Annotated in this window: 38 protein-coding genes (1 of these 38 running past the window's edge); 23 read left to right on the top strand and 15 right to left on the bottom strand. The window is 30.1% G+C overall.

Translation table 11 applies throughout. The features are described 5' to 3' along the window. The first annotated feature begins 1,086 nt into the window (after nt 1-1,086). The 7 genes from EGM88_RS15510 to miaA all read left to right on the top strand — a co-directional run bounded on the left by EGM88_RS15510 (nt 1,087) and on the right by miaA (nt 8,487). Nucleotides 1,087-2,220, top strand: a complete 1,134-nt coding sequence (locus tag EGM88_RS15510; protein WP_123899329.1) for an ABC transporter substrate-binding protein — start codon at nt 1,087-1,089, stop codon at nt 2,218-2,220. Continuing rightward, nucleotides 2,217-3,245 (top strand): FecCD family ABC transporter permease, encoded by a 1,029-nt coding sequence (locus EGM88_RS15505; protein ID WP_123899328.1) that lies wholly within the window; start codon nt 2,217-2,219, stop codon nt 3,243-3,245. The genes EGM88_RS15510 and EGM88_RS15505 overlap by 4 nt, the downstream gene beginning before the upstream one ends. Further along, a complete protein-coding gene (locus tag EGM88_RS15500; protein ID WP_123899327.1) occupies nt 3,242-4,039 on the top strand; it encodes an ABC transporter ATP-binding protein in 798 nt (265 codons plus the stop codon). Before EGM88_RS15505 ends, EGM88_RS15500 begins: the two co-directional genes overlap by 4 nt. A gap of 163 nt (nt 4,040-4,202) precedes the next feature. Then, entirely contained in the window at nt 4,203-5,282 is a 1,080-nt protein-coding gene (locus tag EGM88_RS15495; RefSeq protein ID WP_123899326.1) for a M28 family metallopeptidase, read from the top strand. 3 nt (nt 5,283-5,285) lie between these two features. Next, entirely contained in the window at nt 5,286-6,656 is a 1,371-nt protein-coding gene (locus EGM88_RS15490; protein ID WP_123899325.1) for an exonuclease domain-containing protein, read from the top strand. Between the two features lie 90 nt (nt 6,657-6,746). Next, nucleotides 6,747-7,589 carry an ion transporter gene (locus tag EGM88_RS15485; RefSeq protein ID WP_123899324.1) on the top strand — a complete coding sequence of 281 codons (843 nt, stop codon included), beginning with the start codon at nt 6,747-6,749 and terminating at the stop codon, nt 7,587-7,589. Further along, on the top strand, nt 7,582-8,487 hold the full coding sequence (gene miaA / locus EGM88_RS15480; RefSeq protein WP_123899323.1) for a tRNA (adenosine(37)-N6)-dimethylallyltransferase MiaA: 906 nt from the start codon (nt 7,582-7,584) through the stop codon (nt 8,485-8,487). The genes EGM88_RS15485 and miaA overlap by 8 nt, the downstream gene beginning before the upstream one ends. A gap of 15 nt (nt 8,488-8,502) precedes the next feature. Here the strand turns inward: miaA and EGM88_RS15475 are convergent, their stop codons facing one another. The 3 genes from EGM88_RS15475 to EGM88_RS15465 are packed head-to-tail and all read right to left on the bottom strand — an operon-like array spanning nt 8,503 to nt 11,752. Beyond that, nucleotides 8,503-9,057: a 1-acyl-sn-glycerol-3-phosphate acyltransferase gene (locus EGM88_RS15475; protein ID WP_123899322.1), complete on the bottom strand. Its 555-nt coding sequence runs from the start codon at nt 9,055-9,057 to the stop codon at nt 8,503-8,505. Then, nucleotides 9,058-10,335 carry a D-alanyl-D-alanine carboxypeptidase/D-alanyl-D-alanine-endopeptidase gene (locus EGM88_RS15470; protein WP_162497602.1) on the bottom strand — a complete coding sequence of 426 codons (1,278 nt, stop codon included), beginning with the start codon at nt 10,333-10,335 and terminating at the stop codon, nt 9,058-9,060. Then, entirely contained in the window at nt 10,325-11,752 is a 1,428-nt protein-coding gene (locus EGM88_RS15465) for an ATP-dependent DNA helicase (RefSeq protein ID WP_123899320.1), read from the bottom strand. Before EGM88_RS15465 ends, EGM88_RS15470 begins: the two co-directional genes overlap by 11 nt. A gap of 114 nt (nt 11,753-11,866) precedes the next feature. Here EGM88_RS15465 and EGM88_RS15460 point away from each other — a divergent pair, with 114 nt between their 5' ends. The 5 genes from EGM88_RS15460 to gcvT all read left to right on the top strand — a co-directional run bounded on the left by EGM88_RS15460 (nt 11,867) and on the right by gcvT (nt 16,506). Further along, nucleotides 11,867-12,598 (top strand): hypothetical protein, encoded by a 732-nt coding sequence (locus tag EGM88_RS15460; RefSeq protein WP_123899319.1) that lies wholly within the window; start codon nt 11,867-11,869, stop codon nt 12,596-12,598. After that, complete coding sequence (locus EGM88_RS15455) at nt 12,564-13,415, top strand: DUF3822 family protein (protein WP_162497601.1); 852 nt, start codon at nt 12,564-12,566, stop codon at nt 13,413-13,415. Before EGM88_RS15460 ends, EGM88_RS15455 begins: the two co-directional genes overlap by 35 nt. 9 nt (nt 13,416-13,424) lie before the next feature. After that, nucleotides 13,425-13,964: a 16S rRNA (guanine(966)-N(2))-methyltransferase RsmD gene (gene rsmD, locus EGM88_RS15450; protein ID WP_123899317.1), complete on the top strand. Its 540-nt coding sequence runs from the start codon at nt 13,425-13,427 to the stop codon at nt 13,962-13,964. Nucleotides 13,965-13,980: 16 nt separating this feature from the next. Then, entirely contained in the window at nt 13,981-15,270 is a 1,290-nt protein-coding gene (gene thrC / locus EGM88_RS15445) for a threonine synthase (protein WP_123899316.1), read from the top strand. Between the two features lie 153 nt (nt 15,271-15,423). Further along, nucleotides 15,424-16,506: a glycine cleavage system aminomethyltransferase GcvT gene (gene gcvT / locus EGM88_RS15440; RefSeq protein WP_123899315.1), complete on the top strand. Its 1,083-nt coding sequence runs from the start codon at nt 15,424-15,426 to the stop codon at nt 16,504-16,506. 46 nt (nt 16,507-16,552) lie between these two features. On the opposite strand, the gene EGM88_RS15435 is transcribed toward gcvT, so the two are convergent. Together EGM88_RS15435 and dnaB are read right to left on the bottom strand one after the other, a co-directional pair. Further along, the gene (locus EGM88_RS15435; protein ID WP_123899314.1) at nt 16,553-17,767 is read right to left on the bottom strand and encodes an asparagine synthetase B; all 1,215 of its coding nucleotides are present in this window, start codon (nt 17,765-17,767) and stop codon (nt 16,553-16,555) included. Between the two features lie 203 nt (nt 17,768-17,970). Further along, a complete protein-coding gene (dnaB, locus tag EGM88_RS15430; protein WP_123899313.1) occupies nt 17,971-19,485 on the bottom strand; it encodes a replicative DNA helicase in 1,515 nt (504 codons plus the stop codon). Nucleotides 19,486-19,613: 128 nt separating this feature from the next. On the opposite strand from dnaB, the gene EGM88_RS15425 reads away from it, so the two are divergent. The 11 genes from EGM88_RS15425 to EGM88_RS15375 all read left to right on the top strand — a co-directional run bounded on the left by EGM88_RS15425 (nt 19,614) and on the right by EGM88_RS15375 (nt 34,025). After that, on the top strand, nt 19,614-20,696 hold the full coding sequence (locus EGM88_RS15425) for a DUF3810 domain-containing protein (protein ID WP_123899312.1): 1,083 nt from the start codon (nt 19,614-19,616) through the stop codon (nt 20,694-20,696). A gap of 191 nt (nt 20,697-20,887) precedes the next feature. After that, a complete protein-coding gene (locus EGM88_RS15420; protein ID WP_123899311.1) occupies nt 20,888-23,869 on the top strand; it encodes an amidohydrolase family protein in 2,982 nt (993 codons plus the stop codon). Between the two features lie 11 nt (nt 23,870-23,880). Further along, nucleotides 23,881-25,176 carry an amidohydrolase family protein gene (locus tag EGM88_RS15415; protein WP_123899310.1) on the top strand — a complete coding sequence of 432 codons (1,296 nt, stop codon included), beginning with the start codon at nt 23,881-23,883 and terminating at the stop codon, nt 25,174-25,176. Nucleotides 25,177-25,220: 44 nt separating this feature from the next. Beyond that, a complete protein-coding gene (locus EGM88_RS15410; protein ID WP_123899309.1) occupies nt 25,221-26,012 on the top strand; it encodes a TrmH family RNA methyltransferase in 792 nt (263 codons plus the stop codon). Nucleotides 26,013-26,059: 47 nt separating this feature from the next. Then, a complete protein-coding gene (locus EGM88_RS15405) occupies nt 26,060-26,518 on the top strand; it encodes an NlpC/P60 family protein (RefSeq protein WP_123899308.1) in 459 nt (152 codons plus the stop codon). Between the two features lie 3 nt (nt 26,519-26,521). Continuing rightward, nucleotides 26,522-27,751, top strand: coding sequence for a M48 family metallopeptidase (locus EGM88_RS15400; RefSeq protein WP_123899307.1), 1,230 nt, complete (start codon nt 26,522-26,524; stop codon nt 27,749-27,751). 182 nt (nt 27,752-27,933) lie between these two features. Beyond that, the gene (locus EGM88_RS15395; protein ID WP_123899306.1) at nt 27,934-30,153 is read left to right on the top strand and encodes a RelA/SpoT family protein; all 2,220 of its coding nucleotides are present in this window, start codon (nt 27,934-27,936) and stop codon (nt 30,151-30,153) included. Nucleotides 30,154-30,240: 87 nt separating this feature from the next. Beyond that, the gene (locus tag EGM88_RS15390; protein ID WP_123899305.1) at nt 30,241-30,705 is read left to right on the top strand and encodes a Fur family transcriptional regulator; all 465 of its coding nucleotides are present in this window, start codon (nt 30,241-30,243) and stop codon (nt 30,703-30,705) included. Nucleotides 30,706-30,767: 62 nt separating this feature from the next. After that, complete coding sequence (locus tag EGM88_RS15385; protein WP_123899304.1) at nt 30,768-32,036, top strand: adenylosuccinate synthase; 1,269 nt, start codon at nt 30,768-30,770, stop codon at nt 32,034-32,036. A 96-nt stretch (nt 32,037-32,132) separates the two neighbouring features. Further along, nucleotides 32,133-33,320: an enoyl-ACP reductase FabV gene (fabV, locus tag EGM88_RS15380; RefSeq protein ID WP_123899303.1), complete on the top strand. Its 1,188-nt coding sequence runs from the start codon at nt 32,133-32,135 to the stop codon at nt 33,318-33,320. A gap of 36 nt (nt 33,321-33,356) precedes the next feature. Further along, a complete protein-coding gene (locus EGM88_RS15375; protein WP_123899302.1) occupies nt 33,357-34,025 on the top strand; it encodes a hypothetical protein in 669 nt (222 codons plus the stop codon). 1 nt (nt 34,026) lies between these two features. Here EGM88_RS15375 and EGM88_RS15370 read toward each other — a convergent pair whose 3' ends face one another. The 10 genes in view from EGM88_RS15370 to EGM88_RS15325 are tightly spaced (at most 18 nt apart) and all read right to left on the bottom strand, a layout consistent with a single transcriptional unit that may run on beyond the window. Next, the gene (locus EGM88_RS15370) at nt 34,027-35,319 is read right to left on the bottom strand and encodes a cryptochrome/photolyase family protein (protein WP_123899301.1); all 1,293 of its coding nucleotides are present in this window, start codon (nt 35,317-35,319) and stop codon (nt 34,027-34,029) included. Continuing rightward, nucleotides 35,312-35,779: an SRPBCC family protein gene (locus EGM88_RS15365; protein ID WP_123899300.1), complete on the bottom strand. Its 468-nt coding sequence runs from the start codon at nt 35,777-35,779 to the stop codon at nt 35,312-35,314. Before EGM88_RS15365 ends, EGM88_RS15370 begins: the two co-directional genes overlap by 8 nt. Continuing rightward, the gene (locus tag EGM88_RS15360; RefSeq protein ID WP_123899299.1) at nt 35,780-35,950 is read right to left on the bottom strand and encodes a Lacal_2735 family protein; all 171 of its coding nucleotides are present in this window, start codon (nt 35,948-35,950) and stop codon (nt 35,780-35,782) included. It lies immediately after the preceding gene. 11 nt (nt 35,951-35,961) lie between these two features. Continuing rightward, a complete protein-coding gene (locus tag EGM88_RS15355; protein WP_123899298.1) occupies nt 35,962-36,423 on the bottom strand; it encodes a TspO/MBR family protein in 462 nt (153 codons plus the stop codon). A 4-nt stretch (nt 36,424-36,427) separates the two neighbouring features. Further along, entirely contained in the window at nt 36,428-37,111 is a 684-nt protein-coding gene (locus tag EGM88_RS15350; RefSeq protein WP_123899297.1) for an SDR family NAD(P)-dependent oxidoreductase, read from the bottom strand. A gap of 18 nt (nt 37,112-37,129) precedes the next feature. Then, nucleotides 37,130-38,551: an SDR family oxidoreductase gene (locus tag EGM88_RS15345; RefSeq protein WP_123899296.1), complete on the bottom strand. Its 1,422-nt coding sequence runs from the start codon at nt 38,549-38,551 to the stop codon at nt 37,130-37,132. Next, nucleotides 38,548-39,258, bottom strand: coding sequence for a lycopene cyclase domain-containing protein (locus EGM88_RS15340; RefSeq protein ID WP_123899295.1), 711 nt, complete (start codon nt 39,256-39,258; stop codon nt 38,548-38,550). Before EGM88_RS15340 ends, EGM88_RS15345 begins: the two co-directional genes overlap by 4 nt. Beyond that, nucleotides 39,258-39,716, bottom strand: a complete 459-nt coding sequence (locus EGM88_RS15335; RefSeq protein WP_123899294.1) for a sterol desaturase family protein — start codon at nt 39,714-39,716, stop codon at nt 39,258-39,260. Before EGM88_RS15335 ends, EGM88_RS15340 begins: the two co-directional genes overlap by 1 nt. Next, entirely contained in the window at nt 39,717-40,553 is an 837-nt protein-coding gene (locus tag EGM88_RS15330; protein WP_123899293.1) for a phytoene/squalene synthase family protein, read from the bottom strand. Next, on the bottom strand, nt 40,546-41,650 hold the 3' portion of the coding sequence (locus EGM88_RS15325) for a phytoene desaturase family protein (protein WP_123899292.1). Its footprint extends 392 nt past the window's final position; the window shows 1,105 of its 1,497 coding nt (coding positions 393-1,497); its start codon lies beyond the right edge, outside the window — the gene reads right to left on this strand; the stop codon is at nt 40,546-40,548. Before EGM88_RS15325 ends, EGM88_RS15330 begins: the two co-directional genes overlap by 8 nt.

The raw sequence follows: 41,650 nt of genomic DNA, 5'->3' as shown, positions 1-41,650 counted from the left end.
GCTCACTAGGAATATAAAAGTTAGCATTTCTCTGTGCTCGTTGTGAACAACCTTAGTGCACCTTGCGGTGAAAAGCCTAACCACGAAGCTCACAATGGCTAACACGAAGTTCACTAGGAAAATGATATACCATTTATGATTTGTGCTCTTTGTGAACAACCTTAGTGCACTTTGTGGTAAAAAAGCTTAACCACGGAGAACACAACGACTAACACTAAGCTCACTAGGAGTATGAATAGTAATTATTCTCTGTGCCCTTTGTGAAACAGCTTAGTGCACCTTGTGGTAAAAAAGGTCTAACCACTAAGAACACAACGGTTAACACGAAGTTCACTAGGAAAATGATATACCATTTATGATTTGTGCTCTTTGTGAACTGCCTTAGTGCACTTTGTGGTAAAAAAAAGCCTAACCATGAAGTACACAACGTCAACCACAAAGCTCACTAGGAAAATGATAGTAATTATTCTTTGTGTCCGTTGTGAAAAGCTTTGTCCTTTGTGGTAAAAAAGCTTAACTACGAAGAATACAACGTCAACCACGAAGCTCACTAAGAATATGGTAAAAATATTTCTCTATGCTCGTTGTGAACAACCTTAGTGCACCTTGTGGTAAAAAAGCTTAACTACGAAGAATACAACGTCAACCACGAAGCTCACTAAGAATATGGTAATAATATTTCTTTTTGCTCTTTGTGAATTGCCTTAGTGCACTTTGTGGTAAAAAAAACTTAACCACGAAGCACACAATAGCTAACACGAAGCTCACTAAGAATATGGTAATAATATTTCTCTGTGCTCGTTGTGAAAAACTTAGTGTCCTTTGTGGTAAAAAAAAATCTAACCCCTTAACACAACCTCATAGAACAACAAATTCACATAATCCTTGTTTACAATAATAATTAACACTTACCCTAATTTTACACCACATATCCTTAAACATAAGAGCCAATTTTACTTAAAAAATTAATACATTTGTAGAAAGAAAAATCATAATAAAAACTAGGCATGCTAAAAATTTTATCTCTAACGAGAATAAGTACTAGCGTACAGCATGTGTTCTTTAAAAATCAACACCTATAAGCACATGAAATTCCTTAAATTGTTTACATTTTTAGTACTAGTACTAGCTCAAATTTCCTGTAAACAAGAACAAAAAAACATCACTCAAAATAAAACAAACACTTTAATTAAATACGCTAAAGGCTTTGATATACAAGAAATTGGAAAATTTAAGAAATTAACTATAAAAACTCCCTACCCAAACGCAGAGCAAGCATTAGAATATTTAATTGTTCCAAAAAACAGTACCATTCCTGACAGCTTAAAAAAGTTTAAAATAATAGAAACACCAATTGAAAAATTAGTGGTTACCTCTACAACTCACATACCTATGCTAGAGTTATTAGATTCTGAAAATACCCTGGTTGGTTTTCCTAATTTAAAATATATTTCCTCTCCTAAAACAAGAGCTAGAATTGAAAAAAATCAATTGATTGAATTGGGAAATGAAGAAAATATTAATACAGAAATTTTATTAGATATTTCTCCCGAATTACTGATTGGATTTTCAATGAGTTCAAACAATAAAATGTTTAACACCATTGAAAAAGCAGGCATTCCTGTTATTTTAAATGGTGACTGGCTTGAAGAAACTCCATTAGGAAGAGCAGAATGGGTCAAATTTTTTGCTTTATTTTTTAATAAAGAAAAAAAGGCAGAGCTTATTTTTAATAAGATAGAATCGTCATACAATGAAGCTGTTGAAATCGCTAAAAAAGCCACTTCAAAACCTACAGTACTTTCTGGTGTAATATTTAACGATGTATGGAATTTACCAGCTGGAGAAAGCTTTATGGCTAATTTTTTAAAAGATGCCAATACCGATTATCTTTGGGCAAACACCAAAGGAAGAGGTAGTTTATCTCTCAGTTTTGAATCGGTATACGATAAAGGGCAGCATGCTGAATTTTGGATTGCTCCGGGACATTACAACAGCTTAGAACAACTACAAAAAGCAAATAGTCACTATAGTAAATTCGATGCTTTTGCCTCAAAAAATATTTTTTCATTCACTACCAAAACAGGAGTTAATGGAGGAGCTTTGTATTACGAAATGGCTCCAGTACAACCGGATGTGGTCTTGAAAGATATTATTAAAGTAACCCATCCATCATTACTCAAGGATTATGAACCGTTTTATTTGCAAGCTTTACATTGAAATCAAAACCTACATATTCACTAAAATTTACCTTTATTATTAGCCTATTATTCTTGGCTTTTTTAATAAATTTAAGTCTAGGCTCTGTTGATATTCCCTTACTAGATATAGTAAAAACCCTTTTTGGCGACACATCAATTAAAGACTCGTGGCAAAATATTATTCTAGACTTTCGATTACCCAAAGCCATTACTGCCATTTTAGTAGGTTCCGGACTTTCTATTAGCGGTTTATTGATGCAAACTCTTTTTAGAAATCCTTTAGCTGGCCCTTTTGTATTAGGTATAAGTTCAGGTGCTAGCTTAGGAGTTGCCTTATTAATATTAGGAACTTCAGCATTTTTAGGAGCTTCTGCTACCCTATCGATATCAAACTTGAGTATTGCCTTAGCTGCCAGTTTAGGTGCTTTTTTGGTGTTAGCAATAGTTATGCTTATTGCTAAAAATATAAAAAATACAATGTCTATACTTATCATTGGATTGATGTTTGGAAGTTTTACAGCCGCTATTATTAGTGTTTTAGCTTATTTTAGTAGTGCAGAAAGCTTACAGCAATATGTATTTTGGACTTTTGGAAGTTTGGGTAATTTGGCCTGGAATGAAATAACAATTCTTTTTACACTTACTTTTTTAAGTTTACTACTATTACTGAGCATTATAAAACCTTTAAATAGTCTGTTATTAGGCGAAAATTATGCCGTTAGCCTTGGCGTAAACTTAAAGAAGACAAGAAATTTAACCATGATAATTACAGGGTTGCTTACGGGCGTTATTACTGCTTTTTCTGGTCCAATAGCTTTTATTGGGTTGGCAGTACCACATTTAGCGAAATTATTAATTAACACCTCTGACCATAGAATAATAGTACCTGCTGTAGCTATTATTGGTGCTATAGTGATGCTATTTAGTGACACCATTGCCCAGTTACCCACTAGCGAATATACATTACCAATTAATGCGGTAACATCACTATTTGGAGCTCCTATGGTAATTTGGTTACTCATTAGAAAAAGAAAAACCTATTGAAAGAAAACGCTACAAATATCATCTTAAAAACAAATGACCTAAACATTGGATATCAACATAAAAAACAAGTGTTTTGTGTGGCATCTCATCTTAATGCTAGTTTAGCAAGAGGTAAATTTGTGTGTTTGTTAGGCAAAAATGGTATAGGAAAATCAACATTATTAAGAACATTAACTAAAGTTCAGCCTAAATTAGGAGGTCAAATACAAATTGACAATAAAGAATTGGAAACACTAAGCACTATTGAATTGGCAAAAAAAATGAGTTTAGTGTTAACTGAAAAAATTCCAGAAAACAACTTAACTGTTTACGAGCTTATCGCCTTAGGTAGACAACCTTATACCAATTGGATAGGCACGTTATCAGATGAAGATAAAAAATATGTAGATTTAGCTATTCAACAAACACACATTGAAGGTATTGCGAATAAAAAGTATACAGAACTAAGCGATGGTCAATTACAAAAAGTAATGATTTCCAGAGCCTTAGCACAAAACACAACTCTAATTATTTTAGACGAACCTACTGCTCACTTAGACATTCAAAACAAAGTAGAAATCTATAAATTATTAAAAACGCTGTGTGAAAATTATCAAAAAACCATATTAATCTCGTCACATGAAATTCATTTAGCTCTTCAACTCGCAGATCAATTATGGTTAATGAATGAAAAAGGAATCATTACAGGTAATACCAAAAGTTTAATTGAAGATGGCAGCGTGTCTAATTTATTTGCATCAAACTTAGTAACATTTGATGCAAATTCTAAACAATTCGTTATAAATACTAATTAAATTGGTTACTTTTGAAGTATCTAATCAAAAAAATTATTCGAAGATATTTCCATAGATTGTTCGCTATGCTTTCATGAAATAGTCGCTAAAAATTACATTTACATTTTTATTAGAATGATTGCATAAATTATTTTTTGTTAGATAACTAAATAATATTAATTACATGAAGTTTACCCTTATTGCTTTTATTTTCTCTCTAGCACTTTCCTGTGGTAGCTCTCCAAAAAGTTCGGATACTGAAACGATATCAACTACTGAGAAAAATACAAGTACAGATTCTATTAAAATTAATACCAATTTCATACTCGATTCTACAAACAATCTGGCTAACGAATATGGTCAGAAAATTTCTCAAGAAAATTTAAAAAAAATCCTGCATGTATTAGCATCAGACGAGTATTTCGGAAGGCGTACAGGAGAAATTGGACAAAAAAAAGCTGCTGAATTTATTAGTAATTATTATAAAAACTTAGGTGTTGCAGCAGCCGATTTAAACGGCAATTATTTACAAACCATTCCAAAAACCTATTTTAAAGGAAGTACACAAAACAATTCTGAAAATATAGTTGCTTATATCAAAGGTTCTGAAAAACCTGACGAATACATAATACTTTCTGCCCATTATGATCATTTAGGAATAAAAGGTGATAAAATTTATAATGGTGCTGATGATGATGCTTCCGGAACATCTGCGGTAATAGAAATTGCTAAGGCTTTTCAAAGTGCAGTAAAAACTGGTAATGGCCCTAAACGTTCTATCGTATTTTTACATGTAACTGGTGAAGAACTTGGACTATATGGTTCTAAATATTATACGGAAAATCCAATTTTTCCTTTAGAAAAAACAGTTGCCAATCTAAATATTGATATGATAGGACGCTTTGATGAAAAGCACGCAGAAAATCCAGAGTTTGTTTATTTAATTGGATCTGATAAATTAAGTAGTGAATTACATGAATTGTCGGAAGCTACGAATAAAAAATACACCCAATTGGAATTAGATTACACCTATAATGCTGAAAACGATCCGAATAGATTTTATTACAGATCAGACCATTATAATTTTGCAAAAAATAACATTCCCGTTATCTTTTATTTTAATGGTGTTCATGAAGATTATCATAAGCCTTCTGATACTGCAGATAAAATAAGATTTGATTTGCTTCAAAAACGGACACAATTGGTGTTTTACACCGCTTGGGAAATTGCAAATAGAGATAAAAAATTAGTAGTAGATAAATAATAAGTGTACGCAGTAGTTGACATAGAGACCACAGGTGGTAAATACAATGAAGAAGGTATTACCGAAATTGCCATACATAAATTTGATGGACATCAAATAGTAGATAGTTTTATAAGTTTGATAAATCCTGAACGCAGCATTCAGCCTTTTGTAGTTAATTTAACAGGTATTAACAATCAAATGTTACGCAATGCTCCTAAATTTTATGAAGTTGCAAAACGCATCATTGAAATTACTAATGATTGTGTTATTGTAGCACACAATTCACAATTTGATTATAGAATATTGCGAACTGAATTTAAACGTTTGGGATACGATTATAAAAGAGAAACTTTGTGTACGGTAGAGCTTAGTAAAAAATTAATTCCCGAGTTAGACTCTTACAAATTAGGAAAATTATGCAGAGCTTTAGGTATTCCAGTTACAGATAGACACAGAGCAAATGGAGATGCAATTGCTACTACAAAGCTTTTTCAATATCTATTGGATAAAGATGTTAAAAAAGAAATTATTAAAAGTGCTATAAAAAACGAGCCAAAATTACAGCTAGATCCAAAGTTGAATGATATTGTAGATGCATTACCAACAAAAACTGGTGTTTACTATATGCACAGAGCCGACGGAGAAATTATTTATATCGGAAAAAGTAAAAACATAAAAAAAAGGGTCAATCAACACTTTACCAATTCAAGTCATAAATCAAAAAAAATGCAATCACAAGTAGCTACTGTTACTTACGAAATAACAGGAAGTGAACTTGTTGCTCTACTTAAAGAAAGTGAAGAAATAAAACGTAATAAACCATTATTTAACAGAGCTTTAAGAAGAACAATTTTTACACATGCATTATATAGCTTTATTGATAAAGACGGGTACATCAATTTAAAAATTGACAAAGCAAATGGTAAAGAAAATCCTATTACTACGTTTGCAAATAGACAAAGTGCAAAAAGCCATCTCTTCAGAATCACAGAAGAATATCACCTTTGTCAAAAATTAACAGGTTTGTATAACACCAAAACAAACTGTTTTAATTACACTATAAAATCTTGTAATGGAGCTTGTATGCTAAAAGAAACTCCAGAAGAATATAACAAGCGTGTTAAACAAGTGATTACCAAACATAGTTTTGAAAATAAAAATATAATTATTTTAGATAAAGGTCGTGAATATGACGAGCACAGTGCTATTCTAATTGAAAATGGTATTTTTAAAGGGATTGGATTCTATAATTTGAACTACCAAATTAATAATATTGATGTTTTAAAATCGTTAATCACTACCATGGAAAACAATAGAGATGTACAACACATCATAAAAAGTTATTTACGAAGAAATAGGGTAAAAAAAATAATTGAGATACCAAACTCATAAGTTTTCAAATAATAAACCTATTCTAAAGTTAACCATGCTTAACCCATAACTATTTACTAACTTTACATTTTTTATTAAATTTTCGGTATTTTGAATTTACGTAACGAAAAACATAGCAGGCATTGGCGTGCCACTTTACATGAAATAATATATGGGACCCGCACACCAGCTGGCCGTGCTTTCGATGTAATATTGTTAATTGTTATACTTTACAGCATTATTATAATAATGCTAGAAAGTGTTGAAGAATATGATACTAAGTATCACACCTTTTTTAACATTTCTGAATGGATAGTTACCATACTATTTACCATTGAATATATTGTAAGAATTATATGTGTTAAAAGACCTAAAGGATACATACTTAGTTTTTATGGTATTATTGACTTCCTTTCTACAATACCGAAATACCTTTCTTTCTTTATAGTAGGTTCACAATATTTTGCAGCATTTAGAGCACTAAGATTACTCCGAGTATTTAGAATTTTTAAACTCGTTCGTTTTTTAGGCGAATCTAATAATCTTATTCAAGCTATAAATGCAAGTAGAGCTAAAATTTTTGTTTTTGTATTTTCCGTTTTAGTTATATCGGTTATTTTAGGTACTGTAATGTATCTGGTGGAAGGTCCTGAACATGGTTTTGATAGTATTCCACATAGCATCTATTGGACCATAGTAACCTTAACTACCGTAGGCTATGGAGACATTACACCGCAAACATCTTTTGGTCAATTTATCTCTGCTATAATTATGATTATTGGTTACGGAATTATTGCTGTACCCACAGGAATTGTAACAGCTGAATATACAATGGCTAAAGGAAAATTAGATGAAATTGACACAGGAAGAACCTGTGAGTCATGTGGGGCAGAAATTCACAGAAGTGATGCAGATTATTGTAGAAAATGTGGAAACAAACTACCTGATGCCTAAACATTTAATAACTATAGTTGGTCCTACCGCAATTGGCAAAACAAACTTAAGTATTGCCCTAGCATCTTATTTTAATACAGAAATAATTTCTTCTGATTCCCGTCAATTTTATAAAGAAATGAATATTGGCACTGCTGTTCCAAATCAAGAGGAATTAGAGGCGGTTAAACACCATTTTATTCAACACCTTTCCATACACGAAAACTATAGCGTAGGTCATTTTGAAAATGATGCAATAACCAAACTAGACAAACTTTATAAAAAACACGAGCATGTAGTTATGGTTGGAGGCAGTGGTTTGTATACAGATGCGGTACTTTACGGATTAGATAACTTCCCTAAAATAAATCCTGAAATACGGAAAAACCTAAAAGAACAGTTTGAAAATACAGGAATTGAAAGTCTGCAAGAACAGCTAAAAACATTAGACCTTGTCACCTATAATAATATCGATTTAAACAATCATCAACGCCTCATTAGAGCTTTAGAAATATGTATTGGAACAGGTAAACCATTTTCTTCTTTTCAAACTAACAATAAAGCGAAGAGAAATTTTACTCCTATCAAAATTGGACTAACTGCAGATAGAGAGATCATATACGATAGAATAAATAAACGTGTAGATATTATGATGGAGAACGGCTTGTTAGAAGAAGCTAAAAATTTATTTAAATACAAACACTTAAACGCTTTACAAACTGTTGGTTACAAAGAATTATTTTTATACTTTACCAATGAAATATCTCTAGATTTTGCCATCGAAGAAATTAAAAAAAACACACGACGTTTTGCAAAAAGACAACTAACTTGGTACAGAAAAGACAATGAAATTTTATGGTTTAATTACAATGACAGTCCAAATAAAGTAATTAAAAAATTAAATCAGATACTCAAGTAAGCCACCTACTAATTCTTAAAAAATACGTTTGTTATACAATTCTGGGAACTTGGCATTTTTATCTTTATAAAAATCTTGAATAACAATCATATCTTCCTCAAAATTACCTGTCAACATAATCATTTTACCCACTCCTGCTATTTTATATTTATAATCTAAAAAACACAAACAAACAGGCACATTAGCTTTACAAGCAATATGATAAAATCCTGTTTTCCATTTTTCAACTCGTTTTCTTGTACCTTCAGCAGGCACACCTAAAGCCAATTTATCATTAGCTTCAAATAAACTTACTGCATAATCTACCATATTATTATGTTTACTTCGATCTACACCAATACCTCCAAGCCATCTAAAAATAAAACCGTGCAATCCTTTGGTATAAAAACTTTTTATTAAAAATTGAGGCTTTACACCAGCCCTCCAATACACAGCTAAAGCATAAATTAAATCCCAATTAGAAGTGTGTGGTGCTGCCAACATCACACATTTATCCACTTTAAACTCTTCAGGATACGTATATTTCCATCCAAAGAGAAATAGGACAAACCTACCTACTAGTTTTTTCATCTAATATGCATTATATATTTTCAAAAGAGCTTCTTCCATCTCTTTTTTTACCTCACTAGAAGACCCAGGATAATGATTGTTCATATAGCTAAATATCAACAATTTACCTTTTTTAGTGATTATATAACCACTTAAACAATGTACACTATTTAACGTACCAGTTTTAGCGTAAACAAAGGGAGTCCCATTGTTGGCATACCAATTTTTTATTGTTCCTGATTTTCCTCCAACAGCAAAATAGCTTAACAACTGATCTGTTGGTATTTCTCTATACATTTTTTCTAAAAGTTTTACCGTATTTTCAGGAGTAAACTTATTATACACCGACAAACCTGAACCATCTCTCCATTTAAATTTATGGGGCAAATCTTGCATATAATTCTCCATTGCATATTTAATACCTACCTTCGTATCAAACTTACCAGAAACCTCTTTAGCAACTTGTAACATTAATTGCTCTGCAATAAAATTATCACTGACATGAAGCATTTGTTTGTAGAGACTATCGTATCGTTGCCCATAAATATAATTAAACTGATGATTAGGTTTTGGAGGAATAAGAGTCACATTTTTTTGAATAGTATCACTTAATAATTCAGCTACTAATTTGTTAGACACTATAAAAGGAACGGTATAATTCCGTTTGCTGTTATTTTCTATATAAAATTGATTGGAAGACACCTCTCTGCGTAACGGTATTGAATCTAAAGCTTTTATATAACTTTTTAATAAAGTTGGATAACTTTTAACAGCCCCAGACTCCCATTTATATTGTAAAATATTACCATATATAGGAAATATACTTTTTTCTGGCTGATAGTAATATGGATAATCATCCCAAGACCAACCGTCACCTAAAGGCGGATTGTCAATCTTCGTATCTATTAAATAAATACTATCCTTTTCGTTTTTCAAAAAATCTAACACTTTAGAACTTTCAAATCCGTATAAAAGAGAAGGGTCAGCGGTTCCTTTTATAATCAATGAATCTTGCGATTTATAATATGCTAAACTTTTTACAGAATCTTTAAAAGTTCTGTAAGCTGCATAAAATGTATACAATTTCGTATTTGATGCAGGTGTAAAATATTTTGCTCCATTATGGTTTACAATTTGCTTATTTGCTACAGGATCAAAAAGTACAAAACCTTTAAAAAAACTAGAAGAGTCATTGTGCTTTTTTAAATCGTTTTTTAATTGATACGTTGTGCCGCATGAAGACATTAACACACTAACTAACAATAATTTAAATACATTTACATAAAGTTTATTCTTCAAAATATTCATCTTTAAATCCTATTAAATATAATTTTTCTTGAGCTCTAGTAACTGCCGTATACAACCACCTGAAATAAGCAATGCTAGTTCCTTCTGGCAAATAGGGCTGTTCTATAAAAACTGTTTTCCATTGTCCTCCTTGCGACTTATGGCAAGTCATTGCATAAGAAAACTTAATTTGCAACGCATTAAAATAGCTATTCTTTTTAATAGCTAGCAACCTTTTGTATGCTGACTTTTCATCTTCATAATCTTTTGCAACTTCCTGATATAAAGAATTATATTCTTCATAAGTTAAAGCAGGACTTTCGCTAGAAAGCGTATCTAGCATTACTATTGTTTCAAAAGGTTGTTGATCAGGGTAATCTATCATTCTTAAATTTACTTCTGCAAACCTAAATCCATATAAATCTATATAATTATAAATACGTAAAATTTCACAGACATCACCATTTGCTATAAACCCTGCATCCGAATTATCATCTAGCCAAAAATAGTTATTTTTTACAACCATCACATAATCTCCAGCCGAAATTTCATTTTCTTGTCCACGAATAGAACTTCTAATTTGCTGGTTATATTGATTTGCTCTTTTATTAGAACGTACAATAAAAGCTGTGTCTTCTACCCCATTACTATCATAAGCTTCTACAATTGCATCTTGTATTTCATAACCGTCTGTTAATCTTATAATATCAGGAAAATTTAAATTAAAAGTAAAGTTTTGATAAACTCCACTTTTTAATACTTCTCTAATTTTAGTTGCATTAGCCAAAATGCCTGAATTCTGATGTTGACGCATAACTTCGTCCAGTTCAATTTCAATTACAGACTTATTATAATTAACTTCTAAGGTTTCTGCTTTTAAAGCAGGACTTAACTCTAGTTTTACAGGAGGCAATTGGGCGGTATCTCCAACAAAAATAACTTTACAATTTTTGCCTGAATATACATAAGACAAAAGGTCGTCTAATAATGAAGCTTGGTCAGAAAATTTTACATTTCCGGCGTTATCAGGAATCATTGAAGCCTCATCAACAATAAATAATGTATTGGTATGGTTATTTTTTTGCAACGTAAATGCCACTCCTCCATTACTAGATTTACGTGGATGATAAATCTTTTTATGAATAGTAAATGCCTTTTTTTGTGAGTAATTAGATATTACTTTTGCAGCTCTTCCTGTTGGAGCCAATAAAACAGATTTCATACCTATTTGCCAAAGGTTATTTACTAACGCACTCATTACAGTAGTTTTACCTGTACCAGCAAAACCTTTCAGCAAAAAAATAACATTTTTATCCTTACTTAATACATAAAAAGACAATTTATGCAACAAACTATCTTGTATTGCAGTTGGGGTAAAAGAAAATTTCTTTTTAAGTCTTTTATAAAAGTCTAAAGGGCTTGTTATCATTAGGTCTAAATACTAATTTTTCAAAGGTACAAATTGATTTACCATAAAGGTTTTAACTTTAATTTTTTTTTGTAGATTTGCTGTATAACCATTAAAAATCAAATTTATTAAAAGATGTACACGATTCTAACCATCATTGCTGCAGTTCTAGTAGTTGCACTATTAGCTTATTTAATTGTAAATAAAATCCCAAAAGGTGTAAGGCCTGTAATTTCTATTTTACTTTGGGTAGTTATTGCATTTTTAGGCTATAGTATTTATCAAGCTATAATGGCTCCAATAGAGTTTAACAGAGAAAAAGTAAAGAGGTATACAAAGGTCATTGATAACTTAAAGACCATACGTGATGCCGAATTAGCTCACAGAGAAGTAACGGGTAAATTTACTGACAATCAAGATGCGTTGATTAAATTTATAGATACTGCTAAATTTGCTATAACTGAAACAAAAAATATTGTTGTTCAAGAACAAAGAGGAGCACTTACTATTGATGTTGAAAAAAGAGTTGTGGATACCTTAGGATTTAGAGATGTAAGAGCAGATTTTGCTGGAAGAGACTATAAAAACATGTTTAATGTTCCTGGCACTAATGCTAAGTTTGATTTACAAATAGGTTCTGTTGAAAAAGTTCAAGGAGTTAAAGCCTCGGTATTTGAAGCCAAAGTAGATAAAGCAATTGTTCTAGAAGGTTTAGATAAAGATTTAATAAGGCAAGAAAAAGAAGCTCTTGGTGGTGTTGAGGTAAGAGGAGAATATATATCAGTAGGTTCTTTAGAAGATGTTAAAACTGGAGGTAACTGGCCACCTAAATATGATACAGCAGAAGAAAAATCTAATAACGAATAGTCTAGACATTAATAATCTAGAGGATAGTCATTTATCCATCCAATTCAGTTTGGGTGGATTTTCTTTTTGTGTTTTAGACAAAGTAAATAATAATTTTGTTGCTCTTAGTGAATTTGTTTTTAACGAAGCGAATAACTCACCACAACGATTAATTGCTAACATTTCTTCAATTTTTAGTAATGAAGAATTGTTAAAACGTAAATATAGTTCTGTAAGCGTAACTCATATTAATGAGTTATTTACTTTAGTTCCTAAAACATTATTTAATGAAGACAGACTTCAAGATTATGTAAGTTTTAACACGAAAGTTTTTCCTCAAGACTACATAGTTTTTGACGAAATTAAAAATTTAGATATTATAAGTATTTTTATTCCTTTCGTAAATATAAATAACTTTTTAATAGATCAGTTCCATCATTTTGAATACAAACACAATTCAACTGTTTTAATAGAAAACTTACTGTCCATTTATAAATATAGCTTGGTACCAAAGGTATTTGCTCATATTGGTCATGGACACTTTGAGTTGATTGTAATTGCTAATAAAAAATTACAATTGTATAATACCTTTAAGTTTTCAACAAAAGAAGATTTTATTTATTACGTTTTATTTACCGCAGAACAATTAAAATTAAATCCTGAAAAATTTGAATTTGTACTGTTAGGTTCAGTTGAAAAAAACGATGCTTTGTATTCCATGGCTTATAAATATATTAGAAATGTTAGCCTTCTTGAAAATAGATCTAAATATAGTTTTGATAATGTATTTACAGAAACCGACAAACGAACTTACTATTCCATACTTAACCAATATTAAACAATACATATGCGAATTATCTCTGGTAAGTATAAAGGTAAAAGAATTACAGCTCCAAAAAAATTTCCGGCTAGGCCAACTACCGATTTTGCAAAAGAAGCTCTGTTTAACATCCTAAATAATAATTATTATTTTGATGATTTGTCTGTATTAGACCTTTTTGCAGGTATTGGCAGCATTAGTTTAGAATTTGGTTCAAGAGGAGCTAAAGAAATACTTTGTGTAGATAACCATTATAATTCAATTCAGTTTATTCAAAAAACTGCTGACGAACTTAAACTTAACATTACCGCAATTAAAAGTGAAGCCTTTAGCTTTTTAAGTAATACTAAATTAACATTTGATATTATTTTTGCTGATCCGCCTTACGATTTTACCAAAGATCAATTAGAAAAAATTGTTTTATTGGTTTTTGATAACAGTCTATTAAATAGTGACGGACTACTTATTATAGAACATTCAAAGCATACTGACATTACAGACTTGCCTAATTTTAGGTATTCTAAAAAATATGGAGGTAGTGTATTTAGTTTTTTTGACCTTGAATAATTAATAATATAATACTTTGAAATACTACAGTTTAAATAACCAAGCAAAAGAAGTATCTTTTAAAGATGCCGTTATAAAAGGATTGGCAGAAGATAAAGGCCTGTATTTTCCTAAAAGTATAACATCAATTTCTTCAGAAATTATTAAAAATATTGACTCCTATTCTAATGAAGAAATTGCTTTTAAAGCAATTCAACAATTTGTAGGAGATGAAATTCCAGAAGATATTTTAAAAGAAATTATTTCAGAAACTTTACGCTTTAACTTTCCTTTAGTTGATATAGAGAATACTATTAAAACCTTAGAGTTATTTCATGGACCAACAATGGCATTTAAAGATGTTGGAGCCAGATTTATGGCTCGATGTTTAGGTTATTTTAATAGAAATAGCACTAAAGAAGTAACAGTTTTAGTAGCAACTTCAGGAGACACTGGTGGTGCCGTGGCAAGTGGTTTTTTAGGTGTTAAAAATGTAAAGGTTGTTATTTTATATCCTAGTAAAAAGGTTAGTGAAGTCCAAGAAAAACAATTAACAACATTAGGGCAAAACATTTCTGCTTTAGAGGTTGATGGTACTTTTGATGATTGTCAAGCCATGGTGAAAAAAGCCTTTTTAGACCGTTCTATAACCAATACAATACAATTAACTTCAGCCAACTCTATAAATGTAGCTCGCTGGTTGCCTCAAATGTTTTATTTCTTTTTTGCTTACAAACAATTAAAAGAAAAGAATAAAAAACTTGTATTTTCTGTGCCTAGTGGCAATTTTGGAAATATTTGTGCTGGAATGATGGCAAAAAAATTAGGGTTACCTATTTTTCAATTTATTGCAGCTACTAATATTAATGATGTAGTTCCTAAGTATTTAAAAACTGGAATATACACTCCTAAACCTTCTCATCAAACCATATCTAATGCTATGGATGTTGGAGACCCTAGTAATTTTATTAGAATTCAAAAAATATATAATAACGATATAGAAATGTTAAAAAAGGACCTATACTCCTACTCTTTTACGGATGATGAAACTAAACAAGCCATGAAAGACATATATAACAATTGCAATTATATCGCTGATCCGCATGGAGCTGTTGGTTATCTTGGACTAAAAAAACATAACCTAGATGATACGTACGGTATCTTTTTAGAAACTGCACATCCTGTAAAGTTCTTAGACGTTGTTGAACCTGTTGTTGAAAAAACTATACCCTATCCTGCCCAAATAGAAGCAGTAATAGGTAAAACAAAAAATGCAACATTTATTAGTAATTACAATGAATTAAAATCTTTTTTATTGACTAAATAATTCCTAATTTTGTTTTAGACAGGAAGCATACTTAAACATAAATATTCTTGTATTTTTAAGAGTTAAAAAGTAAAAATACATGTTGTTTTATTTAGGTAACAGCCCTAGTCAACAAAGAATTGTAACTATTTTCAAACCTTAAAACTTATTATTTTGAAAAAAACCGCACTAACTCATATACACGAAGCTCTTGGAGCAAAACTTATCCCTTTTGCAGGATATACCATGCCTGTACAATATGAAGGCATTAATATTGAACACGAAACGGTTAGAAATAATGTTGGCGTTTTTGATGTTTCTCACATGGGTGAATTTTTAATAACTGGACCTAATGCTTTGGAATTAATTCAAAAAGTTAGTTCAAATGATGCTTCTAAAATGGTGGACGGTCAAGCTCAATATAGCTGTTTGCCTAATGAAAATGGAGGTATTGTTGATGACTTAATTATTTATAGATTTAATGAAGAAAAATATCTCTTAGTAGTAAATGCATCAAATATAGATAAAGATTGGGATTGGATTAGCAAACACAATTCAATGAATGCTGAAATGAGAAATTTATCTGATGATTATTCTTTATTAGCAATTCAGGGTCCGAAAGCTGCTGAAGCAATGCAATCTTTAACTTCTGTTAATTTATCAACTATAAAATTTTACACGTTTGAAGTTGCTGACTTCGCAGGTATTGAACATGTAATTATTTCAGCTACAGGATATACAGGTTCTGGTGGATTTGAAGTTTATTGTAAAAACTCAGAAGTAGAGCAAGTATGGAATAAAGTTTTAGAAGCTGGCAAAAATTATGGTATTAAACCAATAGGCTTAGCTGCTAGAGATACATTACGCTTAGAAATGGGGTATTGCTTATACGGCAATGATATTAATGATGACACCTCTCCTTTAGAAGCTGGCTTAGGTTGGATTACTAAATTTACTAAAGACTTTATAAATTCAGAAAATCTTAAAAAACAAAAAGAAGAAGGTGTAAAACGAAAATTAATTGGTTTTGAGTTGACTGAAAAAGGTATTCCACGTCATGATTATGATATTGTAGATAATGATGGTGAAAAAATTGGTACTGTTACATCTGGCACGATGAGTCCTTCTTTAAGAAAAGGTATAGGTTTAGGATATGTTCCTGTTGAATATGCTAAAACAGGTAGTACTATTAACATTGCCATTAGAAAAAAATCTATTCCCGCTACTGTAGTAAAATTACCTTTTTATAAAGGCTAACTACTATATATTTAACATGATAATTATTAACCTTGTTTAATAATTATCATGTTTTTTGTTTTTTCTTTTTTGCTGCAGGAAACAAAACATTATTTAAAATCAATCGATATCCTGGTGAGTTTGGATGTAAATCCAATTCAGTTTTAGGATCTCCTACTCTATGTTGATAATCTTCAGGATCATGACCTCCGTAAAAGGTCCACATTCCTTTTCCTTTTACTCCATGAATATATTTCGCTTCATCATTCACTTTGTTTTCACCCATTACCAACACGGTAGACTTTACATTTGCCCTATCATAACTTGTAGTTTGCCCCATAAATCCTTTAACTAAAGAAGTATGATTTTGAGTTAACATTGTAGGTATTGGATCCCATTTTGCAGAATATTCTTGTAACGAAAAATAATCTTCAGTTCTTTGAATGTTTCTTTTCTGAGTCATATCAATAGATGAAAATTCGTATTCCATCGGACTTTTTACCAGTCTAAAATCTGTAAAAGCAAAGGTTTTATTAAAATCAATCTTGTCTTGGTAATTTGGCTCAGAAGGATCTCCATCAAACATAGCTTCACAAATATCAACTCCTTCAGCAGACAGTGCAATATCAAAACTATCTGTAGCAGAACACATGGCAAACATAAATCCACCTCCAATTACATAATCTCTAATTCGCAATGCAACAGCTAATTTTTCTTCTGATACTTTAGTATAGCCTAACTTTTTGGCTAATTTTTCCGCATTCGCTTTTTCTTGAATATACCAAGGAGCAGCCCTATAGGCACCATAAAATTTACCATATTGCCCTGTAAAATCTTCATGATGAAGGTGTAACCATTCATATAACACTAATTTATCTTGTAATACTTCTTCATCATAAATAACATCATAAGGTATTTCTGCATAGTTTAATACCATAGTAACAGCATCATCCCATGGCTTCTTTCCTTCTGGAGAGTATACCGCTATTTTAGGTGCCTTTTCTAAGGTAACAGCTTCCATATTTTGAGAAGGACTCGCAATAAATTCTAAAATTTGAAGTGCTTCTGTATCTGAAATAACTTCATAAGAAACTCCTCTAATTTTACATTCATTCCTAAATTCTTCATGGTCTTCCAATAAAAATGAACCACCTTTATAATTAAGCAACCATTTTACATCCTTCCCTTTAGTTAACGAGAAATAGGTAATTCCATAAGCTTTTAAATGATTTTTTTGACCTACTTCATCCATAGGTATTAAAATGAATGAAGCAAAAGTCATTTTACTAATAAGAAAAATGACTATAACGAATATATATTTTATTTTAAAATTCAAGATGAACTCAATTTACAATTAATAAAATTAAACATAAGTTACAGTTTACTAAGTAAAAATAAATCAATTTAAAGTAGTATAAATAAGCACTTTAAAAGTTTAGAAAATAATAAAGTTTTAGTTATGTCTAAAATAGCTATAGTTAATGCTTAAAATGGAACAACTCCATCATCATTATTATCTATATCATCAAAAGCATCTTGTGGATTTTGAGGTGTTATAAAATCGTTCATTTTAGACTGAAATTCACTTGTAAAAGATTCTTCCAAATCTGAAAACTGTGCCAATTCTCCAACAAACTTTAAACGAATATTCTCCAATCCACCATTTCTGTGCTTTGCAACAATAAACTCTGCTTGACCTTCACAAGGACTATGATCATCATCATCCCATTCTGTTAATCCATAATATTCTGGTCTAAAAATAAAAGATACAATATCGGCATCTTGCTCAATAGCACCAGATTCACGTAAATCAGACAGTAACGGACGTTTACTTCCTCCACGAGTTTCTACTGCACGAGACAATTGAGATAAGGCAATTACAGGAATACTTAATTCTTTTGCCAAGGCTTTTAAGTTTCTAGAAATTGTTGAAATTTCTTGCTCTCTATTACCACCGCCTTTATTCATGTTACCTGCAGTCATCAATTGCAAATAGTCAATGATAATTATTTTAACACCATGTTGTGATGCTAAACGTCTTGCTTTTGCTCGTAAATCAAAAATAGATAATGACGGTGTATCATCAATAAAAATAGGAGCTTTAGACAAATTTTTTACTTTAACATTAAGTTGTTCCCATTCATGAGGTTGTAAATCACCTTTTCTTAATTTACCAGAAGAAATTCCAGTTTCACTAGAAATCATCCTTGTAATTAATTGAACAGAACTCATCTCTAAAGAAAATATAGCTACTGGTGTATCAAAATCAATTGCCATATTTTTTGCCATTGACATTACAAATGCGGTTTTACCCATACCTGGTCTAGCTGCTAAAATTACCAAGTCAGAAGGTTGCCATCCAGAAGTAAGGGCGTCTAACTTAGTAAAACCAGATGGTATACCACTCATCCCCTCTTTATTAGAAATTTCTTCAATTTTTTTTAGGGCTTGAGAAACTAATCCTTCTGCTGCTTCAGAACTTTTCTTTAAGTTTCCTTGTGTAACCTCAAACAATTTTGCTTCTGCAGAATCTAACAAATCAAAAACATCTGAAGTTTCATCATAAGCTTCGTCAATAATTTCACTAGAAATACTTATTAAACGTCTTTGTATATATTTTTGAATAATTATACGAGCATGAAACTCAATATGAGCAGAAGATGCTACTTTTTGCGTCAACCCAACAAGGTAAAAATCTCCACCTACATTTTCTAGTTGACCATCTTTTTTTAACTGTGTAGAAACCGTTAATAAATCAATAGGTTCTGATTCATTAAACAACCTGAACATGGCATCAAAAATTATTTGATGTGCTTTTTTATAAAAGGCCTCTGCATGTAATATATCAATTACATCGTCAACACCTTTTTTATCAATCATCATAGCACCCAAAACTGCTTCCTCCAAGTCAACAGCTTGTGGTGGCAACTTGCCTTTTTCTAGGTTAATTAATGTACCTTTATTGGCTTTTTTTGTACTAACAGGTTGTAAATTTTCCATTGTGGCAAATGTAATTTTTTCTTTTTCAATTTTACACTAAAATACAATTATATTTGAACAGAAACTGTTAACAACTGGTATATTTGTTAATAAGTTTTATACCAATTTTTTTTAAGTATTTTTGACCAATGAAGAAACTAACCCAATATCAAATACTTAGCCTATTTCTACTTGTACAAATACTTCTAATAAAACTAATTTCGTTTTTTCCTGAAGTAGTTGAACGGTTTTATTCTACAGGACTATACCCTATTATTTCAAGATTTTTTAGAATGGTTTTTGGGTGGATTCCTTTTTCTATTGGTGATATTTTATATTTTTTTATTGGATTAACTCTTCTAATTAGTATAATACGTTGGATCAAAGATAAATTTAAAAATACAATATCAAAAATTTTTAAACTTGGAGCTTATCTCTCTGTTTTTTACTTTTTCTTTCATTTCTTTTGGGGTTTAAACTATTACCGAAATTCGCTATATATAAACCTAAAATTAGAAAAAAAATCATATACGGTTGAGCAGTTGAGTAATTTAACACAAAAAATATTAACTCAATTAAAACAAATACATGTTAAACTTGTAGCTAATGATTCTTTAGCTGTAATAGTACCTTATTCTAAAAATGAAATCTTAGATAAAACTCAATTGGCTTATGATGCCTTAGCCAAAGATTATCCTCAATTTAAATACAATACAGTTTCTTTAAAAAATTCAATATTTAGTGTTCCTTTAAGCTACATGGGCTTTTCTGGTTATTTAAATCCATTATCTGGTGAAGCTCAGGTAAATAATAATGTACCAAAAATAGATTTACCTTCAATCAGTTGCCATGAAGTTGCTCATCAATTAGGTATAGGATTTGAAAATGAAGCCAATTTTATTGGTTTTTTGGCAGCTACAAGTAGTGAAGACTTGTATTTTCAATATTCAGCAAACTTAAAAGCCTTACGATACTGTATTTCTGGTCTCTATTTTTTTGATCAAACTAAAGCAAATGAATTTATAGAACAAATTCCAAAAGGAATATTAAAAAATAGTAAAGAATCTGAAACATTTTGGTTGTCTTATAAAAACAAATTAGAACCTTTTTTTAAACTATTTTACGATAGCTATTTAAAAGCAAATCAACAAAAAGAAGGAATGCTAACCTATAGTAAAATGGTAGATTTATTGATTGCATATGATTTAGAATATGGAATATATAAAAACTAATATTAAAAATTTAAACGGTTATTGATTTTGAATAACATTTAATGAAATTAATATTTGAAAATGAATAGTATTAGAATTTTTTAAAATAGAACTCATATCTTAAAAAAATGTTAATTTTAACTATTCTTTCAATCAGCTAGCTAATAATCTATATTTTTAAAAACCTATTATTAACTAACCCATATAATTGTATGAAAACTACCAACTTCTCATCTCATTTTTTGGCACTTTTGTGTATTGCTTTTGTTAGTTGTACTACACTAGTAGCTCAAGAGTATTTTCCTAAAAATGATGGTGTCAAATCAAAAAATGATAATTATACGGCATTTACTAATGCCACTATTATTGTTAGTCCTACAAAAACCATCAAAAAAGGTACATTATTAATTAAAGACGGAAAAGTTAGTGCTGTAGGCACCAGTATTACTTTACCAAAAAACACCGTCAAAATTAATCTTGAAGGCAAACGTATTTATCCTTCCTTTATTGATGCCTATTCTGATTTTGGTATTACCCCACCAAAATCAGAACGAAGAAGTTTCGGACAATCTCCGCAATATGATTCTAACCGTAAAGGCTACTATTGGAACGAACACATTAGAGCAGAAACAGATGCTTTAGATTCATTTAAATTTGATTCAAAAAAAGCAGAGGAATTGCGTAATGCAGGTTTTGGTGTAGTAAATACACACATGCCTGATGGTATTGTACGAGGAAACGGAATCTTAGTTGCTTTAAATTCAAAAGATTCTGACGCTAAAAGATTACTAGATGTAAAATCTGCTCAATATTTATCTTTTAATAAAAGTCGTACTTCCAGACAATCTTACCCAACTTCTTTAATGGGGGCAATGGCTTTACTACGTCAAGTTTACTTAGATGCTGATTGGTATGCAAAGGGAAATGTAAACACTAAAGATTTAACTTTAGAAGCCTTTAACAATAACAAAAATTTAAAACAGATTTTTTATGCCGGTGATAAACACAATGCGTTGCGGGCTGATAAAATTGGAGATCAATTTGGAGTGCAATATACCATTGTTGGAAAAGGAAATGAATATCAATTAATTGATGAAATAAAAAATACAAATGCAACATTTATTATTCCTATAAATTTTCCTAAAGCTTACGATGTAACAAATCCTTATCAAGCTGACTTTATAAGTTTAGCAGATATGCGATATTGGAATCAAGCTCCAATAAATTTAGGAGTGTTGGCCAAAAATAATGTACCTTTTTCTATAACTACTTCTGAATTAAAATCGTTAAAAGATTTTACTAAAAACTTACAAAAAGCTATAGATTATGGCTTAGATAAAACAAAAGCATTAGAAGCATTAACCACAATACCTGCACAAATTTTAGGGAAGAGTAATGAAATTGGCACTTTAAATAAAGGAATGCAAGCCAATTTCTTAATTACCGATGGTGATATTTTTGATTCCAAAACCAAATTATATGAAAATTGGGTTCAAGGCACTAGAAATATTATTAATGACATGTCTGTTATAGACTTAACTGGAGAGTATACTTTAAATTTATCTGGAAAAACATATACAATTACTTTTTCTGGAAGTGCTGAAAAGCCAAAAGTATCTATAAAAACGGATTCTATAAAACTAAAAGGAAATGCTACCTATACCGATAATTGGTTAGGTCTAATTATAATGGATAAAGGAGATATTCATCGCCTTAGTGCTAGAATTCTATCAGACTCCAATACCATAACAGGAAATGCTCAACTTTCAAATGGAGCTACAACGAACTGGTCTGCCATTAAGAAAACAAATTCTCTCAAAACGGAAAAATCAGATAAACGGAAAAATAATTTACATGAAATTATGCCTATTACCTACCCTAATATAGGGTATGGCTATGCAGAAAAACCAACGTCAGAAACCATTTTATTTAAAAATGCAACTGTTTGGACCAATGAAGAAGAAGGTATACTCAAAAATACAGATGTATTACTAAAAAATGGAAAAATTGCTAAAATAGGTACCAATTTATCTGCTGGTTCTGCTAAAGTTATAGATGCAACTGGTAAACATTTAACAGCTGGTATTATTGATGAGCATTCACATGTTGCTGCCCATTCTGTTAACGAAGCAGGACATAACTCTAGTGCAGAAGTAACCATTGAAGACAATATTGATAGTGAAGATATTAATATTTATAGAAATTTAGGAGGTGGCGTAACTTCAATGCAAATTTTACATGGATCAGCCAACCCTATCGGAGGTAGATCGGCTATTGTAAAACTTAAATGGGGAGAAATTGGAGATAATATGATTTATTCAAACAGTCCAAAATTTATAAAATTTGCACTAGGTGAAAATGTAAAACAATCTAGATATCCCACAACAACCAACAGATTTCCTCAATCTAGAATGGGTGTAGAACAAATGCTTATCGATTATTTTCAAAGAGCCAAAGAATATGAGACTCTAAAAAAAAGTGGAAAACCCTATCGCAAGGATATTGAAATGGAAGTATTAGTAGAAATACTTAATAAAGAACGATTTATAACTGCTCATTCCTATGTACAAAGTGAAATAAATATGTTAATGAAAGTAGCTGAAAAGTTTAATTTTAACGTAAATACGTTTACACATATTTTAGAAGGTTATAAAGTAGCAGACAAAATGAAAAAACATGGTGTTGGCGGATCAACATTTGCAGATTGGTGGGCTTATAAGTATGAAGTATTAGATGCCATACCCTATAATGCTTCAATTATGCACAATGTCGGTATTGTAACCGCAATTAACTCTGATGATAGAGAAATGTCTAGACGCTTAAATCAAGAAGCTGCAAAAACTGTAAAATACGGTGGAGTTTCTGAAGAAGAAGCTTGGAAATTTGTTACCTTAAATCCTGCAAAATTATTACATATTGACGACCGTGTTGGTAGTATAAAAGTAGGTAAAGACGCTGACGTTGTATTATGGTCTGACCATCCATTGTCTGTTTATGCTAAAGCCGAAAAAACAATAATAGAAGGTGTTATTTATTTTGATTTAGAGAAAGATAAGCAACAACGTGAAGCTATTAAAAAAGAACGCAATAAACTTATTAATATGATGTTGAATGAAAAAAATGGAGGAGCTCCAACACAAGCTCCAAAAAGAAAAGTAAAAGAAGAGTTACATTGCGATACTATTAACTACTAAAACATAAAACAATGAAAATTTTCAACCATATTTTTTTAAGTCTGTTAGTAGCATGTACAGTTGAACTAACAGCCCAACAAACACCCGCTGATGCCCAATCTGAACCAATAACCATTATTGGAGCTACAGCACATATTGGAAATGGAGAGGTTATTGAAAATAGCATAATCACTTTTGAAAATGGCAAAATTACTACCATAGAAAAAGCAAACTCCAACACCCCAACGGGTAAAATTATTAATGCCAAAGGAAAACATGTTTATCCTGGATTTATTATGCCCAATTCTACGTTAGGATTGGGTGAAATTGACGCTGTAAAAGCCTCTATTGATCAATCTGACATAGGAGGAATGATTCCTCATGTTAGAAGTTTAGTAGCCTATAATGCTGAATCTAAAGTAGTAGAAACTATGCGTCCAAATGGGGTGTTAATTGCTCAAATTACACCCCGAGGAGGGAGAATTTCTGGAACATCTTCTATTGTTCAATTAGATGCATGGAACTGGGAAGATGCCGCCCTTAAAGTTGATGATGGTATTCACCTCAATTGGCCAAGTAGTTTTACTAATGGTAGAAGACGATTTGGTGAAGCTCCTGGTGTAAATCCGAATAAAAATTACAGCACTCAAGTAGCCAATATTAAGCAATTTTTTATTGATGCAAAAACTTATAATTTAGGAAATAAGGCTACACAAAATTTACCTTTTGAAGCTACCTTAGGATTATTTGATGGCACAAAAAAATTATATATACATGCAGATGATGCTCGAGAAATTACTGATGCAATAACTTTAGCTAAAGAAATGGAAGTAAAAGATGTGGTTTTAATTGGTGGCTCACAAGCTTACAAAACCATTGATTTGTTAAAAAAACATAATGTTCCTGTATTGGTACAAAGAACCCATAAATTACCAGATAACAACGATGATGACTATGATATGCCTTACAAGTTACCTAAATTACTAACAGATGCTGGTATTTTGGTAGGCTTAGAAAATAGTGGGCAAATGGAACGAATGAATAGTAGAAATTTACCTTTTTATGCTGGTCAAGTAGTTGGACAAGGATTAAACAAAGAAAAAGCACTTCAATTAATTACTAGTAATACAGCTAAAATTTTAGGTATTGATAAAAATTATGGATCGCTAGAAGTTGGTAAAAGTGCTACACTCATTATTTGTGATGGTGATGCCTTAGACATGCGTAGTAATCAATTATCACATGCTTTTATTGATGGAAGAATGATAAGTCTAGAAACACATCAAACAAAATTATGGAAAAGATACAGTAATAAATATGGAAAATAATTCTGTTTTTATACGTGTATAAAATCATTTTAAAATAGTATAAATTGAATTTTAAAGAGATAACAAGCTTACAGAATAGCTTAATTAAAAAAATTCTACAATTACAAAATAAGTCCCGGGTTAGAAAAAACACGGGACATTTTGTTATTGAAGGAAAACGTGAAATTTCATTAGCACTTAAAGGAAACTATACTTTAACACAAGTGTTATATTGTGAAACAATTTATAAAGATAACAATTTAGAATTCTTTGATACTGAAATTATTAAAATCAGTAGAGAAATTTACCAAAAACTGGCACAACGCGATTCTACCGAAGGAATTATTGCAATAGCAGAAAGTAAAAACAATAGTTTATCCAATTTAAAACTAAAATCTAAAAGCCCATTGCTTCTAGTTGCAGAAGCTCCTGAAAAGCCAGGTAATATTGGAGCCTTACTGCGAACTGCCGATGCTGCAAATGTTGATGCTGTACTTATAGCAAACCCCAAAACAGATGTATACAATCCGAATATAATAAGATCTAGTGTGGGATGTGTATTTACCAAACAAATTGCAACAGGAACAACTTCTGAAATTATTGAATTTCTTAAAGAACAAAACTGTGCAATTTACTGTGCTGCTTTAACCGCCTCAAAACCATATCAAACTATAGATTACACCAAGAGTACTGCAATTGTAGTTGGTACAGAAGCCACAGGATTAAGCGATGAATGGCTTACAAATTCCACACAAAATATAATTATTCCTATGCAAGGACAAATAGATTCATTAAATGTTTCCGTTTCCGCAGCAATTCTTATTTTTGAAGCCAAAAGGCAACGAAATTTTATCTAAACTTACTTTTGACGTATTTTAAGTAAAATTCATGTTATTAATACACTATGACAAAAATTAAATATTTTTCAGCAATTGCCATCATTCTATTTTTAACCAGTTGTGGTGCCTCCAAAAAAGCTGCAGCAGTAGCTAAAGTTGAAAATGAATTAGAAAAACAATATGAATTGTACAAAGGAGTGCCCTATAAATATGGTGGTACGGACCGAAGAGGTTTTGATTGCTCTGGTTTTGTTGCTAAAGTTTATAAAGATGGATTAAAAACTCAATTGCCACGAATGACCAAAGATATGGCAACTATGGGAAGAAAAGTGTCTAAAAATAAATTAAAACCTGGTGATTTGGTATTTTTTAGACCTTCTAGAAAATACAGACATGTAGGTATTTATTTACGTGATGATATTTTTATACATAGTTCTACTTCTAAAGGAATTATAAAGTCTAGTTTAAATAACTCGTATTGGAAAAAAAAATATCGATACGCTAAACGCATCTTAACCTATTAATTAATGACAGCACAAATCGTATTTAATATTATAATAGGTATTTTAATTATAAATTTTATTGTTGACAAATACCTAGACTATCTTAATGCCAAACATTTTGATGATGCTATCCCTCCATTATTGAATGATGTTTATGACCAAGAAGAATATTTGAAATCTCAGGCTTATAAAAAAGAAAACTTTAAGTTTTCAAGCATTACCGGGGCATTTTCGTTTTTATTGACGCTTGCTTTTTTTTACTTTGATGGTTTTGCTTATGTAGACCAATTAGCAAGAGGCTTAAGTGATAATGAAATGGTAATTACATTATTGTTTTTTGGAATTATAATGTTTGCAAGTGATATCATTACCACACCTCTATCCTATTATCAAACCTTTGTCATAGAAGAAAAATATGGATTTAACAAAACAACAAAAAAATTATTCTTTATCGATAAAATTAAAGGGTGGTTATTAATGATAATTATAGGGGGTGGAATTTTAGCTTTAATTTTTTGGTTTTACCAACAAACAGGTCAAAATTTCTGGATTTATACTTGGATTTTTATGGCTGTTTTTTCCATATTTATGACTCTTTTTTACTCATCACTAATTGTCCCTTTATTTAATAAACAAACTCCATTAGAAGAAGGTGAATTAAAAACTGCATTAGAAAATTTTGCTCAGAAGGTAGGATTTAATTTAGATAAAATTTTTGTTATCGATGGATCTAAACGTTCTACAAAGGCAAATGCTTATTTTACTGGATTTGGTAAGAAAAAACGTATTGTTTTATACGATACCTTAATAAATGATTTAGAAATTAACGAAATAGTAGCTGTTTTAGCCCATGAAGTTGGACATTATAAAAAGAAACATGTGATATTTAATATGATTAGTTCTATATTACTAACAGGTGTTACTCTATATATTTTATCTTTTTTTATTGATAATAAATTATTAGCTAATGCTCTGTCTGTATCAGAATCTAGTTTCCATATTGGATTAATTGCTTTTGGTGTATTATACAGTCCTATTTCTGAAATAACAGGGCTTATAATGAATATTTTTTCAAGAAAATTTGAATATCAAGCAGATGCATACGCAAAAACACATTTTGGAGCAAAACCCTTAATTTCGTCTTTAAAAAAATTATCTAAAAATAGTTTAAGTAACCTTACACCTCATAAAGCTTATGTTTTTATGCATTATTCACATCCTACATTATTGCAAAGAATTAAAGCAATGCAATAACTTTAAATTTATAGATGTCAAAATTTCTAATTTTTTTTAACTAGTATTATGAACATTAAAAAAAACATCCTAATTAATTTTAAGACTAATATGTAGTAGTTCTCAATAGATTTACCTCAGTTTTCAGCCACTAAAACCAATAAAAACTTGCCCAATAAATTTCTTTACACTAATTTTAAACTATGGCTTATACTGCAACTTTAGAAGACGAAAATAAAGAAATAGCAAGACGCTATAAAGATATGTTGAAGTCTACTTACCAACACTTATCAAAAGAAGATAAGGAACGGATACGTAAGGCTTTTGATGTAGCTGTTGATGCCCATAAAGACCAACGTAGAAAATCTGGTGAACCCTATATTTATCACCCTATTGCGGTAGCTTCAATAGTAGCTAATGAAATTGGCTTAGGTGCTACTTCTATTATGTGTGCTTTACTTCATGATGTTGTTGAAGATTCTGACGATTATACTTTTGAAGATATTGAAGGTCTTTTTGGAGAAACTGTGGCTAAAATAGTAAATGGTTTAACCAAAATTTCTAGATTAAATAAAGATCAAGAAGTTTCAATTCAAGCTGAAAATTTCAGAAAAATGCTCTTAACACTAAATGATGATGTTAGAGTAATTTTAATAAAAATTGCGGACAGATTGCATAATATGCAAACTATGGACTCTATGCCGCATCATAAACAAATAAAAATATCTTCAGAAACCTTATATATCTATGCTCCATTAGCCCACAGATTAGGGTTGTATAATATTAAAACAGAACTTGAAGACTTAGGGCTTAAATATACTGAACCTGAAGTTTATAACGATATTTTAACAAAAATAACAGAAAGTAAAGAGCAACAAGAAGAATATATAAGAACATTTACAGAAAGTGTAGAAAAAGCATTAGATAAAGAAAATTTTGACTATGTAATAAAAGGAAGGCCAAAATCGATTTATTCAATCAGAAAAAAAATGTTGAATCAAGGGGTTTCCTTTGATGAAATTTACGACAAATTTGCAATACGAATTATTTATAGCTCTAATTTAGAAGATGAAAAATTTAATGCTTGGAAAATATATTCTATTATAACTGATAGTTTTAACCCTAATCCCAATCGTTTACGTGATTGGATTTCACAACCTAAATCAACTGGATACGAATCGCTTCATATTACGGTCATGGGGCCTAAAGGGAGGTGGATAGAAGTTCAAATTCGATCAACACGAATGGATGAAATAGCCGAAAAAGGATATGCGGCTCATTTTAAATACAAACATGGTAATGAAAAAGAAAGTGGGTTAGAAAACTGGTTAAATAAACTCAAAGAAACATTAGAAAACCCAGATGTAAATGCCGTTGATTTTGTTGAACAATTTAAATTAAATTTATATTCAAAAGAAATATACGTATTTACTCCTCAAGGAGATATAAAATCTTTACCAAAAGGTGCTACTCCATTAGATTTTGCTTTTGCCATACATACTGATGTAGGTATGACCTGTAGAGGTGCTAAAGTTAATAACAAATTGGTTCCGCTTAGTCATACTTTAAATAGTGGTGATCAGGTTCAGATTATTACTTCAATAAATCAAAAACCTAAATTAAGTTGGTTAGATTTTGCTCAAACGGCTAGAGCTAAATCTAAAATTAAAGCAGCCTTAAAAGAAGACCAAAAATTGGTAGCAGATGATGGAAAAGAGATTCTAAAACGCAAATTAAGGCATTTAAAAGTACCATTCAACGAAAAAACAATAAATGAACTTGTGAGTTACTTTAAACTAAAAACAAGTCACGATTTATTTTATAGATTTGGTAATGGAGCTATAGACAATCAACAACTTAAAAATTTTGTAAGTCAAAGAAGTAATGCCATTTACAAATTTTTTAAAAACACCATTAAAAGAAGTGAGAAAAAAACAGTTGATACCAAGTCTGAAGAACTCACCGATAAATTTGACTTACTTGTTTTTGGTAAGGATGAAGAGAAATTAGAATATAAATTAGCCCAGTGTTGCAACCCCATACCAGGAGACAAAGTTTTTGGGTTTGTAACTGTTTCAGACGGTATTAAAGTACACAAACAAAATTGTCCTAATGCAATAAGTATGCAATCTCAATTTGCGTATCGTGTAATTACGGCAAAATGGATAGATTCAACACAACAAGAGTACAAAGTACAACTTAAATTAACAGGTATTGACCATCTTGGCTTGGTAAACGAAGTTACTCAAATAATCTCTAGCAATATGAATGTAAACATATACAACATTAATATTTCTGGAGGACAAAGCGTTTTTTCAGGCTATATAACCGTTGGTATAAAAAATAATGAACAATTAAAAAAACTAATGGAAAAATTAAAGAAAATAGATGGAATTGACAAAATTCAACGTCTAAATAACTAGTGTTTAAAAGTTCTTAAACTTTTTTAATAAACCAATGAGAAATACTTGTTTTTAAACCGTAAATTTGCTCGTTTAATAAAGATAGAAATGGATAATTCTAAAAATCAGGAAATTGTAAAAAGTGTCTTCACAAATTTTTTAGAACAAAACAACCATAGAAAAACACCTGAACGCTATGCTATTCTTCAAGAAATCTATGATCACGATGATCATTTTGATATAGAATCACTTTATATCTATATGAAAAATCAAAATTATCGTGTAAGTAGAGCTACACTTTACAATACGATAGAATTACTGTTAGAATGTGGTTTAGTTAGACGTCATCAATTTGGTCAAAATCAGGCCCATTACGAAAAATCATATTTTGATAAGCAACACGATCATATAATTTTGACAGATACAGGTGAAGTAATTGAATTTTGTGATCCTAGAATTCAAACTATAAAAAAAACTATAGAAGAGGTATTTGATATAAAAGTTAACAATCACTCTTTATATTTCTATGGTGAAAGAAATAACAAAAAAGAACAAAAACAAAATACAAAATAATTAATAATGAGGTGTTTATAAAATATCTATAACACCTCCCAAAGAAATTAAATAATATTAAAATGGTTGATTTATTACTTGGCTTACAATGGGGCGATGAAGGAAAAGGTAAAATAGTAGATGTACTCACAAAAAATTACGACATCATAGCTCGTTTTCAAGGAGGGCCTAATGCAGGACACACGTTACTTTTTGATGGTAACAAACATGTATTACACACTATTCCTTCAGGAATTTTCCATGATAAAGCAGTAAATATTGTTGGTAATGGGGTGGTTATTGATCCTGTTATTTTCCAAAAAGAGTTAGAAAACCTCGCTCCTTATAATATTGATTTTAAATCAAAATTATTAATTTCTCGAAAAGCTCATCTAATATTACCTACACACAGATTATTAGATGCCGCTTCTGAAACTTCTAAGGGAAAAGCAAAAATTGGTTCTACCCTAAAAGGAATAGGCCCTACATACATGGACAAAACAGGTAGAAATGGAATGCGTGTAGGTGATTTAGAATTGGAAGATTGGAAAGATAAATACAAAGCACTGACAGATAAGCATTTAAACATGCTGAATTATTTTGATGTAGATATTGAATTTAACCTCGAAGAATTAGAAAAACAATTCTGTGAAGCAGTTAAAGTTTTAAAACAATTAACATTTATTGATAGCGAAGAATACTTATTCAATGCTATGCAAAATAATAAAACCATTTTAGCAGAAGGAGCTCAAGGATCTCTATTAGACATAGACTTTGGAACATATCCGTTTGTTACATCCTCCAATACTACAGCAGCAGGAGCTTGTACTGGTTTAGGTGTTGCTCCAAATAAAATTGGCGAAGTTTATGGTATTTTTAAAGCTTATACCACACGTGTTGGTTCAGGTCCATTTCCTACTGAATTGTTTGATGAAGATGGTAAAACAATGGCTAAAGTTGGTCATGAGTTTGGAGCTACTACCGGAAGAGCTCGTCGTTGTGGATGGTTAGATTTAGTTGCTTTAAAATATGCAGTACAAATCAATGGTGTTACAGAATTACACATGATGAAAGGAGATGTACTTTCTGGATTTTCCACTCTAAAAGTATGTACTTCATATAACTATAAAGGTAAAAAGATAACTCATTTACCTTATAACATTGAACCTGAAAATGTAACAGTTAACTATACTGAATTTAAAGGTTGGCAAGACGATCTTACAAAAATGGAATCTGCAGATCAACTTCCAAAAAACCTTATTGATTATATCGAATTTATTGAAAAAGAAGTGCAAGTTCCTATTAAAATTGTTTCAGTTGGACCTGATAGAAAACAAACCATTTTTAGGTAATTAACCTAAATAACATATTTTTTTAAACGTTCTGATTTCAAAAGTGAAAAACAGCAGAAATAGTTTGTCGCTATTTTAAATAAAACAAAATAGAAAATGATTATACACCCAAAAACTCGAGGATTTATATGCGTTACTTCACATCCTGAAGGTTGTGCAGAAAACGTTCAAAAACAAATTAATTATATAAAATCTAAAAGTAATATTGATGGTGCTAAAAAAGTTTTAGTTATTGGTGCTTCTACAGGTTTTGGATTGGCTTCTCGTATAACTAGTGCTTTTGGTTCTAATGCCGCAACTATTGGTGTTTTTTTTGAGAAACCACCCTTAGAAGGACGAACAGCATCTTCTGGTTGGTATAATACAGCCGCTTTTGAAAAACAAGCTCATAAAGAAGGGCTTTATGCCAAAAGTATTAATGGAGATGCCTTTTCTAATGAAATTAAAGAACAAACAGCTCAATTAATAAAAAAGGATTTTGGTAAAGTTGATTTAGTAATTTACAGTTTGGCGTCTCCTGTTAGAACACATCCTGAAACCGGAATACGCTACAAATCAACCTTAAAACCAATTGAAAATACATATACTAATAAGACTGTTGATTTTCATACAGGTGAAATAAAAGACATTTCAATTGAACCTGGCACTGAAAAAGATATTGAAAATACAATTGCTGTAATGGGTGGTGAAGATTGGCAACTTTGGATTGACAAACTTAAAAATGAAGAGTTACTTGCTGATAATTTTAAAACTGTAGCCTATTCTTATATAGGCCCAAAATTAACAGAACCTGTTTACAGAAAAGGAACTATTGGCATGGCAAAAGACCATTTAGAAGCTACCGCTTTTAAAATTACCGATATACTAAAAGACATTAACGGTAAAGCCTATATTTCTGTTAATAAAGCATTAGTTACTCAATCTAGTTCTGCAATTCCTGTAATTCCATTGTACATTTCTTTATTATATAAAGTAATGAAAGAAAAAGACATTCATGAAGGATGTATAGAGCAGATTTATAGATTGTTTAAAGAACGATTATTTCTTGATAAAATACCAACAGATAATGAAGGAAGAATACGAATAGACGATTTAGAAATGCGTGATGATGTACAAGAAAAAGTAGTTGAACTTTGGAAAAAAGCAACAACAGAAAACCTTTCGAGTATTGGTGATTTACAAGGGTATAAAGATGATTTTTTCCATCTTTTTGGATTTAATTTTGAAAATATCGACTATGATAAAGAAACCAATGAAATGGTAAATATACCAGGATTGCAGTAGTGTTTAAATCCGAATTTATAAATTAAAAAAATTATAATGCTAAGAAAAAGTATCGTATTAAGCTTAATCGTTATCTTAACTTTTAAAGCATGTAAAAAACAAGTGCAATCGGATAACAACCCAAAAGATTTAATATCCATAAATGATTTTGACAGCATTGCAATTCAAGAACTCCCTTTTTCATTTGCTTTTAATAAAGATTCTATTATGGACTACCATTATACCTTAGAAGCTTTTGAAAAAAATAATAAAATTGACAAGAACGAAAAATTAAACACCTACTTTTCTGATTCAACAACATTTTTAATTGATGAAAATTTGTTAATAACAGACAGTAAAAACTATCCTTACAAAGGAAAAGGATATTTCTATTTGCGTTTGCCTGACATTAACAATATTAAGGTGTTAATTTTTACTTATCAAAACTCTGAAGAACCAGAGACACTCCCCTACTTTGAACTTCAAACTTTTGATGAAAATACAAATGTTATTGATAAGTTAATATTGGCAGGAGGTATTAATTATGATTGTAGTTGGGATAGACAATTTAAAATTGATAAAGATTATAATATTTACCTGACTGACAAAGAGTCTTGTTTTAATCCTGAAAATGAAAAACAAATTTTAAAACGCACCATTCAAACACAGTGTAAAGTAGATGAAAACGGAAAAATAACAGTAGTTAATAATGATGAAGCTGTATAAGCTACCGTTGTAACCCTATTTTATAAGCTTTTAATGCACGCTCTCTTGCAAACTTATGATCTACCATTTCTTCTGAGTAACCCAAATCAAATTCAGGAATCCATTTTTTAGTATATTTTAAATCTTCATCAAACTTTTTTAGTTGTGTAGTCGGATTAAAAATTCTAAAATAAGGAGCTGCATCACAACCCGTACCTGCAGCCCATTGCCAATTTCCGTTATTTGATGACAATTCATAATCTAACAATTTTTCAGCAAAATAAGCCTCTCCCCACCTCCAGTCAATTAATAAATGTTTACACAAAAAACTTGCAGTAACCATCCTAACTCGGTTATGCATATAACCAGTTTCATTTAATTCTCTCATTCCAGCATCAACTAATGGGTATCCTGTTTTACCTTCACACCATCGTTTAAAATCGGTATGATTATCTCTCCACTTAATTCCATTATATTTTGGTTTAAAATTTGAAGTGACCACATTCGGGAAATGAAATAATATCTGCATAAAAAATTCTCGCCAAATCAATTCACTTAAAAATACAGCATTTTTATTAAGTGCTATGGCCACATATTTTCTAATACTCACTGTGCCAAATCTCAAATGAGGCGATAAATAAGAAGTACCTTTATTCGAAGGAAAATCTCTATTTTTATCATAATCAGAAATACAATTCAAATTTACAGGATAAACCTTCTGTTTACTTTTTACAAAACCTAATGTTTCTATTTCAGGAAAAGCGACGTTGAACTTAAAAAACTTTTTTAGTTTTAGTTGCTCTTCAGTTATTTTTAACCCATCATTTTTCAATTTTTCTAACCACTTATTTTTATAAGGTGTATATATGGTATATGGCGTTTTATCTTCTTTTAAAATTTCATTTTTCTCAAATATTACTTGATCTTTAAAATGTAAAACATCAATATTTTGTGATTTTAAATATTTACAAATTTTAGCATCTCTTTTTATCGCATAAGGTTCGTAATCTCTGTTATAAAAAACTTTATTCACATTATATTCTAAAGTAAGCTCTCTCCAAATTTTTTCTACATTTCCTTTTTTAAGTAGTAAAGAGCTCTCATTTTTATTCAGTTTTAAATGAATATTTTTAAGCGAATAATAAATAAAACTAATTCTAGCATCATTATTAGGCAAATCTTCTAAAATATCATCATCAAAAATAAAAATTGGCAACACAGGTAGCGAACTTGCCAAGGCTTCTTGTAACCCTATATTATCTTGAAGTCTTAGATCTCGTCTAAACCAAAAAATATTAACTTTTATTTTATTCATATCTTCCAAATTGATTTTCTACAGCTTTAGTTCGGTAGTCAAATATTTCTTTTAGTTTCTGTTTAATTAGTAAAGTATTGGCAACGGCTCCTAAAAAACCAAAAGGAGGTTGGTAACTAACAATATCTTTCATTAAAACACCATTTTCAATGGGTTCTATAATATGTTGATGATGCCAAAGTGCATATGGCCCCACGCGTTGTTCGTCAACAAAATAGCTGTTTTCTTTTATATGTGTAATTTCAGTTACCCAAGTTGTTTTTATACCAAAAAGCGGTGTCACGATATAAGTTATAATCATACCTTCATACATTTTTTCTGGTAAATCTTGAGTAATAATGTCAAACCCCATATAATCAGGTGTAATCTCTTTTAGATTCGCTGGCGAAGATATAAAATGCCATAATTCATCAATGGTACAATTAATTTTTTGTGATTTTACTAATTGATAAAATGCCATTTAGTTTTTATTTAATGTTTCTATTTTTCTAAGTATTTCATCAGCTTCAGCATATTTTGAATCACTTTCTTTTCGATTTGTTGTAGAAAGTTTATGCGATTCCTCTAAAAGCTTTTTGTATTTATCATTTAGCTTTTCTATTTCTGATTTTTTCTTAAATAAGTTAAACATATTTAATATTATTAATTGTTAGAATATATGTAATAATTGAGAGAAGTAGCAATTAACAACCATATAATATATGGCCCCAGTAATAGACTTACTAATTTTAACTGACTGTAATAAGTAATAAAAAAATAGATAATTAATAATGTAAGTAAAGTAATAATAACAAGAGCTAACCCTACATGATGTTGATTAAAAAACACATAGTTCCAACTTACATTTAATACAACTTGAATAACAAACAACCCAAAACACAACGCCGATTTATCTACTGAGTAAAGCTGAGCCATATAGATTGAAAAACAAATCATTATAATAGTCCAGGCAGCCCCAAAAACCCATCCCGGTGGAGTCCATGGAGCTTTATTTAGGTTGATATACCACTCTGTTTGTGGCCCATTATTCATTAACCAACTGCCAACACCTAATGCTGTAAAATTTATTACTAAGAAAACTATAACCAATAAACTATATTTCATCTTTTTATATTTGTAATGTTACAATGCCGCAGTCCATTTCAAAAATTTGTCCAGAAATAGAAGCCGTTTTTTCAGATATTAAAAAATCTGCCATAGTTGCTACCTCTTTAGGATTTAAATATTTTTTCAATGGATGTCTTTCTACAATTTTTTTCTTCCTAATATCGTCACGTAATAATTTATCTGCTAAATCAGTATCTGTTACTGTAGGTGCAATTGCATTAATCCTTATTTTAGGAGCCAATTCTGCAGCTAATGATTTTACTAGGCCTTCCACTCCACCCTTAGCCACGGCAATACTAGAATGAAAAGGCATACCCATTTTAACTGCCACTGTGCTAAACAAAACGATGGACGGATTATTTCCTTTTTTTAAGATTGGAAGATAGTTCTGTATTGCTTTAATGGCTCCTAAAACATTTATATTAAAGTCAGTTTTAAAATCTTCTAAAGTTAATCTTAAAATTGGTTTTAAATTGATACTTCCAGGACAATATATTAAATTATCTGCTACTTCGATTTTAGGCAATTGATCTTTTAAAACATCACATTTATACTGACTAAAATTGTTATGATTAATTTTAGAAGGCGTTCTACTTATGTTTATAATTTCATGTTCTTCTACTAAACTTTGAACTATAGCATTACCAATTCCTTTACTTCCACCAATGATTATTATCTTTTTCACTATCCTAATTTTGTTAAATTATATACGAACTAATTTGTTTATCATGCCGTTAAAAATAAATCCATGAAATGGCCAAATGCTATACCAGTAAAGCCTACCGAATAAACCATGTGGCCTAAAAACAGCACGTTGATACAATATGTTTTCTATAATAACAAACTCTAACCAAGCTTCTCCTGGTAATTTCATTTCAGCATAAAGTAAGAGTCGCTTTTCTTTTTTATTGGCATACAACACTCTCCAAAAATCTAAGGCATCTCCTGTGCTTAATTTTGTAGGATGAGTTCTACCACGACGTATACCAATACCTCCAAATAATTTGTCTAAATACCCTCTAATTTTCCATAATGTATTACCATAATACCATCCATTTTTACCTCCAATAGACCAGATTTTTTCGATTGTTTTCGCTTCATTTGTAACTCTCCTCTCTTTAATATCCTTAAAACAGCCGTAATGTGGAACTTCAATATATTGTGATAGCTTTTTATTGAATCGACCACTTACAAAAGAATCTTTCCAACTTGAAACACTACTATTTTGTTCTATTTTTATGAAAGCCTTTGCTACTGCTTCTTTATAAGAAATAGGATTCACATCAAGTATTTTATTGATATTACTCGGTTTACCTATAACTTCTACTTTCATACTATCTACCAAACTGATAGCTAATTTATATGATGTGGCTGTTATAAAATATAACCAATAAGAAGATAATTTTGGTGTCATCACTGGAACTGAATAAATATACCTTTTAAACTTACGTACCTCAGAAAATTGCAACATCATTTGTTTGTAAGAAAGTATTTCTGGTCCAAAAATATCATAAGAATTATTGTACAACTCCTTTTTTCCAATAGCTCTAGAGAGAAAACTCAATACATCTCTAATAGCTATATATTGAGATTTAGTTCTAACCCATTTAGGTACAATCATTACAGGTAATTTTTCTACCAAATCACGAATAATTTCAAAAGAGGCACTTCCGCTTCCCACAATAATACCTGCTCTAAAAGTAGTTAATGCATACTTATTCGATTGAAGCATAGTTTCAACCCTTTTTCTAGAAGCTAAATGTTTCGATAAATTACTATCATTAACAATTCCACTTAGATATACAACCTGTTTTATGTTGGTTTTTTCTAAATATTTTCGAAAATTAAATGCACACTTTTCTTCAAGTTTTTCAAAATCAGTAGCCGATGATGACATTGAATGAATTAAATAATAAGCAACATTTATATCATTTGGGATATTAGTTAAAGTATTCTCTTTTAAAAAATCTACCTCAATTAAACTTATATTTTCATTGTTTTTAACTACTTCCGGAATCCTATCTTTATCTCGTACACAACATACCAACTGATGATTTAATTCTAATAAAATTGGAATTAAACGTTTGCCTATATACCCTGTGGTACCTGTTATCAATATTTTCATAGCATGTTTTTCTTAACATTAAAAAATAAGTTCGATTTCTTAAATTTTTCAATTAAAACTACACTACTAAAAATCAACGTAAAGGCATAACCAACATCTTCAACTGGTATTGTTCCTAATCTAATTCCTAAATTTTCACTATCATTATACCACACTACTTGCTCTTCAATAAAACTTCCAGTTAAAATTCCGTTTACAACAAAAAATGGAATAAGAATTATTAAAAACGTAATATAAAAAATTGGTAATTGTTTATTTTTTGTAAGATAGCTATAACACAATAATGCAGTTAAAAATATATAATTATAAAAGGTATAGGCTTTATTATAATTTGTTAAAGCTAAAATTATTATTACTAGTATTAAACTTATAGTTATAAAATTAGTAACTTTTAAAGATAATGAAACCTTTGGAAAAAAATATTGAAACGCATAATGAATGAAAATACTGGCATAAGGTATACAAACAAAAAACAACCATTCTTCGATAGGTAGCCCCAAAAGATCAATTCCTACTAAATAAGTAGCATTAAACCCCCAATAACCAAGATATGTAAATATAATATCCCAAACTAAAAAAAATAGAGCTACTATACTTATAGAAAACAAGACTTCTTTCCACCATTGTATATAATGCATACGCTTTTCAAAGCTATATATAAAGGGAATACTAAAAGACGTCAAATTTAAAAGTAGATATAAAGACATTATATTTTAAAATATTTAAAAGGAACGAATAACATACCAAAACACTCCCCTTTATCTTTACCTAAATGTTTGTGGTGTACTTTATGAGCTTTTCTCAATCCAATTAGGTACTTATTTTTAGTATTTTTAAACCATTTGAAACGTTGATGAATAAGTACATCATGTATTAAAAAATAACAAACTCCATAGATAAAAAAACCTAAACCTATAAAAAACAATGAGTTTAGTCCACTATAAGCAAGTCCAAAAAAAAATAATAACATGCTAGGAGTAGCGAAAATTAGAAAAAAAACATCATTTTTCTCAAACTTATGAGGATACTTTGGCTGATGATGATCTTGATGAAAATACCACATAAATCCATGCATTAAATATTTATGGGTTAACCAAGTTATGCCTTCCATACATACAAATGTAATAAGGGTGACTAATAGATATTTTAAAATTAGTAGTACCATTTACATTAAATTCAATTTGTAAGTTACGAAGGATTGTGCTAGTAAACTAATCTTTCTTGAATTTGAAACACGAATTCTAGTACTCATAATTTTTGTACTTGGAGTTCTTTTAAGTTTATTTAATAAACATTTGTAATATATAAAAGCAGTATATACTCCAAATTTTGCTTCTTTAGGTAAACCTTTAATTCCTATATAAGCCAATTTAAAATCTAGTTCAATTTCTTTAATAATTTTAGATTTAGAAATATTATTTAAATTCTGTATATCAATATTAGGAAAATAAGATCTATTAAGTACTTCAATATCTTCTTTCAAGTCTCTCAAAAAATTAACTTTTTGAAAAGCAGAACCTAAACGCATCGCTGGTTCTTTAAGCGTATTATAACTATCTAAATCTCCTTTGACAAATACTTTTAAACACATGAGGCCAACCACATCTGCAGAGCCATAAATATATTCCTCATAATCTTCCTTATCATAATTAAGTTTTGTCAAATCTAACCGCATACTTTTTAAGAAAGATTGTATTAAATCATTATCAATATTATACTGTTTTACTGTTAATTGAAATGCATTTAGAATAGGATTTAAACTAATTTTTTGCTGATATGCTTTATAATATTCTTTTTCAAAATCATCTAATAAATATTCCTTGTCATAATTATGAAAGGTATCAACTATTTCATCTGCAAATCGAACAAAACCATATATACTATAAATAGCATTTCTAATAGATGGAGCTAACATTTTTACCGCCAAACTAAACGACGTACTATAAGATTTTGTAACCAACTTACTACACCCAATAGAAACTTTGTTAAATAAATTACTCATAGGTGATATTTTTTATGTCAGTTGCTATTGGATATTTTTTCTGTATTGAACTGGCTGCAATCTTACCTGAAATTAAAGATGGAGGTACACCAGGACCTGGGACAGTTAATTGTCCTGTAAAGAATAAATTATTTATCTTTTTACTTTTAATTTTTGGACGTAAAAATGCTGTTTGAGTTAATATATTTGCCAACCCATAAGCGTTTCCTTTATAAGAATTATAATCTTCAATAAAATCTTTAATACAATACGATTCTTTAAACAACACATGGTTTTGAACCTGTTGATTTGTCAATTTTTCAAACCTTTCTATGATATGTTTAAAATAACTTTCACGAACTTCTGGAGTATCTTCAATTCCTGGAGCAATAGGTATTAAGAAAAAACCAGTCTCTTTATTTTTTGGAGCAAATGAATTGTCTGTAATACTAGGAAAATTTGCATAAAACAATGGTTTTTCTGGCCATCCAGGCTGATCGTAAATTTTAATAGCATGTTTATCAAAATCTGCATCAAAGAATAAAGTATGATGTGATACATTTTTTATTTTTTTATCAAAACCTACAAAAAACAATAATGAGGAAGGTGCAAACACTTTTTTATTCCAATATTTTTCTGAATATTGTCTATAATTTTTATCTAATAAGGTTTCTGTATGGTGATAATCTGCTCCACTTAAAACTATATCAGCTTTTATTAATGTATCCTCCACTTGAACGCCTACAGCTTTGTTATTTTCGACTACAATTTTTGACACATCATTATTGGTTTTTATTTGCACCCCCAAACTGGTAGCTAAGGTAGACATAGCTTTCACTATTTCATACATACCACCTTTAGGATGCCAAGTTCCTAAACCAAAATCAGCATAATTCATAAAACTATAAAAAGAAGGAGTATTGTTAGGTTTTGCTCCTAAAAAAAGAACAGGAAATTCAAGAATTTGTAATAGTTTTTCACTTTTGATATGCTTTCTAACCTGCTTTCTAATACTAGAAAAAAATTGATTAACCCTACTAATGGTAGTAGGAGTTATCAATTCAACAATTGAGTTACCTGGTTTATACACCAAGTCTTTAATAGCCACATTATAATTA

The sequence above is a fragment of the Aureibaculum marinum genome (genome assembly GCF_003813905.1).
Lineage (GTDB): Bacteria > Bacteroidota > Bacteroidia > Flavobacteriales > Flavobacteriaceae > Aureibaculum > Aureibaculum marinum.
Note: the sequence above shows the minus strand (reverse complement) of the source record. Positions and strands in the feature narration are given on the sequence as shown.

Coding starts and splice junctions, on each gene's coding strand:
- rsmD (WP_123899317.1), top strand. CDS start 13,425: ATGCGAATTATCTCTGGTAAGTATAAAGGTAAAAGAATTACAGCTCCA.
- EGM88_RS15385 (WP_123899304.1), top strand. CDS start 30,768: ATGGTTGATTTATTACTTGGCTTACAATGGGGCGATGAAGGAAAAGGT.
- EGM88_RS15360 (WP_123899299.1), bottom strand. CDS start 35,950: ATGTTTAACTTATTTAAGAAAAAATCAGAAATAGAAAAGCTAAATGAT.
- EGM88_RS15340 (WP_123899295.1), bottom strand. CDS start 39,258: ATGTCTTTATATCTACTTTTAAATTTGACGTCTTTTAGTATTCCCTTT.
- EGM88_RS15365 (WP_123899300.1), bottom strand. CDS start 35,779: ATGGCATTTTATCAATTAGTAAAATCACAAAAAATTAATTGTACCATT.
- EGM88_RS15415 (WP_123899310.1), top strand. CDS start 23,881: ATGAAAATTTTCAACCATATTTTTTTAAGTCTGTTAGTAGCATGTACA.
- EGM88_RS15510 (WP_123899329.1), top strand. CDS start 1,087: ATGAAATTCCTTAAATTGTTTACATTTTTAGTACTAGTACTAGCTCAA.
- fabV (WP_123899303.1), top strand. CDS start 32,133: ATGATTATACACCCAAAAACTCGAGGATTTATATGCGTTACTTCACAT.
- EGM88_RS15330 (WP_123899293.1), bottom strand. CDS start 40,553: ATGAGTAATTTATTTAACAAAGTTTCTATTGGGTGTAGTAAGTTGGTT.
- EGM88_RS15335 (WP_123899294.1), bottom strand. CDS start 39,716: ATGGTACTACTAATTTTAAAATATCTATTAGTCACCCTTATTACATTT.
- dnaB (WP_123899313.1), bottom strand. CDS start 19,485: ATGGAAAATTTACAACCTGTTAGTACAAAAAAAGCCAATAAAGGTACA.
- EGM88_RS15435 (WP_123899314.1), bottom strand. CDS start 17,767: ATGACTTTTGCTTCATTCATTTTAATACCTATGGATGAAGTAGGTCAA.
- EGM88_RS15390 (WP_123899305.1), top strand. CDS start 30,241: ATGGATAATTCTAAAAATCAGGAAATTGTAAAAAGTGTCTTCACAAAT.
- miaA (WP_123899323.1), top strand. CDS start 7,582: ATGCCTAAACATTTAATAACTATAGTTGGTCCTACCGCAATTGGCAAA.
- EGM88_RS15370 (WP_123899301.1), bottom strand. CDS start 35,319: ATGAATAAAATAAAAGTTAATATTTTTTGGTTTAGACGAGATCTAAGA.
- EGM88_RS15345 (WP_123899296.1), bottom strand. CDS start 38,551: ATGAAAATATTGATAACAGGTACCACAGGGTATATAGGCAAACGTTTA.
- EGM88_RS15400 (WP_123899307.1), top strand. CDS start 26,522: ATGACAGCACAAATCGTATTTAATATTATAATAGGTATTTTAATTATA.
- EGM88_RS15405 (WP_123899308.1), top strand. CDS start 26,060: ATGACAAAAATTAAATATTTTTCAGCAATTGCCATCATTCTATTTTTA.
- EGM88_RS15460 (WP_123899319.1), top strand. CDS start 11,867: ATGTACACGATTCTAACCATCATTGCTGCAGTTCTAGTAGTTGCACTA.
- EGM88_RS15420 (WP_123899311.1), top strand. CDS start 20,888: ATGAAAACTACCAACTTCTCATCTCATTTTTTGGCACTTTTGTGTATT.
- EGM88_RS15475 (WP_123899322.1), bottom strand. CDS start 9,057: ATGAAAAAACTAGTAGGTAGGTTTGTCCTATTTCTCTTTGGATGGAAA.
- EGM88_RS15465 (WP_123899320.1), bottom strand. CDS start 11,752: ATGATAACAAGCCCTTTAGACTTTTATAAAAGACTTAAAAAGAAATTT.
- EGM88_RS15455 (WP_162497601.1), top strand. CDS start 12,564: ATGATACAGCAGAAGAAAAATCTAATAACGAATAGTCTAGACATTAAT.
- EGM88_RS15495 (WP_123899326.1), top strand. CDS start 4,203: ATGAAGTTTACCCTTATTGCTTTTATTTTCTCTCTAGCACTTTCCTGT.
- EGM88_RS15375 (WP_123899302.1), top strand. CDS start 33,357: ATGCTAAGAAAAAGTATCGTATTAAGCTTAATCGTTATCTTAACTTTT.
- EGM88_RS15425 (WP_123899312.1), top strand. CDS start 19,614: ATGAAGAAACTAACCCAATATCAAATACTTAGCCTATTTCTACTTGTA.
- EGM88_RS15355 (WP_123899298.1), bottom strand. CDS start 36,423: ATGAAATATAGTTTATTGGTTATAGTTTTCTTAGTAATAAATTTTACA.
- EGM88_RS15395 (WP_123899306.1), top strand. CDS start 27,934: ATGGCTTATACTGCAACTTTAGAAGACGAAAATAAAGAAATAGCAAGA.